Source organism: Mesorhizobium sp. LNHC221B00, assembly GCF_000502935.1.
GTDB classification, from domain to species: domain Bacteria; phylum Pseudomonadota; class Alphaproteobacteria; order Rhizobiales; family Rhizobiaceae; genus Mesorhizobium; species Mesorhizobium opportunistum.
Window position 1 is genome coordinate 224,103 of the sequence record NZ_AYWR01000013.1, and the last position, 57,230, is coordinate 281,332.

The following is a 57,230-nucleotide window of genomic DNA, read 5'->3' on the forward strand; positions in this document are numbered from 1 at the left end:
GCCACCCGCACCGACATGCCGAAGGGACTGAAGACCCGGGCCGCGTTTCTGAAGGATCTGCCGCTGCTGGTGAAATAGATTGGTCAGGTGCTCCGGCGCGCACGGATGATGTGGCCGCCGGAGTTGGCTGTCCTTTCCGTCGGGGTTCTGGAAAGGCGAGCGGCGATATCGCTGCTCTCGAGATCCTCGATCTCGTCGAAGCCGAGGCCATGGAGAGATTGTGCCAGCTCACCGGGAACGAAGAAGCTGATCCATGGCTCCCCGACAGCGGCAACGCGTGCCGCGTGGAAAGCCAAGGCAGCTTGCCCCGCCGCATCGCGGTTCTCAGCCGGTTCGCTGTAGTCGAACACCACCTCCGAGCCGGGAACACCGGCTATCCAGGACAGCGTCTTGAAGATCGCTTCCTTCGTCAGGTAGGGGACGACCCCCAGCCAGATGAAGAAGCTCGGTTCGGTCGACTGCAAACCGGCCGCGGCCAATTCCGCTGACAGGCTCTGCCGCTGGTTCGGCAAGACCAGCATTGGCAATGCATTTGCGTTTCCAGGCCTGCGTCGCCGGGTGGTCGACTTCGAACACGTTGAGATCCGGATACGGATTGCGCAGTGAAAACGTGTCGAGGCCGGCGCCAAGTACGACGAGTTGCCGGATGCCGCGACGAACCGCCGCCGCCAGCCAGTCCTCGGCGAACCGGGCGCGAGCGGTCACGAACAGGCGCATGCGCCGGCTGCGCTCGTCTTCCTGCTCAAGCTCCTGTGCCGTGGGAGCCGCTTCACCCAGTATCGCGATCGCGTAGGGATCGCGAAACAGCCCCGCCTGCGGTGAAAACTGATGCAGGGCCCTCATACGGGCAACGCCAAGGGCGGTTCGGCTGGTTGTAGCGTCTTCCATGCTGATGATCTCAGTTGGTGTCGTGCCTTTTCGCAAGGTTTTGCGACGTCTGTAGCGACATTTCCTGACGGTTGCGCCAACTACCGCTCTTTACCTGACGCAACGCTGCCTCTAAAACCCGGCCGCTGCTGGTTGTCCATGTGATTTGGCGCATCCGGCTTTACCCCACGACCACCCGCGCTCGTTTGCGGGACTGGATAGGAGATACCATGCTGAATTCCGTTTCCCTGACATTTCCCGATGGCTCCGTCCGCGATTACGACGGGGCGATGACCGGTGCGGGTCTTGCTGAATCGATCTCGAAGTCGCTGGCCAAGAAGGCCGTCGCCTACGCCATCGACGGCACCGTGCGCGATCTCTCCGACCCGCTCGGCAAGTCGGGCAAGGTCGAGATCATCACCCGCGACGATGCGCGCGCTCTTGAGCTCATCCGCCATGACACCGCGCATGTGCTGGCGGAAGCGGTGCAGGAATTGTGGCCGGGGACGCAGGTGACGATCGGGCCGGTGATCGAGAACGGTTTCTACTACGACTTCGCCCGCAACGAGCCGTTCACCCCCGACGATTTTCCGGTGATCGAGAAGAAGATGCGCGAGATCATTGCGCGCAACAAGCCGTTCACCAAGGAAGTCTGGTCGCGCGAGCAGGCGAAAAAAGTGTTTGCGGACAAGGGCGAGCGCTACAAGCTCGAGCTGATCGACGCCATTCCCGAGGACCAGGATCTCAAGATCTATGCGCAGGGCGACTGGTTCGATCTCTGCCGCGGTCCGCACATGGCCTCGACCGGCCAGATCGGCAACGCCTTCAAACTGATGAAGGTGGCCGGTGCCTATTGGCGCGGCGACTCGAACAATCCGATGCTGACCCGCATTTACGGCACGGCCTGGGCCGACCAGGCGCAGCTCGATGCCTACCAGACGATGCTGGAGGAAGCCGAGAAGCGCGACCACCGCAAGCTCGGCCGTGAGATGGACCTGTTCCATTTCCAGGAAGAGGGGCCAGGCGTCGTCTTCTGGCACGCCAAGGGCTGGAAGATGTTCCAAAACCTGGTCAACTACATGCGCCGCCGCCTCGACGAGCAGGGCTATCAGGAGGTCAACGCACCGCAAGTGCTCGACAAGAGCCTGTGGGAGACGTCGGGCCACTGGGGCTGGTATCGCGACGCGATGTTCAAGGTGACGGTCGCCGGCGACGACACCGACGACGACCGCGTCTTCGCGCTGAAGCCGATGAACTGTCCGGGCCATGTGCAGATTTTCAAGCATGGGTTGAAGTCATACCGCGATCTGCCCGTAAAACTTGCGGAATTCGGCAATGTGCATCGCTACGAACCGTCGGGTGCGCTGCACGGGCTGATGCGCGTGCGCGGCTTCACGCAAGACGATGCGCACATCTTCTGCACCGAGGAGCAGCTCGCCGCGGAATGCCTGCGCATCAACGACCTGATTCTGTCGACCTACGCCGATTTCGGTTTTGAAGAGGTCAGCGTGAAGCTGTCGACGCGGCCAGACAAGCGCGTCGGAACGGATGAGGCCTGGGATCATGCCGAGGCGATCATGGGCAATGTTCTGGAGACGATCAGGACGCGCTCCGGCAACCGCATCAAGACCTCGATCAATCCGGGCGAGGGCGCCTTCTACGGGCCGAAGTTCGAATATGTGCTCAAGGACGCCATCGGCCGCGAATGGCAGTGCGGCACCACGCAGGTCGACTTCAACCTGCCGGAGCGTTTCGGCGCCTTCTACATCGGCTCGGATTCCGAGAAGAAGCAGCCTGTCATGGTGCACCGCGCCATCTGCGGTTCGATGGAGCGTTTTCTCGGCATCCTGATCGAGAACTACTCCGGCCATTTCCCGCTGTGGTTCGCGCCGCTGCAGGTGGTGGTGGCGACGATCACGTCGGAGGCGGACGGCTATGCGACCGAAGTGGTGGCAAAGCTGAAGGCGGCCGGACTTCTGGCGGAGGCCGACCTGCGCAACGAGAAGATCAACTACAAAGTCCGCGAACATTCGCTGGCCAAGGTTCCGGTCATTCTCGTCTGCGGCAAGCGCGAGGCGGAGGAACAGACGGTCAATATCCGCCGGCTCGGCTCGCGCGACCAGCAATCGCTTGGCCTTGCCGAGGCGATCGCACAGCTGACCGAGGAAGCGATCACGCCCGATCGCCGGCGCAAGCGCGCGGCCTGATCTGAACAGCCCTTCCGGTCATGGCGGTGGAGCGATCCACCGCCATTTTCATATCCCTGTCACGGCGACCCTGTAACGAGCCCCAATGCTCAAGCTGAAATTGCGCGAACGGCCCTTTCCCGAGCTTTCCTACGCCAACCCGCGCCAGCCGGCGCTGGCGCGCTGGTTCATTCATTCGGTCGAGGGCCTGTCGGGCCGCGATCGTTTCGCGGCACTCTATGATTTCTGGCGCCGCCAGGTGGTGCCGGGCGGCGAGCGGGTGTTCAGCCGCATGCTGGAACTGATCGACGTCGGTGTGCGGACCGCTGATCAATGGCCGCCGGCGCAATTGCCCGACACACCACTCGTGATCGTCGCCAACCATCCGTTCGGCATCGGCGACGGCATTGCGGTGCTTTCGCTGGCCGAGCAGTTGGGGCGGCCTTTCCGGGTGATGATCCACAAGGATTTGCTCAAGATCCGCGAGATGGAGCCTTATTCGCTGCCGATCGACTTTTCCGAGACCAAGGACGCGCTGAAGAACAACATGGCCGTGCGCCATGAGGCAGTGCGGCTGCTCAGGGAAGGTGTCACCATCGTGGTGTTTCCAGCCGGCGGCGTCGCCACGGCGCCAAAGGGATTTGGCCGGGCGCGCGACTTGCCGTGGAAGATGTTTCCGGCCCGTCTCGTCCAGGAGGCGAAAGCGTCGGTCATTCCCATGCATTTTTCCGGGCAGAACGGCAGGCTGTTCCATCTGGTCAGCGGGCCGATGAACATGGCCGAGCGCGATGGCCGTGTGGCCAAATTCGTCGGCAAGGCGTCGCTGACCTTGCGCACGTCGCTGCTGATCCGCGAGTTCGCACGGCTGTCGGGCAAGGCGATCGACGTGCGCGTTGGCGATGTGCTGCGCTGGAGCGAGTTGGAGCCTTTGCGCGACCGTAAGCTGCTGCTCGAGCGCCTTTATCGTGGTGTGTTCGATCTGGCGCCGACACAGCCGCGCCGACGGATACCCTTTCTGCCGACGCGAACAAAGCTGGCAGCCTGATGCATGTCGCCCAAAAGTGGACCCCGGTTTTGGGAGTACGACATGCATAAGAACAAGAGCTTAAAGCGCGTCGGATGAATCCGTTCAACGCGATGCGCTTTAAGGTCAGTCCGCGCCTTCTTCAGGATCCATCGCTGCGGCTTCAGTGGCGAGAACCTCGATCTCCTGGTTCTGACCGGCGACGACCGTGAAATCCTTCTGGTAGATGCGGTCGCGGTTCTTGGCGATGATGGTGTAGTCGCCTTCAGCAAGCACCATGGAGGCGAAGGCGCCGACGGTCTCCTTGATCGGATCGCCGGATTCGTTGAGCAGCGACCACGAGGTGTCGGCGATTGCCTCGCCGCCCGATTCGCGCACCAGCTTCATCGTGATCTCGGCGGCATGGTGCTCGACGGTGGCCTCGGTCAGCTTGCCGGCCTCGACGCGGATGTCGGAGCGGATGACCGCGTTGACGGCGCCGTAGGTCGAGACGACATGATAGATGCCGGCGTTGAGCCGCACGACGCTGTTGGGCTCGACGTCGGGGATGATCAGCGCGCGGTCGCCATTGGCCTCCGCCGTGCCCTCGTAGATCGAAAAGCGCAGCTTTTTCGGCGGAATGCGCACGCCGCCTGACAGCACCGCGTCGAGCTTCAAGCCGCCGGCGTCGAGCACGAGGCTTTCGCGCTTGGCTTCCTTGCCGACCGTGATGCGCTTGGTGGCGCCGGCCCGGCCGTAGGACGCATGGACCAGATAGCTGCCCGGTTCGAGCTGGAAGACGGCGTTGCCGCCATGCGCGGAGGCGACCATCGGCAATTTGCCGTTGACGGCCTCAGGCTTGAAGACACGCCAGACCAGGCCGCGGGTGATGTCGGCGCCTTTGTCGGTCAACTGGGCCGACAGAGTGATGGCGCCACCGCCGCCAAGCGCCAGCGGGGTTTCGCTCTTGGGCGTCGCATAGCTCGAAATTCCGGGAAGTTTCAGGTCGCTGACGCCGTCCTTTTCCTGTGCGGCAGCCATGGTGACCGGCAGCAGGAACAGCGCGGCGCAGAGCCGGACCAGGAAAAGACGCAGTCGCCCCTCAAACATGCCTTGCGTTGAAGCCCATGGCGGTGGCAATTTCAAGGCTTAAGAGTCCGATCCACGACTCTTCAGTCCGGCGCTTGCGCGCCTGTGCCCGAGCCGCCCGACTTCCCGATGGTGCGCTTCAGCTCAAAACCGAGTGTCTAGGAGACTTGCGCCCATGGCGTCGCCGATCATCGACTTCCTGCTCACCCGAAATTCAGCGCCGATTCCGGACCTCAAGGAGCCAGCGCCGAGCGACGCCGATATCGCAACGATGATCGCTGCCGCCACGCGCGTGCCCGATCATGGCCGGCTCGAACCCTGGCGCTTCATCCTCTACCGCGGCGATGTCCGCATCGAGATCGGCAAGAAGTTGGCCGACCTTGCCGAGCAGCGGGAAGGGCCGTTGCCCGAAGGCCGCCGCAACCAGGAACTGGCGCGATTCTCGCGGGCGCCGCTGGTGATCGGCGTGGTATCGGCGCCGAAGGAGAATCCGAAAATCCCGCTATGGGAGATGTTCCTGTCGGGCGGCATGGCGGCGATGAACCTGATGATTGCGGCCAATGCGCTGGGCTATGGCACCAACATGATCAGCAACTGGTATTCCGATGTCCCGGAGGGCAGGGCGATCCTCGGACTGGCGCCGCAGGAGCGTGTCGTCGGCTTCGTCCACATCGGCTCTTATGCCGGCCCGGCGCCGGAGCGGCCTCGGCCCGATCCCGCAAAGCTCTATGCCGATTACTCAGGGCCTTGGGCGGGCTGAATGTTCTACGAGCCATCGAAGGGGCACGGACTGCCGCACGATCCCTCCAAGGCGATCGTGGCGCCGCGCCCGATCGGCTGGATATCGACGCTGAACAAAGCGGGCGAGATCAATCTCGCGCCATACTCTTTCTTCAATGCGGTTTCGACGCGGCCGTTCATCGTCTGGTTTTCCTCGGAGGGAGAGAAGGACAGCGCCTCCTTCGCCCAGGAAACCGGCGAGTTCGTCGCCAATCTCGTTGGCCGCGATCTCGCGGAGAAGATGAATTACACCTCGGTCAACGCGCCGCGCGGCGTCAACGAGTTCGTCTATGCCGACCTTGCAATGGCGCCTTGCCGTCTTGTCGCGCCGCCGCGCGTGGCAGCAGCACCCGCCGCGCTGGAATGCCGGGTGACGGAAGTCTTTCGGCCACGGGCGCTGGATGGATCGCCGACGAGCGCTGTCGTCGTCGCCGGCGAAGTGGTCGGCGTGCACATCGACGATGCCTTTTTGAAGGACGGACTGTTTGACATCACCAAGGCCGGGAATGTCGCTCGTCTCGGCTACATGGACTATGCGAGCGTCGACGAAGTCTTTTCGATGCGCCGGCCGCGCTGGGGCCAGGAATAAGAGCCTTCCAACTTCTTCGCTATCGCGCCTTGCCGGCATTCGTTCGCCGCCGGGCCGTCATGACGGCGCGCACATAGCCGGGCTCTGCGATACGAATGCTTCCGTCGGGGAGGCCGAGTATGCGGTCCAGGGCGATCTCGTAGGGCCTGACGCGTTTCTCCAGGGTTTCGATCGCGACATCCATGTCGGCGTCGCTGCCGCCGGCGAATGCCTTGGCGACCACGTCATGCGTGGCCATGCCGAACTGCATGACGATGTCGGCGACCCCCTCCGGATCGAAGGTCCTGAAGGTGCCGTCTTCGACACCTTGCCGGATGATCCTGACCAGCAGGGGCGAAAACGACCCGCTGGCGGCCAGGTTGATGCGGTCGTAGCGTACAGGCGAAAACGCCTACCACTCGCGGTCCGCCATCGCGGCGGCTTTCTTGGTCGCGAGCGCGCGAAAAGCGATTTCCCTTCATTTGAACACAGGCTAAGAGAACGGCTTCGGCGATGCGTTGGGGTTGGCGCATCGACCTTGGGGATAGTGCGGGGCACCGGCAACATGAAGAAGCGAGACACGCTGGGGACCCGGCTGCGCTACGGGTTTGACAAGAGCATGGCCGCAGGACCGATCGCGCTGATCGGTTGGCTCGCCGTCGTTTCCCTGCTGATCATCATCGCCGCCGCGGCTTTGCTTGCGGTGACCCGCATCGCACCGGAGGGCGGCGAGCCGCTGAACTTTTTCGAAGCGTTCTGGGAATCGCTGATGCGCACACTCGATTCCGGCACGATGGGCGGTGATACCGGCTGGGCTTTCCGTCTCGTCATGCTGGTCGTCACGCTAGCTGGCATCTTTGTCGTGTCGGCCCTCATCGGCGTGCTCAGCGCCGGCGTCGACGGCAAGCTCGATGAATTGCGCAAGGGCCGTTCGCGCGTGCTGGAGGCCGATCACACCATTATCCTCAATTGGTCGCCGTCGATCTTCGACGTCATCTCCGAACTGGTCATTGCCAATGCCAGCCGGCGCCGTCCACGCATCGTCGTCATGGCCAATATGGACAAGGTCGCGATGGAGGACGAAATCGCGGCCAAGGTCGGCAAACTGGGCAACACGCGCATCATCTGCCGCAGCGGCGATCCGACGGATCTCTACGACCTGGCCATCGTCAACCCGCAGACCTCGCGGTCGGTCATCGTGCTGTCGCCGGAGGGTGATGATCCGGATTCGCAGGTCATCAAGACGGTGCTGGCGCTGGTCAACGACCCGAACCGCCGCACCGACCCCTACAACATCGCCGCCGAGATCCGCGATGGCAAGAACGCCGAGGTCGCCCGCGTCGTCGGCGGAACCGAGGTGCAACTCGTGCTGGCCGATCAGCTGATCTCGCGAATCGTCGTGCATTCAAGCCGGCAGTCGGGTCTCAGCGGCGTCTATTCGGAGCTGCTCGATTTCGACGGCTGCGAAATCTACACGACCGGGCAGCCGGAACTTACCGGCAAGACCTTCGGCGAAGCGGTGATGGCGTATGAGCACTGTGCGCTGATCGGCCTTTGCGACCCGCAGGGGCGCGTCGATCTCAACCCGTCGTCGGATCTGGTGATCGGCAAGGACATGCGCGCCATCATCATCGCCGAGGACGATGCCGCGATAAAGCAGGGAGGTACCGGGATCAAGATCGACGCGGCGGCGATCCACGGCCCTCGGCCCCTCGAGACGAAGCCGGAGCGCATGCTGATCCTCGGCTGGAACCGGCGCGGTCCGATCATCACCTATGAACTGTCGCGCTACGTCGCGCCTGGTTCGATCCTGACCATCGCCGCCGATACGCCCGGGCTCGAGCAGGAAGTTGCCGGACTGATGGTCGCCAGCGACAATCTGTCGGTCAAGTGCCGCATCACCGACACCTCGAGCAGCGCAGCACTGGCGAGCCTGGACGTGCCTTCCTACGATCACGTGCTCGTCCTCGGCTACAGCGAAACCATGGCGGCGCAGCCGGCCGACACGCGCACGCTGGTGACGCTGCTGCATCTGCGCAAGATCGCCGATGATGCCGGGCTGCACATCTCCATCGTCAGCGAGATGATCGACGTGCGCAACCGGGAGCTCGCTGCGGTGACCAAGGCCGATGACTTCGTCGTCAGCAACCGGCTGGTCAGCCTGATGTTGGCGCAAGCATCCGAAAACCAACACCTCGCCGCGATCTTCGATGATTTGCTCGATGAGAAGGGCTCCGAAATCTACATGCGCCCGGTCGCGGATTATGTCGCAATCGACCAGCCGCTGACCTTCTGGACGATCGCGGAATCGGCGCGGTTACGCGGCGAGATCGCCATAGGGTACCGGCGCATCCGCACTGGAGATGCCGACCAAAGGGCGCTGGGTGGCGTCATCGTCAACCCGCTGAAGTCGGAAGCGCTAGCCTATCAGCCGGAGGACAGGATCATCGTGCTGGCGCGGGACTGAGAGCAATTCCAGGAAGATTGTAAAACGGATTTAAGCGGAAATCCCTGCCGCTCGCGCGCGTGCCAGAAGCCGTTCGGCCAGCCGCAGGTGCGGGCGGTCGAACATCTTGCCGTCGATGCCGACGACGCCGGGATCTCCCGCCGCCGCGAACGCCTCGACGATTGCCCGGGAGTGTTTCACAGCCTCCGTCGACGGCGTGAAGGCAGCGTTGATGACAGGCACCTGGTCGGGGTGGATCGCCATCTTGCCGGTGAAACCGTCGCGCTCGGCTTCGGCGCATTCCTCGGCGAAGGCCGCCATGTCGCGAAAATTCGGGAAAACCGTGTCTATAGCTGCGACTTCCGCCGCACTGGCGGCGAGAATGGTCATGGTGCGGGCAAGGCGGAATAGATCGGTGTACCGGCCGTTCTCGTCGCGTGCAGATCGCGCGCCGATCGCCGCCGACAGGTCTTCCGCGCCCCAGGTGAGGCCGGCCAGCCGCGCGCTTGCGCCGGCATAGGTCACGGCGGCAAGCACACCGGCCGGGGTTTCGGTGATGATCGGCAGGATTTTGATCGCGCCGTCCGCGAGGCCATTTTCGGCCTCGCGAACCCTGAGCTTTGCCGAGAGCTGCTGCACATCCTGGCCGCTGTTCGACTTGGGCAGCATGATGCCATCCGGCTTCGCCGGCACGAGCGCGGCAAGGTCGTCGTCCGTCAGCCCGGTCGACAGGTCGTTGACCCTGACATAGATCGCCGAGCTGGGTTGGCTCCGGCGTCCGGCGATGAAGCGTGCCGCGATCGCGCGCGCCGTTGCCTTGTTCTGCGGCGCCACTGAGTCCTCGAGGTCGACGATGACCACATCGGCGCCGACGCCAAAACCCTTTTCCAGCTTCCGTTCGGAATCGCCGGGAACGAACAGCAGCGAACGCATCAGCCCGCCTTCTTCAGCATCATTGCTTGCCTGATACATTTGGCGACGAGGTCACCATGCTGGTTGTAGGCGCGGTGCTCGAATTCGACGATGCCGCGATCGGGCTTCGATTTCGATTCCCGCACCGAGACGACCGTGGTCTCGACGCGGATGGTGTCGCCATGGAACACCGGATGCGGAAACACGGTCTCCTTCATGCCGAGATTGGCGACCGTCGTGCCGACCGTGATGTCGTTGACCGAGATGCCGATCATCAGGCCGAGCGTGAACAGTGAGTTGACCAGCGGCTTGCCCCATTCGCTCTTGGCGGCGAAATCGAAGTCGATATGCAGCGGCTGCGGGTTCAATGTCATCACCGAAAACAGCATGTTGTCGCTTTCGGTGATGGTCTTGCGCAGCGTGTGCTGGAAGACGTGGCCGACGACGAACTCCTGGAGATAAAGCCCGGCCATTTTCTGTCTCCTTCGCTGCTGACGGTTGATAAGCGCTGCAAATCGGCCCCGCAAGCCAGTTAATGAACATGGTGAACCGTTCGTAAACCATTTGTGCCTACGGTCATGACCGGGGCCAGAAACCTTCTGGCTAGGGGCGTAAGCAGACGGCATGGTTGTTGTTTCGCATTTCCTGAAGTGGATCTACACGGCCAGGGTGTCCGAGCGGGCCGCCGCGGCAAGCGCGCTGGCCCGTGCCTACATCAATTCCGAATTGCCGTTCGAGGACCGCTGCGCCGCCGAGGCCGCGCTGACGCTGCTGCTCGACGATGCCTCATCGAAGGTGCGGCTGGCGATGGCAGAGGCGCTGTCGATGAGCCATCACGCGCCGCTGCAGATCATCAGCGCGCTGGCCTCCGACCAGCCGGAGGTTGCCGGCGTAGTGCTGGCGCGGTCGCCGCTGCTCACCGACGCCGACCTGATCAACCGCGTGGCGGCAAGCCAGAAGGCAACACAGACGCTGATCGCCGATCGGCCGCTGGTCTCGATGGCGCTGTCGGCGGCCATCGCCGAGATCGGCGAGGCGGAAGCCTGCGCGGTGCTGCTGGCCAACAGCGGCGCCGATATAGCGTCGCTCAGTTTCCGCCGCATGGCTGAGCGCCATGGGCATCTGCCCCTGGTGCGCGAGGCGCTGATATCGGATATCCGCTTGCCTGCCGACTGCCGGCACATGTTGCTCATCAAGCTCGGCGAGACATTGAAAACATCACCGCTGGTCATGGCTCTGATGGGCGCCGCGCGTGCCGAACGCGTCATGCGCGACGCTTGCATCAAGGCCTCGGTGACGTTGATAGAAGGCACGCGCCCGGAAGAGCACGCGGCACTGATCGAGCATTTGCGCCTGCGCGGCGATCTCACCGCGAGCTTCCTCATCCGCACCATCGCGCACGGCAAGGTGGATTTCTTCGGCTCCACGCTGGTCGCGCTCAGCCAGCAATCCGAACAAAGGGTGAGGGCGCTGCTCGCCGGCGGGCATGATGTCGCCCTGCAGGCGCTGTTCCGCAGCGCTGGCCTCGCCGCCGCCACGCACGCGATCATCCTGCGGGCGCTGAAAATCTGGCGAGAGGTCGCCAATGGCAAGCGCGTCGCTGGCGTGCAGGAGGTCAGCTGGCTGATGCTCAAGGAATTGGGCGGGCAATCCGCGGACGGCGACCTCGCCACCCTGGTCAAGTCGATCCATCTCAATGCGCTGCGCGAGAACGCGCGCGGCCATGCGCTGGCGATCGCCGCGGCCTAGTCTCGGAACCCTCCGGACGACGGGATGGTCTCGATGCCACTGCGTTGTCGGCGCAAAGAAACGGTATTATGTTTGAAGAATGGGCTATCCATTCGCAACGCCTCTCACCGTGCCGGCCGAGATCAAGCCGCTGATCGATGAAATCAGGGTTCGCCTGAATCCCGATTCTATTTGGCTGTTCGGTAGCCGAGCACGTGGCGACAATCGGCCTGACAGCGATTAGGATATTCTCGTTGCCTTGCCGGATGATGCTAGGCCGGAACTGCTGGATCCACTTATCGGTTGGGCAATTCAGCACGAAATCGGAATTCCCGCGACAATCTTGTCCACCACATCCAGCGCTTTGGCTGCAAGTTGGAATTCACGAAATACGATCGCGTATGACATTGCCAGAGACGGACGTCGATTGGATGTCTGATCAGTGGACCATCGCCAGCGCGCTTCGATTGGCGAACGGGGCATCAGCGATGCGAGTATGCTGGCTGCATCAGGCTCCCGTAACGCCGCCTATCTTAGCCAGCAGGCGATGGAGCAGATCATCCGAGCCTTGGCGACCTCGGAGGCGATTCACATCGATCGTCACGACGCACACCAGCTCGACAAGATTGTAAGGCGCTTTCCGGATGATCACGCCGAGAAGACGGCGTTGAAGTCACTCGTTTGGCTGGAGGCTTATGCAACTACTTTTAGGTATACGTTGCCTTCTGGTCAGATACCTCGCGCGCCCGACAACGCTAAACTCCGGAAAGCCATAGATGACATCGCGAGCCTTATCTTGCGGGTGGCGAGGCATTTCAAAGTCGACCTTGTCGATGAATCAAAGGCAGCCCAGACGGTGATGCCTATGCGCAGACCCGGTCCGCAATGACGTTCGCCTAAGGCCTGTTGTTCGCAAAGAAATCCGGGAAATCCTCCATTGCCGCGGCGATGATGCGCAGTGACGCCGCGATCTGCAGCATGTCGCCGGTGGCGTCTTTCTGGGCGATGGCCGCCGCATATTGGCGGGCGACGGCGATGGTCGCCGTCTGCGGATCGCCTGGGGCGCGGAAGAGCAGTTCGTGTGCCAAGCCTCTCAGGAAGTTGGCGATCGAGAGCGCGGTTTCGGGCGCAATGGCATGGTTTTGGCTCGTAGCGCGCAGCCGAAGGATCTCGAGGCCGACCGTGACGGCGACGACGCCGCCACCCAGAACCGCCTCGCCCTTCCTGCCCGAATTCTGCACCAGCGGCATCAACTGGTTGATGCGGTCATAGGCGAGGCTTTCGAAGGCCGAACGCCTCGGCACACGCTCGTGCAGGCAAAGCCGCGCCAGATCCTCGCGCATGGCGCGCACGATGCGGTTGGCCGCGAGCCACGGATCGGCGGGCAGTACAATGAGGAAGACACCGATCGCCAGCAGGATGCCGACCAGCACCGACGCCGAGCCGGCGGAGAACGGGCCAGGATCGTAGGTCATCGCCTGGTGCGGACTGAGGAAGGCGAGGAAGTTGATGGCGAAGGCGGTGGCTACGCCGACATAGCGTGGATTGGCCATGCCCAGCGCCGTCGGCACCAGGATCGGCACGACAAACAGCACGAACCAGCCGAAGCCGGGCAGGGCGGGCAATGCGATCTGGCCGACGAGAAAGGCAAAAGGCAAAGCCAGCAGCGTTCCCTTGAAGAAACCCCAGGACACCTGCACGGGATCGGGGCGGGCAGCAAACAGGCTCGACACGACGGCAACGAGAATGACGGTGCCGGCCGCTTCCGACCATTTCGTCGTCAGCCAGAAGGCCGCGACCAGCAGTGTCGCAAGGGCCGCGCGCACGGCGTTGCGCGCCGCGCCGGGATAGTCGCGGTGTACCACGAGGGCCGGCTGCTGGCTGGCGGGACCTGGGCGACGCGTGACCGGCGCGCGCAAGGCATCGAGCCCGCGCAGCACCTGCTTCAGCGCCTCGGCGAAATCGGCGGCGATGGTGAGGCGGGTGATGGTGCCTAGCTTGTCGTCCTGGTCGGCCGGGGCATCGGGCATCCGCCGGGCCCTGGCCGAGATCGCGTCGAGCCGGGCCACCCAAGGCGCGGTGTCATCCAGCGCGCCGGGTTTGGTCGCCAGTTCGCCGACAAGCAGCTGCAACTCCGAGCGCACCGGAATGAGCGCTGCGTTCTTCGGCGCGGCGTGCGAATGCAGGGCACGCGCGGCCGAGAGTGCCGACAGCAATTGTCCGATGGTGCGCCGCACGGGGTGGGCGCGCGGCGCGAAGCTCGGCGCCTCGAGCCTGGCATAGGCGCGCATCTCGCCAAGTGTCTGGGTGTCGGCGACCAGCTTCCTGTGCAGGCCGGAAAGCGTTGCCGGATCGCCGCCGGAGAACGCACCGCCGGCATAGGTCGCAAGATCGATGATGCAGCGCTTCAGCCGCGAGATGATGGCGTCACTGGCCAGCTTGGGCAGGATCAGCCGGCTTGTCAGGCCGGCGAAGACAATGCCGAGCACGATTTCGGCACAACGCGCGACCGCGAGGTCCACGACCAGATGCGGCTGCCCGAAGGCGGGCAGGCCGATGATCATCGCGGTATAGCCGGCGAGTGCCGCACCATAAGCTTCGGGATTGCGCAGCAGCGACGAGACGAAGGTGCAGATGCCGATCCAGACCGCGAGCACCGTCACCAGCAACCAGGGGCCGGTGCCGAACGCGGTGGTGATGCCGATCGCCGCGACGCCGCCCACAAGCGTGCCGAGCAGCCGGTAAAAGCCCTTTGCCAGCACCATGCCGGCGACCGGCTGGGCAACGATGAAAACCGTCATCATCGCCCATTGCGGGTGGTCGAGCTTCAGCGCATAGGCGACCAGAAGCGCGATCAGGCCGGCCGAAACGGTGCGCAGGGCGAAAATCCAGTCCGAACGCGTCGGCTGCGTCAGCCCGGCCAGATTGGTGTCGAAATAGTCCTTCAGCCGCACCCAGGTCACATGCTGGTCTCCGTACCCGCACGGACAAGGTAGAGCAGTGGGCGGCTAGATATCCAGCACTTCCGCCTCGGCGAATTCGGCACGTTCCTGGATGAAACGGAAGCGGGCTTCCGGCTTGGTGCCCATCAGCTCATCGACCCTGTCCTTGGTGGCCGAATCGACTTCGTTCACATCGACCCTGAGGAGTGTGCGCTTCCTCGGGTCCATGGTGGTCTCCTTGAGCTGCGCGGCCATCATCTCGCCCAGGCCCTTGAAGCGGCCAAGCTCGACCTTGCCGCGCCCGGTGAATTCGGTGCGCAGCAGTTCGTCCTTGTGCGCGTCGTCGCGGGCGTAGGCGACCTTGCCCCCCTGCCTGATCGAGTACAGCGGCGGCACCGCGAGATAGAGGTGTCCACCACGCACCAGCGCCGGCATCTCCTGGTAGAAGAAGGTGATCAGCAGCGAGGCGATGTGGGCGCCATCGACGTCGGCGTCGGTCATGATGATGACGCGGTCGTAGCGCAAATCCTCATCGCGGTACTTCGATCGCGTGCCGCAGCCGAGCGCCTGGATCAGGTCCGATATCTGCTGATTGGCGGCCAGCTTGTCATTGCCGGCGCTGGCGACGTTGAGGATTTTGCCACGCAGCGGCAGCACCGCCTGGCTGGCGCGGTCGCGTGCCTGCTTGGCCGAGCCGCCGGCCGAGTCACCTTCGACGATGAAGAGTTCGGCACCGGCGGCGGCGTTCTGGGTGCAGTCGGCCAGCTTGCCTGGCAGGCGCAGCTTGCGCACCGCGCTCTTGCGCGACACTTCCTTTTCCTGGCGCCGGCGCACCCGTTCGTCGGCGCGCGCGATCACCCATTCGAGCAGCTTGGAGGCTTCCTGGGGATTGTCGGCCAGCCAATGGTCGAATGGATCGCGGATCGCGGTCTCGACAATACGAATGGCCTCGATTGTCGCCAGCCTGTCCTTGGTCTGGCCGACGAATTCCGGCTCGCGGATGAACACCGACAGCATGCCCGCCGCCGAGATCATGACGTCTTCCGAGGTGACGATCGAGGCGCGCTTGTTACCCACGAGCTCGGCATAGGCGCGCAGGCCCCGCGTCAGCACATTGCGGAAACCGGCCTCGTGCGTGCCGCCTTCACCGGTCGGGATGGTATTGCAGTAGGAATTGACGAAGCCGTCGCCGCCGAACCAGGTCACCGCCCATTCGAGCGAGCCATGGCCGCCTTGCTTGTCGCTCTTACCGGCGAAGATTTCGCGCGTCACCTGGAAATCGTCGCCCAGCGACGCCTTGAGATAGTCCTTCAGTCCGCCTGGAAAATGGAATTCCGCCTTGGCCGGCGTCTGGTCCTTTTCCTTGATCAGCGACGGATCGCAGGTCCAGCGGATCTCGACACCACCGAACAGATAGGCCTTCGAGCGCGTCATGCGGTAAAGCCGCGCCGGCTGGAACGCGGCACCCTTGCCGAATATCTGCTCGTCGGGGTGGAAGCGGATCTTGGTACCGCGCCGGTTGTGGATTTCGCCAAGGTGCTCGAGGCCGCTGACCGGAACGCCGCGCGAGAATCTCTGCCGGTAAAGCTGGCGGCCACGCGCGACTTCGACCTCGAGATGATCCGATAGCGCGTTGACCACGGACACGCCGACGCCGTGCAGGCCGCCTGAAGTCTCGTAGACCTTGGAATCGAACTTGCCGCCCGAATGCAGCGTCGTCATGATCACTTCGAGCGCAGGTTTCTTGAATTTCGGGTGCGGATCGACCGGAATGCCGCGGCCATTGTCGGTGACGGAGAGATAGCCGTCGGCCGAAAGCTCGACATCGATGAAAGTGGCGTGGCCGGCAACCGCCTCGTCCATCGAATTGTCGATCACCTCGGCGAACAGATGGTGCATCGCCTTGTCGTCGGTGCCGCCAATATACATGCCCGGCCGGCGCCGCACCGGCTCCAGGCCTTCCAGCACCTCGATGTCGGCGGCGCTGTAGCCCTCCGAACCGTCGCGGCTTGCCGCCGGCCGCTTGGCTGCCGCCTGCACCAGCGGATCCGCCGGGCGCGCCGGTGCGCGGACCGGCTGCGGTTGCTTGTCCAGGTCGCCGAAAAGGTCGTTGTTGTCGTCCATGCCTGCCATAGGTCCGGTGCTGCGAATCACCCGCCGATACTGCCACGCTTTTCAGCGCCAAGCGACGGAGGTTCCTGTTACGTTCGGGGATCCGGCCCGTCTTATCCTAAAACCATTCGATAACCAAGCGGGCGGAAATAGGTCGAATGCCGTCGTTCTGCGTTCCTGATTCTTTAACAATGCCACGTAGCGTGAGCCCAACATAACAAGAAACTACGGGCATCAGGGGTTTGGGCGTGAGGGGCAAAGCCATAACGATGATCGGTATCGCCGCCGTTTTCGGCGCGATCTCGATCTTTGCCGCGGATTTCTGGGTCAAAAGCCAGGCCGATGCCCAGGAGAAGACGGCCTCGATCGTCGCTCCGGCCCCGCCCAAGATCGAATTCAAGACCATCGTGGTGGCGAACGCTCCGTTGCGCTACGGCATGGAACTCGATCGCACGAAGCTCATCGAAATTCCCTGGCCGCAGGATTCGCTGCCGCAGGGCGCCTTTGCCACGATCGATGGACTGCTCGGCGAAGGCGGCCGCGTCGTGCTGTCGCCGATCGAGGTCAACGAACCGGTGCTGCTCACCAAGCTGTCGGGGCCGAACGGCCGGGCGACGCTTTCCAACATGCTGACGCCCGGAATGCGGGCGGTTACCATCCGCACCGATGAGATCGCCGGTGTCGGCGGCTTCGTCACGCCGGGCGACCGCGTCGATGTCGTGCTGACGCGCGATGCCGGTGAAATCCAGGAGGTCGCCAAGAACGCGCAAGGGGCGGCCGGTTCGACCATCACTTCCGAAATCGTCGTCGCCGACGCCAAGGTGCTGAGCGTCGGCCAGGGCGCCGACGAGCGCCAGACAGCGCCGCAGATCGCCAATTCCGTGACCCTCGAGGTGACGACCGAGGGCGCCCAGAAAGTGGCGCTTGCCCGCACCGTCGGCACGCTGTCGCTGTCGCTTCGCTCGGCCAGCGAAGGCGGCGACGGCAAGAACGGCGTCACCACCATCTCCTCCTTTGGCGGATCGGTGGCGTCCAAGGCGCAGGCCACGGCCGGCTCGTTATTCGATGCCATGACCAAGGAGCCGGAGAAGCCGAAATTCAAGACGGTCATCGTGACGCGTGGCACGAAGGCCGAGGAATATCAGGTTCCGGCGCGGGACCAGAAGTAAAAGGCCGGTGGGGACCGGGTGGGACGGGACAATGCTGATGCGTACCCTATATGGAATGACGGGCCGGTCGTGCTTCGTGCGCGCCCTGGCGATGGCGGTTTCGCTGGCCGCGGGCGCGATGCTCGCCTTCGCCGGCGCGGCCAGGGCGGACAATGACATCGTCTATGTCTCGGCGACCAAGAATGCGTCGATCAAAGTCGCCAAAGGCAAGCCCAAGACGATCATCACGAGCGCGGCTTTCTACCAGATCGTCATCGGCGATCCCGAGATTGCCAACGTCAATCCGCTGACCGATAAATCCTTCTATGTGCTGGGCAACAATCTCGGCACCACCGGCATCGCGCTGTTCGACGACAAAAAGCAGCTTGTCGGGACCGTCGACATCGAGGTGACGCTCGACACCGACGAACTGGCGAACACCATCCGCGCCAGCGTGCCGGACGCCAAGATCAAGGTCGGCTCGGCCAATGGCCGCGTGGTGCTGTCGGGCGAGGCGGACGACGCTGTCGCCGCCGAGAAGGCAAACAAGATCGCCACCCGCTTTTCCGGCAACGAGGAGGTGATCAATTCGGTCAACATCTCGTCGTCGCAGCAAGTCCAGCTCAATGTCCGCTTCGTCGAGATCAACCGCCAGGCGGGTCAGGATCTGGGTGCAAAATACAGCGCCAATTTCGCCTACGGCTTCGGCGGACGCGATGTTTCGCTCGAGCCGGGCACGGTGCCGGCGGCGGGAACCGGTGAAATCATCGGCCGGCTGCTATCCAACGGCGTCTCCATCGATATCGCCATCAAGGCGCTGGAAGAGCGCGGCCTTGCCCGGCGGCTGGCGGAACCGAACCTTATCGCCCGTTCCGGCGAGACGGCGAGCTTCCTGGCCGGCGGCGAATTCCCGATTCCGGTTTCGGAGGACAACGGCAAGATCTCCGTCAGTTACAAGAAATACGGCGTCAGCCTGGACTTCAAGCCGACCGTGCTCAAGGACGGATTGGTCAGCCTGGACATCGCGCCGGAAGTCTCTTCGATCGACGCGTCGGCGTCCTACAACATCGGCAACATTTCGGTGCCGGGTTTCATCGTGCGCCGTGCCAGGACGTCGATCGACCTGAAGAACGGCCAGAGCTTCATGATCGCGGGGCTGCTGCAGTCGCAGAACGACATCACCACCTCGCGTATTCCCGGTCTCGGCAAGATGCCGGTGCTTGGAGCGCTGTTCTCGTCGAAATCCTACCAGCGGCGCGAGACCGATCTGGTCATCATCGTCACGCCCTATCTGGTCAAGCCGGTCGATCCGTCGAAGAAAATGGCCGTGCCGACCGACGGCACGCAACCGGCCAGCAACGCCGACTACTTCCTCAACAACACGGAGGAAGTGAAAGGGTCGGATACCAACCGCGCCCTGGCTATGGCCGGCGGCGGTGCCGCACGGGCCGCTCCCGCCACCACGGTCGGGCATTTCCTCGACCTGCCGAAGGACTGAAGTCATGCGTCTGATCCTGAGATCGAGCGTCGTCTTGCTGCTTGCCGGTTCCGCTGGCGGCTGCACCAGCGACGACTATGTGCGCAGTGAAGGCGTGACGTCAGGCGCCGGTGACGCCCAGGCCGCCAACACCGTCATGCAGATGGTCGACCCGTGGAAGTACGGTGTCCAGAACACCAGGCTTCTAGTGCCTGCCAAGCGCGGCGATGCCGGAGCCGTCACACCCGATCAGGCGGCGGGCGCGAAGGCAGCGCAAACAAGCACAAGCGACTGAATAAAAAAGACAATCGACCAAGGCGATCGACCTACAGGCGGCAAGCATGGCAAACGGCATCAAGACCAAGAAGATCCTGCTCGTATCGACGGACAGGACCTTCGTGCAGGACACGCGGACCGCGTTCGCCGCTTCCGAGATCATCCAGCTCTCGACGGTGGACAAGAGTGTCACCGAACTGCGCGGCGAGGTCCAGGAGACCGACTTCGGCGCCATCATCGTCGATATGGACGCGGCGAGGCTGGAGGAGGTCGAGTCGCTGCAGCGCATCATGCGCCGGCTGGAAGGCAAGGCGCCGGTGGTCGTGGTCACCCAGGAGTTCAACGCCGCCGCCGTGCGCATCCTGGTGCAGCTCAAGGTCGCCGACTTCCTGGTCAAGCCGATCACCACGGCCGACCTGGTGCGCTCGGTCGTGCGGGCCCTGCAAGGGCCGGGGCGCGAGGAAAACACCGAGTCGCAGATTTACACTTTCATGCCGGCCGCCGGCGGCGTCGGCACCACGACGCTGGCGCTGCAGACTGCTTTCCAGCTGCATCACTCGGTGACGCGCGGTGCCTCGACCTGCGTGGTCGACCTCAATTTCCAGCAAGGTGCCTGCGCCGAATATCTCGATCTCGAGCCGCGGTTCGACATCACCGAGATCGAGAACCAGCCCGAACGCCTCGACCGGCAGCTGCTCGACGTGATGCTGTCCAAGCATGCGAGCGGGCTTTGCGTGCTGGCGGCGCCGACGCATCCCTCGGAAATGCGCTCATTCAAGACCGATGTCGTGGTGCGCATGCTCGATCTCGTGTCGGCCTACTTCGACAATGTCGTCATCGACATGCCGCGGACCTGGTTCCCCTGGACGGAAACGGTGCTGCTTGGCTCCAACAAGCTCTACATCGTCGCCGAGATGACGGTGCCGTGCCTGCGCCACACGCAAAGGCTGATCCAGGCAGTCTACGAGACGGTGGGCAAGGAAGTGAAGCCGAACGTCATCGTCAACCGTTTCGAGCAGAAGATGTTCGACAACGGCATCAAGCAGGCGGACGTCCAGGAAATCCTGGGCGAGCATTTCGTCGGCGGCATCGCCAACAACTACCGGCTGGTGCGCGAGGCGGTCGACCGCGGCGTGCCGCTGCACGAGATCGATCCGAACGCCAACGTCGTCAACGACCTGAAGCGGATCATCCTTCCGGAAGAGGCGGTCGCGATCGGAGCCAAGTCGAAATCGCTGTTTGGCCTCGGTAGGGGCCTGTTGAAGAGGAAGGCCGGATGACCAGCCGTTTTTCCACCCTGCAGAACCGCGATGCGCGCCCACAGCGCCCGGCGGAATCAGCCCTGGTCGCGCATCATGCGGTCGTCATCCCGACCAGTCGAAAAGTTTTGCCGGCAAAGCCGGAGACGGCACCTGCAAAGAATGCCAACAAGGTGCTGGATGCCCGCGTGCGCATCCACAGGATGCTGTTGGAGGAGATCAACCTTGTCGCGCTGGAGCGTTTGCCCCGCGACGAGATGCGCCGGCAGGTGCATGATTTCGTTTCGGAAAAAACCAGGCAGGAGCGGATGGCGATCAACACCGCCGAACTCGACGCACTGGTCGACGACATCGTCGACGAGATGGTCGGCCTCGGTCCGCTGGAGCCGCTGCTAAAGGATCCCGACATCAACGATATCCTGATCAACGGCCACCAGAACTGCTTCGTCGAAAAGAAGGGCAAGCTGCAGCAGGTCCACATCCCGTTCAAGGATGAGGCGCATCTCCTGCGCATCATCAACAAGATCGTCGCGGCCGTTGGCCGGCGCGTCGATGAATCGCAGCCGATGGTCGATGCGCGCATGCTGGACGGCTCGCGCTTCAACGCGGCCATCCGCCCGGTTGGTGTCGACGGGCCGCTGGTGTCGATCCGCAAATTCTCCAAGAACAAGCTCGGCCTGCACAAGCTGGTTGAATTCGGCGCCATCACCCAGAACATGGCCGAGGTGCTGGCTGCGGCGGTTCACGCCCGCAAGACGACGATCATTTCGGGCGGCACCGGCACCGGCAAGACGACGATGCTCAATGCGCTGTCGGCCTTCATCCCGGAAGACGAGCGGCTGATCACCATCGAGGACGCGGCCGAACTCCAGCTGCAGCAGCCGCATGTCGCGCGCATGGAGACGCGCCCCGCCAACATCGAGGGCCATGGCGAGCTGAAGCAACGCGATCTCGTCAAGAACGCGCTGCGCATGCGTCCCGATCGCGTCATTCTCGGCGAGTGCCGCGGCGAGGAAGCCTTCGACATGCTGCAGGCGATGAACACCGGCCATGAGGGGTCGATGGCGACCATCCATGCCAACACGCCGCGCGATGCCATTTCGCGTCTCGAACAGATGCTGGGCATGACCGGCATGCCGATGACGGTGCAGTCGATCCGCAGCCAGATCGCCAGCGCCATCGACCTCATCGTCCAGCTGACCCGGCTTTCCGACGGCAAGCGCAAGGTGACGAGCGTCGCCGAGGTGACGGGCATGGAAGGCGACGTCATCCAGATGCAGGAGATATTCCGCTTCGTGCGCACCGGGATGGACGCCGACGGCAGCATTCTCGGCTATTTCGAGGCGACCGGCATTCGGCCGCGCTTCCTCGAGGATCTGCGCGCGATGGGCATCGAGTTTCCCGGACGATATTTCGAACCCGGCCGGCCGCAGGAGTAGACGGGGTGTTCGACGGACTGAGCGCGATCTATGTCGTCTATGCCGGGGCCGCGCTGACTGGCATCATGATCGCCGAGGCCTGTTATCTCCTCTATGCCGGCCGCAGCGACAAGCGCACCGCCATCAACCGGCGCATGAAGCTGCAGGAAAACAAGATCAGCCAGGAACAGGTGCTGATCCAGCTGCGCAAGGAGCGTGGCCTCGATGCGGGCACCTCGCTGTTCTCGCCGGACCGGTTCCGGGCGCTACGCACGCAGTCAGGCATGATCATGCCGCTGTCGAAATTTCTGATGATCACATCCGGTGTGGCCATGGCCATGGCGCTGTTCGCCATCTGGTATGGGTTGCCGCTCTTGATGGGGCTTGTCCTGTTCCTCGTTCTGGTGCCGCTGGTGCCGGTGATGGTGATGCGCTTCATGCGCAAGCGCCGGCTCAAGCGTTTCGGCATGCAACTGCCGGAGGCCCTCGAACTGATCACGCGCGGCCTCAAGGCCGGTCATCCGGTGCCGGTGGCCATTGCCATGGTGTCGCGCGAAATGCCCGACCCGATCGGCACCGAATTCGGCGTCATCGCCGATGAGGTGACCTATGGTTCCGATCTGGTCTCGGCATTGAATTCGCTGTTCGACAGGGTCGGCCACGAAGACCTGCCGCTGTTCATGACCGCGGTCTCGATCCAGTCCAGTTCGGGCGGCAATCTGCGCGAGATTCTCGATGGCCTGGCGTTGACGATCCGCGAGCGGGGCAAGCTGCGCCGCAAGGTGCGAGCCATCTCGACCGAGGGCCGCCTGTCGGCCTACATCCTGACGGCGATACCGGCGCTGCTGTTCGCCGGCATCATGGCCATGATGCCGGGCTTCTACCGCGATGTCTGGGACGAGCCTAAAACCTGGTACTTGATCGGCGGGTCGGTCACCTGGCTGATGCTGGGCAATCTGATGATGTTCAAGATGTCGAATTTCAGGTTCTGACATGCGGGGCTTCATCGAATTCCTCGCCTCGCTTGCACCGACCTCATTGATGCCGGTGGCCATCCTGCTCCTGGCGTTGGGCACCGTGGCGGTCGGCTGGCCGATGGTTGCGGCGAAGGGCGACCGCAACGATGTGAAGCGCCGGCTCAAGGTCGACCATGGTCCCGTGGCCGCAAGACCCGAGCCGGTGCAGAAGAAGAACGCCAACGTCGTGCGCGAGAAGGCGGTGAAGCGGGCGCAGGAATTCTATGCCAAGAGCGATCCGGAAAATGTCGCCCGGCTGCGCATGAAGCTGATTCAGGCGGGCTATATGGAGCCGCGCGCCGTCGGCATGTTCTTCATCATCCGCTTCTCGGCGCTGATCGGCGGCGCGATTGGCGCTTTCGTCCTCAACCATTGGCTGGCCAGTGCCGATGCGACGATGACCAGCCGCTGGGCGTTCATCATCCTGTCGGGTGTGGCCGGCTACTTTCTGCCCGGTCTGGTGCTCTCCCAGAAGACGCGGGAGAAGATGCGCGAATACCGCAATGGTTTTCCCGACTTCATGGACCTGATGATCGTCTGTTCGGATGCCGGCATGAGCATGGAGGCCGGCATCGAGCGCGTCTCGAAGGAACTCGCCAGGACCTATCCGGCGCTCAGCCAGAACCTGCAGCTGGTGTCGCTGGAACTGAGGGCAGGGCGCAGCCTCGACGATGCGCTGAAGGCACTCGCCGACCGCCTCAGCCTAGACGAGGTCCGTTCCTTCGCCACGCTACTGCAGCAGTCGAAGGAACTCGGCACCAGCCTGTCGGGAGCGTTGCGCGTCTTCTCCGACGAGATGCGCCACAAGCGCATGTCGCTGGCCGAGGAAAAGGCGCATGCTCTGCCGGCCAAGATGTCGATCCCGGTGACCGTGTGCATCCTGCCGGTGGTGCTGATGATCGCGATCATCCCGATCATCGTCAAAATGACGGGCACGCATTAGGACCTGTCCTATTCCGAAGGAGCAGGATTTCGAACAGTATTGCATCGGGATCTGCAAAGTCAGCAAATGAGAGTCGACAAATGCAGAGTCGGGGCTGACAACCCATCATCCTGTCCGAACGCGGCCCTGCGATGCGAGGACTCATGCGAATTCTTCTGTGTACTCTCTCTGTCTCTCTCGCTCTCGCCGTCGCCAGCTTTTCGACCGCCCAGGCCGCGGCCGACGATTGCGGCGATGCCGCCGCCCTGGTGCAGCAGGCCTATCCCAAGGCTCGAAAGAGCGCCGACGGCGCCTCGTTCACGCTCGACCCCCATACCAGCATTGTCCTGCTCCCGCAGGATGATACACCGGGCGTGGTCTGCAAGGTCTGGCCCGCTCATGACGATCTGCTGCTGGTCTCCGTGCCGCTGATCGACAGCGCCAAATCCAGCGACGACGAGCATTATGGCGATATCGAGCTTCTGGTCGTCGACAGGAAGACCCTGCAGGTGCGCCAGCGCCTGCTTCAGCCCAGGCTGATGAACGATGATGCTATTGCGATCCGCAAGATCGAATTCGATACTGGCCGCTATGTCCTGGCGCCCGGTGTCACCGCCTTTGGGCTGCGTATCGACATGGCAAATCACTCGCAGCCCAATCCGTTCAGCGAGACCGATCTGCGGCTCTACGCCATTGCCGGTGGCGCCCTTCATGCGGTGCTCGACGGCCTTGTGGTGGCCAACTATGGCGGTGAAGGCGACACCAATTGCGCTGGATCCTTTCATTCGAGCCAGGTCAGCCTGACGATGAGCCCGGCGAGCCACCATGGCTATCACGACATTGTCGTGGTCGAGCGGTCGGATACGGACGACCCATCTGTCGACAAGAATGGCGAGTGCCAGTCCCATCCCGGCAAGCCTGTGAACCGCACCTACCGGCTGCGCTATGACGGCGGCCGCTATCCGGTTCCGGACGAGCTCAAGGCCCTGGCGCCGTGAGAATGCACTTGCGTCTGCCGGATGGAGGTGTTGCCGCGCGCTGGTTAACGGCTGGTATTCCCGAAACCAAATCTTGTATGTATTTCGGCACCGAAGCTTAACCGCCGTGCTGTAGTGTCCTTGCTGAAGAACGACCCGGCAAATCGGGCGACGGGGCAGGGCATGCGTCAGACAAAATTTGCGGCGGTCGCCACGATGGCGGCCGTCCTGATGATCACCGGGTGCACGACGAACAACAACGTCGATACGACCAAGACCACGGCTATCCAGCCGGCGGCAAAGGCCGTCGACACCTCCGACCTGGCGGAAGGCAAGGCGCAGTTTCGCGACGCCAATTATGGTCTCGCCGAACAGCATTTCCGCAAGGCCGTCGAGCTGAAGGCCGACAATGCCGAGGCCTGGATGGGGCTCGCCGCTTCCTATGACGAGCTCGGCCGCTTCGATTTCGCCGACCGCGCCTATGGCCAGTTGCTGAAGGTCGCCGGCCGCAAGCCGCAGATCGTCAACAATATGGGCTATTCGCAACTGTTGCGCGGCAACAAGAGGAAGGCCAGGGCGTTGCTGCTCGAAGCCAAGGCCGGCATGGCCGACCCCACGGTCGTCGACGCCAATCTCGCTTTGCTGAACAAGGGGTGATGTTTCCTGCTCCGCGCCCGGCGTGGTGCGGTTTCGGGACAGATCACATCGACGGTTTGTAAACCCTATCCGCAGGTTGGATCGAGAGATCGGCTGAAAACCATGTCCGAGGGCTGCCGCTGACCTAGAATGCGACACAACCGCCGACGCTCGAGAGGCCTCCACCCGATATGCTGGACTTCAGTTCGCTCCTGCTCGCAGCCGCGCTGTCGGGCACTTGCCTCAGCGTCACCATGTTCGCGATCTGGTTCACCGCGCCGCGGGCCAGCTTCGTCCTGACGGTGGCGTGCGGCATTCTCGTGCTCGTCGCGCATGTGATCCTGTTCTGGCAGTACACCAGGGATCCCGATCCGGTGCTCTGCCAGACCGCGCTGGCGCTGCTCAGCCTGGGATTCCTGATCATCTGCCTGTCGGCCATGCAATATCTCGGCGTGTCAGACTACGGACGTGCCGTCGTGCCGACGCTCTGCGCCATGGCCGTCTGTGCGGCGGTGACCTTCCTCGGTCTTGACGGCATCGGCTTCGTCATCACCTACGCGACGGTAACGGTGCTGCTCTCGGCGATCGGGGCCATGTTCTGGATCAACGGCAGCCACGACCGGCGGATCCTGCTGGTGGTCTCGTTCCTGAGCGGCACCTGTGCGGTGTCGTTTGCCCTTTGCGGCATGGTCCTGTTGGGCAAGGGGCAGTGGACGCTGGGGGCGGCGCCCGACAACTGGGCCGAACGTCTCAATTCCGTCGTCGCGGTGGCCTGCATGACCGGCCTCGGCGCCCTAACGCTTTCCCTTCACCATCTGCAGGCGCAGATCGAGCTGAAGGCCGAGACGATGACCGATCCGCTGACCCGGCTGATGAACCGCCGCGGGTTGACGTCACTCTATGGCGAGCGGGCTTTCGGTCCGTTCATGGCGATCGTCATGTTCGACCTCGATCACTTCAAGAGGACGAACGATGTCTATGGGCACCCGGTCGGCGACCAGGTGCTGTGCCGGTTCGCCGCCGTCATAAACAAGTATGCCAGGACTGGCGTCGATGCCTTTCGCCTGGGTGGCGAGGAGTTCGTAATCGTCATGTCGCGGATGACGGAAGAGCGGGCCTATGACCTCGCCAGCAGGATCGGCGTCGCCTTCGGCACCGAGGTCGTTCCCACTCCGCTCGGTCCGTTGCGCAGCACGGTCAGCGGGGGCATCGGCTTTGGCCGGGCTGACGGCAGGTCGCTCGATGACGTGCTGGCCGAGGCGGACGCCGCGCTTTACGCCGCCAAGCGCGCCGGGCGCAATTGTGTCGTCAGCCGCAAAGGGATGGGCAAGGCCGAGCCGGTCGAGCCAGCCTTGCGCTCCGCGTAGAGCCTGATCCATCCCGGATGGAATCGGGATGGGGCTCTACTTGTTTGTCCGAGCATAATCTCTGGACGAACGGTTTTCGTTTGTCCGGGCAAACCGGTGCCCACTTTTCGGGATCATGCTTTGGCTATTCGGCCGCCCCCAGGTAGCCCGACAGCGGCGGGCAGGAGCAGACCAGGTTGCGATCGCCGGCGACATTGTCGATGCGCGACACCGGTGGCCAGTACTTTGCGGCGGTGTCGGCGTCGCCCGCGGGATAGGCCGCTTCCAGCCGCGAATAGGGATGGGTCCACTGACCGGCCAGCGCCTCGGCGGCGGTGTGCGGTGCGTTGACCAGCGGATTGTCGGTCAGCGGCCATTCGCCCTTCGCCACTTTCGCTGCCTCGCCGGCGATGGCGATCATCGCCTCGCAGAAGCGGTCGAGTTCCCGCTTGGGCTCGGACTCCGTCGGCTCGACCATCAGCGTGCCGGCGACCGGGAACGACATGGTCGGCGCATGGAAACCATAGTCGATCAGCCGCTTGGCGATATCGTCGACGCTGATGCCGGCGCTGTCCTTGAGCACGCGCGTGTCGAGGATGCATTCATGCGCGATGCGATCGTGCCGGCCCTTGTAGAGCAGCGGGTAATATGGCGCGAGCCGTGTCGCCACATAGTTGGCCGAGATGATAGCGGTCTCCGTCGCCTGCTTGAGGCCGGCGGCGCCCATCATGCGGATATACATCCAGGTGATCGGCAGGATGGAAGCGCTGCCGAACGGCGCGGCCGACACGGCATGCGCCGAACCCTCGGTGACGTGGCCCGGCAGATAGGGCTGCAAATGCGCCTTGACGCCGATCGGGCCGATGCCCGGGCCGCCGCCGCCATGCGGGATGCAGAAGGTCTTGTGCAGGTTCATGTGGCAGACGTCGGCGCCGATGTCGGCCGGGCGGGCCAGCGCGACCAGCGCGTTGAGGTTGGCGCCGTCGAAATAGACCTGGCCGCCATGTTCGTGGATGAGGGCGCAGAGATGGCGCGCGCCTTCTTCATAGACGCCATGCGTCGAGGGATAGGTGAACATCAGCGCGGCGAGATTTTTGGAATGCTCGTTGGCCTTGGCCCGCATATCGTCCATGTCGATGTTGCCGTCCTCCAGGCAGCGCACGACGACAACGCTCATGCCGGCCATCGCCGCGCTGGCAGGATTGGTGCCATGCGCGGAGGAAGGGATCAGGCAGACGGTGCGATGGCCTTCGCCGCGCGAGCGGTGATAGGCGCGGATGGCGAGCAGGCCGGCATATTCGCCCTGGCTGCCGGCGTTGGGCTGCAGGCTGACGGCGTCGAAGCCGGTGATCTCGGAGAGCCACCCCTCCAGCTCGCCGATCATGGCGCGATAGCCGACCGAATGGCTGGCCGGCGCGAAGGGATGCAGATTGGCGATTTCAGGCCAGCTCACCGGCATCATTTCGGCCGCCGCGTTGAGCTTCATGGTGCAGGAACCGAGCGGGATCATGCTGCGGTCGAGCGCCAGGTCCTTGTCGGCGAGCCGGCGCAGCAAGCGCATCATGTCGGTCTCGGAGCGGTTCTCCTGGAAAACCGGCTGGGTGAGGAACTCCTTGCCGCGCGGCTTGCCGGGCATCGAGCCGGCTTGGGCAGCGCCTGGCTTGGCTCCGAACAGGGCGGCGATCGCCACGAGATCCGCCTCGGTCGAGGTTTCGTCGAAGGCGATACCGATGTGGTCGGCATCGATGACGCGCAGCAACCGGCCACCCTTTTCAGCGGCAGCCGCAATCGAGCCTGCCTTGCCGTTCACCTCCGCCGTCACCGTGTCGAAGCGGCTCGAGCCGAGCACGGAGATATTCACCGCCTTGAGACCCGCGGCGAGACGGTTGGCGAGCCCATGGATGCTTTCCGCGATCGCACGCAGCCCGGCGGGGCCATGCCAGATCGCATAGGCGGTCGCCATGTTGGCGAGCAACGCCTGCGCGGTGCAGATGTTGGAGGTCGCCTTGTCGCGGCGGATATGCTGTTCGCGCGTTTGCAGGGCAAGGCGGTAGCCGGGCCGCCCCTTGCTGTCGGTCGATTGGCCAACCAGGCGGCCGGGCATCAAGCGGGTCAGCTTGTCGGAGACGGCGCAATAGGCGGCGTGCGGCCCGCCAAAGCCCATCGGCACGCCAAAGCGCTGCATCGGACCAACGGCAATGTCGGCGCCAAGCTTGGCTGGCGCGTCCGTCAGCGTCAGGCCGAGCGGGTCGGCGATGAAGACGACGATGGTGCCCATGGCGCGGGCCTTTTCGATCGCAGCCTTGTGGTTGCCATAGACGCCAAACGTGTCCGGCCAGGAGACGAGCAAGGCGGCTGTGTTGTCGTCGATCGTCTCGCCGTCGATCTCGATGCCGAGCGGCTCGGCGCGGGTGCGCACGACATCCAGCGTCTGCGGGTGCGGGGTGCCGGCAAGCGCCACCTTGGTGCGCTTGTCGCGGTGGTGGCGCAATGCGATGCCGACCGCTTCGGCCACCGCCGTCGCCTCGTCGAGCAGCGAGGCCGACGCCACCGGCAGGCCGGTCAATTCGGTGACCAGGGTCTGGAAATTGAACAGCATTTCCAGCCGGCCCTGGCTGATCTCGGCCTGGTAGGGCGTATACGCGGTGTACCAGGCCGGATTCTCGAACAAATTGCGCTGGATGACCGGCGGCACGTGCACGCCATGATAACCGGCGCCGATGAAGCTTTTCAGCACCGTGTTCCTGGCCATCGTCGCCGACAATTCGGCCAGCGCTTCGGCCTCGCTGGCCGGTGCGGGCAGGGTCAGCGGCAGGTCGAGGCGGATCGACTGCGGCACGGCCTGGCTGATCAGCGTCTCGACGGAGGGAACGCCGATCACGGCAAGCATGGCTCTGACATCGTTGACATCAGGACCGATATGGCGGGCCGAGAAGGGGGTGAGTGCTGTGGTCATGGCAATACGTCCTGATATCAACCGATATGAGCTTTGTAGGCGGCCTCATCCATGAGGCTCGCGAGTTGGCCTTCGTCGGCGAGCTTCATCTTCCACAGCCAGCCCGCGCCAGTCGCCGCCGAATTGACCAGCGACGGATCGGACGACAGCGTGCCGTTGGCCTCGGTGATCTCGCCATCGACCGGCGCGTAGACGTCGGAGGCCGCCTTGACGGATTCGACCACCACGGCGGTGTCGCCCTTGGCGAGCTTGCGGCCGGCCTCGGGCAGTTCGACGAAAACGAGATCGCCGAGTTGCTCCTGCGCATAGTCGGTGATGCCGACGGTGGCGACGCCGCCTTCGACGCGGAGCCATTCGTGATCGGTGGTGAAATAGGTCGTTGCCATCGGGGTCATCCTTTGCGGTAGCGATGAGGGGTGAAGGGCAGGGGACTGATATCGACAGGGATTTTCGTGCCGCGCACGTCGGCGAAAACCCGTGTCCCGGGCTTTGCCAGCGGTGTCGAGACATAGCCCATGGCGACGGGATGGCCGGCCGAGGGGCCGAAGCCACCTGACGTGACATGCCCGGCCGGATTGCCGTCGGCGTCGAAGAGTGCGGCGCCGGCGCGCACCGGCTGGCGGCCTTCCGGCTTCAGGCCGACGCGCTTTTGCGCGGGGCCTCGCTCCACCGCGGCGCGCAAGGCGTCGGCGCCGATGAAAGCGCCGGTCGCGCGGATCTCCTTGGGGATTGCCCACATCAGCGCGGCGGCGGCCGGGTCGGTTTCCGGCGTGATATCCTGGCCATGCAGGCACAGTCCCGCTTCCAGCCGCAGGCTGTCGCGGGCGGCAAGACCTATCCACAGCACACGCTCGTCCTCCAGCAGCTTCGCGACAAGGTCGCGCGCATCGGCCGCCGGCAGGCCGATCTCGAAACCGTCCTCGCCGGTATAGCCCGACCGGCTCATAAACCAGTTCTTGCGCGGTTCGACGCCGTGCATGAACAGCAGTGAGCCGGTCTCGATGCCGGCCCGGGACAGCACGGCCCAGGCCTCGGGCCCCTGGATAGCCAGGAAGACACGGTCGAGCGGCTCGACCGTTGCATCGAAATCCCTGGCAAGGTCACGCAGGTGCTTTTCGTCGGCAACGGCATTGCCGGCATTGGCGACCACCATGAACCTGGCATCGCCGAGCCTGGTGACGATCAGATCGTCCAGAATGCCGCCGGCCTCGTTGAGGAAAAAGGACAATTTGGACTGCGAGATCTCGAGCGCGCCGGCATCCAGCGGACAGGCGCGGTCGAGCAGCGCCACCGCTTGCGGCCCGCCGACCTCGAACAGCTTCATGTGCGAGATGTCGAAGAGGCCGGCATGCTCGCGGGTGTGAAGATGCTCCTTCATGACGCCGGCCGGATAGGTCAGCGGCATCGACCAGCCGGCAAAGGCGCCAAAGCGCGCACCGGCCGCTGCATGGATGTCCTCGAGGGGAAGGTGTCTGCTGTCGTCGCCCGTCATATCATCTCCAGAGTCGCACGCAATCGGCCGCGAATGGCGACCACTCCGTGCCCCTCTGTCTGAAGCCTGAGAGACTCGCGCAGCCGGAACTCTGTCAGCGGCGCTTACACCTTCGGCGCGGGGGCAAGCCCCGACTTTCCAGAGTGTCTTTCCCGTCTACGGTTCTTTTGCCTGAGAGATTTCGGGCGATTTCCCCTTCGGCGGCAGCTCTCGCTGCTCTCTCCCGCAAACAGGTAGGACTCAAACCTTGAGCCCTCGACGCGCCATCCATAGCCCGTCGGCGACACCTTGTCACCTCCCAGCGACATCAAAGGTGCGTCGATATTCAGGTGATGCCGGCCTGACCTGAAACTCAACACACCTAAAGTGCGCCGCGCTGACAAATCTTCGCTAACCACGCCGTTTGCCGGTTTTTCAAGACACTCCTGATATACGGACGGAATGGGCCGGCTTCTTCTGCCGATGGACGGGGACGACAGATGGGCGAATTGATCATGAGCGCGCCGGTGGCGGGGCTGACTTCGAAAAGTCGCATCACCGCGGAGGATGTAGCCATGCTGCGCCACGAAGTGTTCGGCGATGGTGTGGTGACGCGGGGCGAGGCCGAGGCACTCTTCGCGCTCGACGCGACGGCGAAGGACAAATGCCGGGAATGGCCCGAATTCTTCGTCGAGGCGGTCACCGATTACATCGTTCACCAGGAAAAGCCTGCTGGTTACATCTCGCAGGAGAATGCCGACTGGCTGGTCCGCACGATCTCGCGTGACGGCATGGTCGACAGCCGGACGGAACTCGAATTGCTGGTCCATGTGCTGGAAGCGGCGAAATCGTCGCCTAGCCGGCTTTGCGTCTATGCGCTGGAACAGGTCGCGCATGCCGTGATCGACGGCAAGGGGCCGCTGATGCTGGGCGGCGCGCTGGTTCCCGGATTGATCGCCAAGGCGGAAGTCGAGCTGTTGCGCCGTATCCTCCATGCCCATGGCGGCGACGGCAACATCGCCATCACCCGCGCCGAGGCCGAGGTGCTGTTGCGGATCAATGAGCGGACTGCCCAGGCCAACAACGATCCCTCCTGGAACGATTTGTTCGTCAAGGCGATCGCCAATTTCGTCATGTGCTCGGCCGGCTACGAGGCCCCGACCCGTGACGTGGCGCTTCGCCAGGAAAATTTCCTCGACCACGCCGATCCACAGATCGGCGGTTTCTTCAGCCGCATGGTCTCCGGCGGCCTTGCCGGCATCATCGAGGCCTATCGCTCGCCGGATGACGTCGAGACCGAGTGGGAAGCCAGGAACAGGGCAGCCGAAGCACTCGCCCGCCGGGCCGAGACGATCGATGCCGGCGAAGCCAAATGGCTTGTCGAGCATATCGGCACCAACAGGCCTCTGTACGAGAATGAACGCGCGCTTCTAACGCTGATCAAGCACGCCTCGCCAGAGATCCATCCGGCGTTGAAGCCGCTGCTCGACAAGGTGGCTTAGGCTGGGCCGTTCGCTGCGATCGTTTTGCAGAGGATGATGTTGGAATGGCCTTCAGGCCATCCTGCAAACTCAGCCATGCGCTCGAAGCCGGCCTTTTCGTATAGGCCCGGCGCCTGGAAGTCGTGGCTCGATACCCATATCCGTCGGGCGCCGCGACTGGCAGCTTCCGCGACAAAAGCATTGATCAACTGCGTGGCGTAGCCGCGGCCTCGATGGGCCTCATCGATCCACATCAACTCGAGTTCCGACGTGCCTGCCCAGGAATAGCCGGCCGCGACACCTATTGTTCGTCCGGCATCCTCGCGAATGACAAAGGCCAGTCCGCGGTCATCGTCACGGCCTGTGAGGCGCCGGTTCTCGTTGTGCAGATGGTGTTCCAGTGCCCTCCATTCGGCGGACGACAGGTCGTGCTCCGCCTCCATCCGAATGGCCATCAAATCCCGCCATACCAGTCATAGCCATTGTCTTCCCAATAACCGCCGCGCCCGCCGAAGACATTGGCGAAGCCGTCAACCAGTTCGATCTTGTAGAGATATTTCGGCATTTTGTAGCCGAGCTGGCGCTCGACGCGGACGCGCAGCGGTGCGCCGTTCTCGACCGGCAGCGGCTTGCCGTTGAGGCCATAGGCGAGGATCGTCTGCGGGTGGCGGGCATCAATGAGATCGATCGTGCCATAATATTTGATGTCGCCGGAGAGGCTGCGGTCGATCGTGTCGAGGCAATGGAACATGACGTAGCGCGCCTGCGGCTTGACCACGGCCTGGTCCAGCACCAGCGAAAGCGGCGTGCCGGTCCATTTGGCGATGCAGCTCCAGCCCTCGACGCAGTCATGGCGGGTGATCTGGGTGCGGCTCGGCATGCTTTGAAGTTGCTCGCGAGTGAGCGACAGCGGCTTTTCGACGAGGCCTGTCACTTCCAAACGCCAGTCGGCGAAATTGTTGGCGAGCAGGCCCTTGTAGGTGTCGTCGTCCGGCGCCGTGACACCGTTCGGCCGTTGCGGCTGGCGGATGTCGGCCTCGGTGAATTCCGGCGCCAGCGCGTCGCGGCCGGCGAGCAGGCGCTGTGCGCGGTATGTCAGGCCATTGGCATTTTCGAGGAAGCTGCGCAGGCCGCCGCCGATGCTCAGCTGGCTATCGAAGGCATCGCAACCCGACAGCATGATACCGGAGGCGCCGAGGCCGGCGGCGGTGAGTAATTTGCGGCGGCTGATCTGGAAATTCGCCATGTCAGGCACTCCTCTCGGTGGGCTTGTCGTCATGCGCGGGGGCGTCGGTGCGGTACCAGCCGGTGATGATGGAGCGCAGTTCGTTGATCGGACCGGCAGCCAGGATCATCAGGATATGGATGACGAAGAAGGCGACCAGCAGAACCATGACTGTGAAATGGATGGTGCGCGCCGTCTGCCGGCCGCCGAGCAGGTCGTTGAGGAACGGCAGCACCGAATTCATACTGGGCGACATCGCCAGGCCGGTGATGATCATCAGCGGCAACAGCACGAACAGCACGCCACCATAGGCCATCTTCTGCAAGGTGTTGTATTCGCGGGTGTGATGGAATTTGAGCTTCGCGTGGTCGATGATGTCCTGCGGCAAGCGTTTCAAATCATCGAGGCGCGGCGCGAGATCGCGGCGGATGTGGCCGTTGACGATGCTGGCGACCAGCCAGACGATCAAGGTCGTGGTCAGTATCCAGGCAAAGAAGAAATGGATGACGCGGGCGGTGCCGAGATCATAGTAGGACGGAATGGTCGCCCAGGATGGAAAGCCGCGTGCCGTCTCGTTGCCTGCCGGACCCGACCAGCCGAGCACGCCGGTCGTGTCGAAGCGATGCCCGAAGATTTCGGTGTAGCCGCGCGGGCCGGCGTTCGTGTTCTCTGCGCCGATTTCAAAGATGGTGTTGTCGTAGCCAAAGCCCGACTGCTTGCCGATATAGAGCTGCGGGCGGGCATTGAAGATCTGCAGGCCGGAAAGCAGCATAAAAAACAGGGAGATGGCCCACAGCCAGTGCGTCAGCCGCGTCCAGCGCGACTGACGATAGATCAGTGTCTTTTCGCTGGACACGGGGGCGTCCGGCCCGGTGGCGGATTGGCTTCTGGCAACCGATTCCATCTTCGTCTCGTCTCCCGGCCTCGCGGCTTGGCGCGCGTGTCATTGTCCTCCTGATACGTCGCGATCCAAACCAATGTTTCATCCGATCACGGATTTATTACGGGCCGCCCAGGCTGACGGCGAGGTTGACGGCGGCTGCGACGATAACGGTGTTGAAGAAGAACGACAGGATCGAATGGACAAGCACGACACGGCGCATATGCGTCGTCGAGATGTTGGTGTCGGCGGTCTGTGCCGTCATGCCGATAACCGTTGAGAAGTAGAGGAAGTCCCAGCCTTCGGGTCGCTTGTCGCCTGGAAACAGCAGACCGCCGACCGGAATCTTCTTCTTGGTGCCGGCATCGACCTCGTCGCCGTCCATCCAGTAGACATGGGCATAGTGGAGCGCTGCCATGGCGTGGATGGTGAACCAGCCCAATGGGATCGACAGCAGCGCGAAAGCGAGCTCGATCGAGTGGCCTCTGTCCTTCTGATTGATCAACAGGAACAATGAGATAATGGCTACAATGACGACGACGAGCGTTACAGCGAAGATGACCAGTACAGGCTGGTCGGTGTCGCGCGCATTCTTGCTCAGATACCTGCCGGTGAACTTTGGCATCTGGGAAACGACGAGAATGACGTAAGCGGCAAAGAATGCGTTGGCGCCGATCGAATAGGCTAGCTGGGCATGGAGCAGCAACGCCACGAGTAGCGCGAAGACACCGAAACACGCCGACGCCGCGAACAGCATGTGACGGTGGATGGGTTTCTCGACCGGGGTTTCGGCGGCCATGGCGGTCTCCACCTGGATGGCGCTTTGTTGCTAGCCCGGTGTGGCGGATTTCAGCGCACGCCGCAAGATACGGTCGAGTTCGCCGAGGAAACGCGAACGGTCCTGCGGCGCGAAACTGGCATTGTAGCCCTTGCTTTCACCGGTCTCGCGCAAATGCTGCTTGAGGTCGCGCATCGCCACCGCCATGCCGATGGTTTCGGGCGTGAACGGGCGGCCGGTGGGCCCCAGCACATGCGCGCCGAGCGCTACGGCGCGGGCGGCGAGCGGAATGTCGGCCGTCACCACGATGTCGTTGGTGCGCGCATTTTCGACGATCCAGTCGTCGGCGGCATCCGCCCCCTTGGAGACCACGACGTTGCGGATCATCGGATCCCGAGAGGGCCGCAAACCGCCATTGGAGACGTAGGTGACCACGACCCCAAGGCGTTCGGCGACCTTCTCCACCTCGGCCTTGACCGGGCAGGCGTCTGCGTCGACGTAGATAGCGGGCGCTGGCATTGTCTCTCCGAAATGAACAGGGGCCGGAAGCGTGTCCGGCCCCTGCCTGAAATCTTATAGCGTTCAGGCCGGCAGAGCGCCGGACTTCTTGGCCGTCCAGGTTGCCATATAGTCCATCAGTCCGGGATTGAGGCAGTCATAGGGTTCGAGCCCGATCGACTTCAACTGGCCGCGAATGCCGTCCATGCGGCTCGGGTCGACGCCGGATTCGATTATCGAAGACACAAACGCGGTGAAGCCCGGCGGCGACCAGCCATCCTCCTGGAAACGCTCGGGATGGATGAAGGACAGGCCCTTGAACGGATGGTCGCGCTCGACCGGTCCATGCATGTGGACACCGCAGCCGGTGCAGGCATGGCGCTGGATGAGCGCCGAGGGATCGATCACTTTCAGCTTGTCGCCGTTCTCGGTGACGGTGACATCGCCGGTGCCGGCAACGGCAACCACCGAGAACACCGCGCCCTCCGGCTTCCAGCATTTGGTGCAGCCGCAGGCATGGTTGTGGGCGATCTGGCCCTTGACCTTCACCTTGACCGGATTGCTGGTGCAGGCGCAGACCAGCGTGCCGCCGGCAAAGGCAGCGCTTTCCTTGGGCAAGCCATTGTCGATCTTCGGATGCAGTTTTTCAGGCATTTTATTCCTCCCTTGTTGAACCCGTGCAACTTCAGTCGCTGGCCCTTCGGTCGGCGGCTTTCTTCTCCTCAGTAAACGACGACGCTGCGGATCGACTTGCCCTCATGCATGAGGTCAAAACCCTTGTTGATGTCTTCCAGCTTCAGCGTGTGGGTGATCATCGGGTCGATCTGGATCTTGCCGTCCATGTACCAGTCGACGATTTTTGGCACGTCGGTGCGGCCGCGCGCGCCGCCGAAGGCGGTGCCCATCCAGGTGCGGCCGGTGACCAGTTGGAACGGCCGGGTCGAGATCTCCTGGCCGGCGCCGGCGACGCCGATGACCACCGACTTGCCCCAGCCGCGGTGCGAGGCTTCCAGTGCCTGACGCATCACCTTGGTGTTGCCGGTGCAGTCGAATGTGTAGTCGGCGCCACCGATCTGGTCGGCGCCGCGCTTGGTCATGTTGACGAGGTGAGGGACGATGTCGCCGTCGATCTCCTTCGGATTGACGAAATGCGTCATGCCGAAGCGCTCGCCCCACTCCTTCTTGTCGTTGTTCAGGTCGACGCCGATGATCATGTCGGCGCCGGCCAGTTTCAGGCCCTGGATGACATTCAAACCGATGCCGCCGAGGCCGAAGACTATCGCGGTGGCGCCTTGCTCGACCTTGGCGGTGTTGATCACAGCACCGATGCCTGTCGTCACCCCGCAGCCGATGTAGCAGATCTTGTCGAAGGGAGCGTCCGGATTGACTTTTGCCACCGCGATCTCGGGCAAGACCGTGAAATTGGAGAAAGTCGAGCAGCCCATATAGTGAAAGATCTTGTCCTTGCCGATCGAGAAGCGCGATGAGCCGTCCGGCATCAATCCTTGCCCCTGCGTGGCGCGGATGGCCGTGCACAGGTTCGTCTTCCTCGACAGGCAGGACGGGCACTGGCGGCATTCGGGCGTATAGAGCGGGATGACGTGGTCACCCTTCTTGACCGAGGTGACGCCTTTGCCGACATCGACGACGACGCCGGCGCCTTCATGGCCGAGGATGGCCGGAAACAGGCCTTCGGGATCGGCGCCCGACAGGGTGAACTCGTCGGTGTGGCAAATGCCGGTCGCCTTGATCTCGACCAGCACCTCGCCCTCGCGCGGACCGTCGAGGTCGACCTCCATGATCTCCAGCGGCTTTCCGGCGGCGACAGCGACTGCGGCGCGCGTTTTCATCAGGCATTTCCTCCAAAGGCGATTTTTGCACCCAAGCTTTCAGGTTTTGGCCTGCTCATCAACCGTCAGATGAGACGAAATGTCGGCTTTCATGACGCAGACAGCACATCTCTGAGCGCGCCCGACGCAACGCTGGAGGGCTTCGAGAGCGCGACCTGCGTGTCGCCCACCCCGGCACTTGAGAGATGGCCACATAATCCATAGAACTGAACCTTCGTCCGGAGGGGAATGTCGCGCGCATGTTCACGAAGATCCTGATCGCCAACCGTGGCGAGATTGCCTGCCGCGTCATCAAGACGGCGCGCAAGATGGGCATTGCCACGGTCGCCGTCTATTCCGATGCCGATCGCGACGCCGTGCATGTCGAGATGGCAGACGAGGCGGTGCATATCGGGCCGCCACCCGCCGCGCAAAGCTATCTCGTGCCTGAAAAGATCATCGCCGCCTGCAAGGAAACGGGCGCTCAAGCCGTGCATCCCGGCTACGGCTTCCTCTCGGAACGGGCTGCCTTCTGCGAAGCGTTGGAAGCGGAAGGCATCGTCTTCATCGGCCCGAAACCCAAAGCCATCAAGGCGATGGGCGACAAGATCGAATCGAAGAAGTTCGCCAACGCCGCCAAGGTTTCAACGGTCCCCGGCTGGCTCGGCGTCATCGAAAATGCCGACCATGCCGAAAAGATCGCCGGCGAGATCGGCTATCCCGTGATGATCAAGGCCTCGGCCGGCGGCGGCGGCAAGGGCATGCGCATCGCCTGGGATCAGTCGGAAGTGCGCGATGGTTTCGACCGGGCACGTTCGGAGGCCAAGAGTTCATTCGGCGACGACCGCGTGTTCATCGAAAAATTCGTCGTCGATCCGCGCCACATCGAGATCCAGGTACTGGCGGACGCGCATGGCAACGCGCTCTATCTCGGCGAGCGCGAATGTTCGATCCAGCGCCGCAACCAGAAGGTCGCCGAGGAAGCGCCGTCGCCGTTTCTCGACGCCAAAACCAGGAAGGCGATGGGCGAGCAGTCGGTGGCATTGGCCAAGGCGGTCGATTATCAGAGCGCCGGCACCGTCGAGTTCATCGTCGACAAGGATAAGAACTTCTATTTCCTTGAAATGAATACTCGATTGCAGGTCGAGCATCCGGTGACGGAACTGGTCACCGGCATCGACCTGGTCGAGCAGATGATCCGCGTCGCCGCTGGCGAGAAGCTCGCCTTGAGGCAAGGCGACATCAAGCTGAATGGCTGGGCGATCGAAAGCCGGCTCTACGCCGAGGATCCTTACCGCAACTTTCTGCCCTCGATCGGCCGACTGACACGCTATCGGCCGCCGGAGGAGGGGCAGTTCGGCGACATCGTCATCCGCAACGACACCGGCGTCACCGAAGGCTCCGAGATTTCGATGTTCTACGATCCGATGCTCGCCAAGCTGTGCACCTGGGCGCCGACGCGGCTCGCGGCGATCGACGCCATGTCGGAAGCGCTCGACAGCTTCGTGGTCGACGGCATCGAGCACAACATTCCGTTCCTGGCCGCCCTGATGCAGCATCCGCGCTGGCGGGAAGGGGCGATATCGACTGGTTTCATCGCCGAGGAATATCCCGACGGGTTTGCACCCGTGGTGCCGAACAGCGAAGAAAAGGCGGTGCTGGCCTCGATCGTCACCGCGGTGGAGTTGTTGCGCCGCGACCGGCTCGACCGGCTGGGCGGGCGGCTGGCACCGCATTCGGGGGCGCTCAAACGCGACTGGGTGGTGAAGATCGGCGAGGAGTATCTCCAAGCATCCATCCTCGAAGGCATGATTTCGATCCCGATGGAAATCGACCTGTCGATCGACGGCGGCAAGGCGCTGACCGTTTCATCCGATTGGCGGCCGGGCGACCTGATCTGGCGCGGCACGGTTGGCAAACAGAAAGTCGCAGCCCAGATCCGAGCCGTCGCCAACGGCCATCGCGTCGCCTGGAAGGGCATGTCGGTGACGGCGCGCGCCATGCTGCCACGCACGGCCGAACTCGAAAGACTGATGCCGGAGAAAGTGGCGCCGGACACTTCGAAACTGCTGCTCTGCCCGATGCCCGGCCTTGTCGTGTCGATCGCAGTTGCCGAAGGCCAGGAGGTCAAGACCGGCGAGACTTTGGCGGTGGTCGAGGCGATGAAGATGGAAAACGTGCTGCGCGCCGAGCGCGATCTCGTCGTGTCGAAACTCAACGCCAAGCCGGGCGACAGCCTGGCGGTGGATGCGGTGATCATGGAATTCGCCTGAGAGATTGTTTGGAAATTCTACTCTCGCGGTCATCTGAAGGCGTTTTCTGCGCTTTCGGTGCTCATAGACCCAAATGTCCATTCCGCTCCGGTTCTCGAAACCACCATCATATGACTCGCCAGAGCGAAATTCGAAACAATCTCTGCGTGGGTCGGGCAGGGTAAAGGAAGCCTGTGGCCGGTGGTCGTTTGTGCTGGACTGGTATCGCGCTGTCCCGGACAATACATCTCCATCGACTCAAAACCTTAGGCAGCGCGAGAAACCATGGCGGATGAGAGACTTCCACGCGACCCCCTGAAGCGCGAAGCCGCGATTGCGGCCGCGCGGCCGGAGGTGCCGGCGCGGCCGTTCGTCCATCTGCGCGTGCATTCGGCCTATTCCCTGCTGGAAGGCGCGCTTCAGATCGGCAAGATCGTCGCTCACGCCGTGACGGACGAAGCGCCGGCTATCGCCGTCACCGATACCAACAATCTGTTCGGCGCGCTCGAATTTGCGCAGAAGGCGGTGAAGGACGGCATCCAGCCGATCATCGGCTGCCAGATAGCGCTCGCTTTCTCCGGCGAGAACAGCGACGGCCAGCGCGACCGCCGGCGGCAGGGTCCGGAGATGCGGCCGGTTGTCCTGCTCGCCGCGACCGAAGCCGGCTATTCCAATCTGGTCCGGCTTGTCAGCGGCGTCTACCTGGAAACACCGCCCGGTGAGGCTGTGCACCTGACCACCGAGACCCTGGCCGGGCAGACCGACGGGCTTATCTGCCTCAGCGGCGGACCGCGCGGCCCGATCGGCAATGCCTTGAAAGAGGATCGCCGCGACCTGGCCGAGACGCGGCTATTGACCTTGAAAACACTCTTCGGCGACCGTCTTTATGTCGAGCTGGACCGGGTTGCCGGCTATGACCGGGTCATCGAGCACTCGACGATCGAGCTCGCCTACGCGCACGAACTTCCGCTTGTCGCCACCAACGAGGCCTTTTTCTCCTCGCGCGACGATTATGAGGCGCACGATGCGCTCATTGCGATCGCCGAGGGCTCGGTGGTCGCCGTCGACACCCGCCGCCGGCTGTCGCCGGACAATTTCCTGCGCAGCCAGGCCGACATGGCAAAGCTGTTCGCCGACCTTCCGGAAGCGATAGACAATACGGTCGAGATCGCGCTGCGCTGCTCCTATTATCCAAAAACCCGCAGCCCGATCCTGCCGCGCTTCACCGGCGGCGATACCACCGACAAGGACGCCGCCGAAAAGGCCGAGGCCGAGGAATTGGCCCGCCAGGCGCGCGAGGGGCTGGACGCCCGGCTTGCCCTGCACGGACCGACGCCTGGCTACACGGTCGAGCAATATCGCGAGCGGCTCGAATTCGAGCTCGGCATCATCGAGAAGATGAAATTCCCGGGCTATTTCCTGATCGTGGCCGACTTCATCAAATGGGCGAAGGCGCAAGGCATTCCGGTCGGGCCGGGCCGTGGGTCGGGCGCCGGCTCGCTTGTCGCCTATTCGACGACCATCACCGACATCGACCCGTTGCGCTTCTCGCTGCTGTTCGAACGCTTCCTCAATCCGGATCGCGTGTCGATGCCCGACTTCGACATCGACTTCTGCCAGGATCGCCGCGAGGAGGTGATCCGCTACGTCCAGCAGAAATACGGCCGCGACCAGGTCGGCCAGATCATCACCTTCGGTACGCTGCAGGCCCGCGCGGTGCTGCGCGACGTCGGCCGTGTGCTGCAGATGCCTTATGGCCAGGTCGACAAGCTGTCCAAGATGGTGCCGCAGAACCCGGCCAATCCGGTGAAACTCGCCGATGCCATAGCCAACGAACCCCGCTTCGCCGAAGAGGCCGAGAAGGAGCCGATCGTCCAGACGCTGCTCGACATGGCGCAGAAACTCGAGGGTCTCTATCGCCACGCCTCGACGCACGCCGCCGGCATCGTCATCGGCGACAGGCCGTTGTCGGAGCTGGTGCCGATGTACCGCGATCCGCGCTCGGACATGCCGGTCACCCAGTTCAACATGAAATATGTCGAGCAGGCCGGGCTGGTGAAGTTCGACTTCCTCGGACTGAAAACGCTGACGGTGCTGGAGACGGCGGTGAAACTGATCCGCCGCCGCGGCATCGACATCGACCTGGCGACAATCCCGCTCGACGATCCCGACACCTACTCCATGCTGTCGCGCGGCGAGGTGGTCGGCGTGTTCCAGGTGGAAAGCGCGGGCATGCGCAAGGCGCTAATCGGCATGCGGCCCGACTGCATCGAGGACATCATCGCGCTGGTCGCGCTCTACCGCCCAGGCCCGATGGAGAACATCCCGACCTACAACGCCAGAAAGCATGGCGAGGAGGAGATGGCGTCGATCCACCCCAAGATCGATCATCTGGTGAAGGAGACGCAAGGCGTCATCGTCTACCAGGAACAGGTCATGCAGATCGCGCAGGAGCTGTCGGGCTATTCGCTCGGCGAAGCCGATCTTCTGCGCCGCGCCATGGGCAAGAAGATCCGCGCCGAGATGGACAAGCAGCGCGAGCGCTTCGTCACCGGCGCGGTCGAGCGCGGCGTGGCAAAACCGCAAGCCGACTTCATTTTCGACCTGCTGGCCAAGTTCGCCGACTATGGTTTCAACAAGTCGCACGCCGCCGCCTACGCCGTCGTGTCGTACCAGACCGCCTATCTCAAGGCGCATTATCCGGTCGAGTTCCTGGCGGCGTCGATGACGCTCGACATGGGCAACACCGACAAGCTCGCCGACTTCCGCCAGGATGCACTGCGCCTGGGCATCGAGGTTCTGGCGCCGTCGGTGATGACCAGCTTCCGTGCTTTCGAGGTCGGCGAGAACCGCATCTATTATTCGATGGCCGCGCTCAAGGGCGTCGGCGACGCGGCGGTCGAACACATCGTTGCCGTGCGCGGCGAAAAGCCGTTCAAGAACCTTGCCGACTTCTGCGAGCGGGTCGATCCCAAGATCGTCGGCAAGCGGGTCTTCGAAAGCCTGATCATGGCCGGCGCGCTCGATTGTTTCGGCCACGACCGTGCAGCGATGCTGGCCGGCGTCGAACGGATGATGGGGCTGGCCTCGCTTGCCCAGCAGAACGCCGTTTCAGGCCAAGCCGATATTTTCGGCGCCTCGCTCGGCGCGCAGTCGCAGGCGCTCAACCTGCCGGCGACGGACCCTTGGCTCGCCGCCGACCGCCTGCACCGCGAATTCCAGGTAGTCGGCTTCTATCTTTCGGCCCATCCGCTCGACGAATACAAGGCTGCCTTGCAGAAGATGCGGGTGCAGAACTGGGCCGAGTTTTCGGCCGCCGTCAAGCGTGGCGCCACCGCCGGCCGGCTTGCCGGCACGGTGACCAGCAAGCAGGAGCGCAAGACCCGCACCGGCAACAAGATGGGCGTGGTGGCCTTTTCCGACACTTCCGGCCAGTACGAGGCCGTGCTGTTTTCGGAAGGGCTCGCGCAATATCGCGACCTCCTGGAAGCCGGCCGCTCGGTCGTCATCACCGTCGCGGCGGAGGACAGGCCCGAGGGTGTCAATTTGCGCATCAATTCCGTGCAATCCCTGGAGGACGAGGCTAGCCGTATCCAAAAGGCACTGCGCATTTTCGTCAGGAACGATGGGCCGGCCTCGATGATCCAGTCCCAACTCACCCAGCGCGGCGAAAGCCAGGTGAGCATCATCGTCATCAAGGACGAGGCGCAGGGCGAGGTCGAGATTGCCTTGCAGGGCGGCTACCGCGTCTCGCCGCAGATCGCCTCGGCGATGCGCGCCGTGCCCGGCGTGGTCGAAGTGGAGCTGGTGTGATCGCCGCCTTTGCAAGGCGGCCGCGCGCCAGGCAGCATTGGCTGGCCACATCACCACGATCGGCATGAAGATCGCGGACAAGGGCGCATCGCGAGACCTTTCCGGGCTGGCGCGGCTGCGCAACACGCTGCGCAAGCTCTATCATGGGCGCACGCCGGCCGCTTTCCGGTTCCAGCTGGCGGCTGTCATCATTGATCTCGCCATCATCGCCTTCTTCATCGCCACGCCGGTCATCCAGCAAACGGCCTCGTTTCTGTGGCTGGACTATGCCGTGGCGGCCCTCGTTGCCGCCGATTTGATCGCCAGGCTGCTGGCTTCCAACGACATGCTGCGCCTGATGAAGCAGCCGACCTTCTGGGTGGATGTCTTCATCCTTCTGACGCTGCTGATGCCGACGGCGCTCGCCAGTCTCGGCTTTCTGCGCATCCTGCGGCTGTGGTCACTGTCGCGCAGCGGTTCGATCTGGCGGCATTTCGAGATGCGTGGTTTGCGCCCGTGGCGCGAGGCGAGCCACGCGGTCATCAACCTCTTGACGTTTCTTTTCGTCATCACCGGCTTCGTCTACACGTTCTTTTTCCGCAACGGAGCCGGGCTGGAGAACTACATCGACGCGCTTTATTTCACCGTCGCGACGGTGACGACGACCGGTTTCGGCGACATCGTGCTGCCTGGCATAGCCGGCAAGCTGACGGCGATCGTCACCATGATCATCGGCATATCGCTGTTCGTCAGACTGGCGCAGGCGATTTTTCGACCCGCGAAAGTGTTCTTTCCCTACCCGCAATGCGGATTGCAGCGGCATGAACCGGATGCGGTGCACTGCAAGGCCTGCGGTCATGTCCTCAACATCCCGAACGAAGGCGACTAGGTGTATTGGCAGGCGTTACGATGCCGCCACTTCAGCCGGCTTTACCGGCTTGCGCTGCAGGTTGAGCAGGTTGCCCATCAGGATCAGTAGCGCGCCGCCTGCGGTGAAGGCGTCGATCTGCTCCTGGTAAAGCAGCCAGCCGACGAGCGCCGACAACGGCACGCGCAGAAAATCCATCGGCGAAATGACGGTCGCGTCGGCATAGGTGAGCGCGCGCGCCATGCAGAAATGCGACGACATGCCGGTGAAGGCGATCAGCACGATCCATGGCCAAAGCTCCAGCGGTGGGTTGCGCCATTCATAAAGGGCTGGAACGAGGCCAACCACCGATTGGATGATCAGCATCCAGAAGATGATACGCACGACGCTGTCCGTGCGCGTCAGCGATTTGACCAGGACCACCGAAATGCCGAAGCAGACCGCGGCGCCCAGCACGACCAGATGTCCCGGATCGACGGAGCCTACCCCCGGACGCACGATGACCACCACGCCGATCAGCCCGAGAACGACAGCCGCGAGTTTCGGACGGCTCAGCCTTTCGCCGAGAAATGTCACCGCCAGAATCGCCGTCCAGATCGGTGTCGTGAATTCGATCGAAATCAGCACCGCCAGCGGAATCAAGGTCAAGGCGTAGAGCCATGCAGCCTGCCCGGTATAGTGGATGACGTTGCGCGCGACATGGGCGAGGGGGCGCTGCGTGCGCATCGCCGCAAAGCCGCCGCTGGTCAGCACCAGCGGCAGGAGGATGAAGAAGCCGATCACCGAGCGCAGTTCCAGCACCTGGAAGACATTGAGTTCGGCCGTCGTGGCGCGGCCGGCCACCGACATCGCCAGGAACGAGGCGATCGACAGGGCCATCCAGAAAGCGGCCTTGGAAATTGAGGGGGCAGGTGACATGCCCGCTATGTCGCAGGACGTGGCTTTTGGAGCAATCGCTAGTTGCTCCATTCTTCTGGGCCAGTTGCAATGGGCAGCATTGCAAAACGGTCATGCTGCGGGCGGAACCCGATACGGCAAGGGGCGTTGAGTCCCCGATATCCAGCCGTGCTTCGCAAGACGTTTTGCCCTCCAGAGACAAGGAGAGTTTCAATGAGAACATTCACACAATTCGCGCTTGCCGGCTGTCTTCTGGCGGCGACCGGTACGGCACATGCCGACGAGGCCAAGTTCCTGCAGTCATTCAAGGGCAATTTCGCCGGCAAAGGTATCGTCAAGGTCACCGCCGACGCGCCGACGGTGAACGTGTCCTGCACATTCAAATCGAACGCGACATCGACGTCACTGGCGCTCGACGGCAATTGCCGCGGGCTCATTGTGGTGACGCGTGCCATCAGCGCGGACCTGAAGGCCGCCGGCGCGAAATACAGCGGGACCTATGTCGGGTCCCGGACCGGGCCAGCACAGCTCAACGGCAGCCGCTCGGGCAATGCGATCAATCTCGGCATCCGCTGGGCAAAGGAAGTCAACGGTGATCGAAAGGCGCAGATGAAGGTCGAGAAGACGGGCGAGAACGGCATTCGGCTGACGGTTGTCGACACCGACCCAAAGACCGGCAAGAGCATCGTGACGAGCCGGATCGATCTGAGGCGTACCTGATTCTCGACGCACGAGGGGTAGCGTCATTCCTCGAGCGGCTCCGGTGGATGGGCGTCTCGCCCTTTGCCGAATGTATAACCGGTTTCCACCGCCTTGCGGCCGAACTTGTCGCGCAAGGCATCGATGGCGCCCTCGGCCATGGCGCGTTTGCGCGACTGGAGGTCGACCAGATCCGGCGGGTCGGCCTTGTCGTCGTCGGAGAGGTCGCTGACGCCGATGCCGAGCAATCGGAATTTCGTTCCGTCGGTTTCCTTGCGCAGAAGCTCTACGCCGGTCGAAAAGATGCGATCCGCCAGCCTGGTCGGATCGCCGAGCTGGCGGTTGCGCGTGCGCAGCTTGAAATCCTGGGTCTTCAGCTTCAGCACCACGGTGCGTCCGGCGATGCCTGATTTTTTCAGCCGCGCCGAGACCTTCTCCGAAAGGCCTCTCAGCACGGAGACGAGCTCCTCCAGCGACGCGATGTCGGTGTCGAAGGTGGTTTCGGCCGAGACGCTCTTGGCGTCCTGGTCGGGCTCGACGCGGCGCACGTCCTCGCCTCGTGAAAGCCGGTAGAGCCGGTCACCCATCGTACCGTAGCGGCGCATCAGGTCGGCGCGTTCCATCTTCTGAAGCTGGCCAATGGTGCGGATGCCGTCGCGCTCCAAGGTGGCGTTGAACGCCTTGCCGACGCCCCAGATCATGGTCACCGGCTGCACGGCCAGGAAGCCGACCGCCTCGGCCTCGCCGATGATCGAAAAGCCGCGCGGCTTGCGGAAGTCCGACGCGATCTTGGCGAGGAACTTGCAGTAGGAGAGGCCGGCCGAGACGGTGATGCCGATCTCCTTCTCGACGGCCAGCGCAAAGCGCGCCAGCACCACCGCCGGCGGCAGGCCGTGCAGCCGTTCGGTGCCGGCGAGATCGATGAATGCCTCGTCGATCGACAATGGCTCGACCAGCGGCGTCAGCGCCTGCATCATGGCGCGCACCTCTCGGCCGACACGAACGTATTTCTCCATGTTGGGCGGGATCACGACAGCTTCGGGGCAGGCCTCGAGCGCCTTGAACATCGGCATTGCCGAGCGCACGCCCCGGATGCGGGCGATGTAGCATGCGGTGGAGACCACCCCGCGCTTGCCGCCGCCGATGATCAGCGGTTTGTCCTTGAGCGTCGGGTTGTCGCGCTTCTCGATCGCCGCATAGAAGGCATCGCAATCGACATGGGCGAGATGCAGCCGGTAAAGTTCTGGATGGCGGGCAAGGCGAGGGCTGCCGCAGCGTTCGCAGCGGCGCGTTTCACTGCGCTGAAACGTCAGGCAGTCACGACAAAAACCGTGATCGGGATTGTTGACAGAAGCCGCCATCGCTGCGAACATAAAGAGAACAGAAGCAATGGTACGACAGTGCAAGGCCAGCGACAAGCTTGGCTTGGGGAGAACCGTATGAGCACGACCATAGTGCCGCTGGCGCCTGAGCTCTGGCCTGATTTCGAGGACCTTTTCGGCAAGCAAGGCGCCTGCTATGGCTGCTGGTGCACGCATTTCCGGCTGGCGCCGGCAGCGCGGCGCGAGAGCAGCCGTGAACGCAACAAGGACCACATCAAGGCACGCATCGAAGCCGGTCCGCCGCCGGGCCTGCTGGCCTTCGAGGACGGCAAGGCGGTTGGTTGGATGCAGATCGGGCCGCGCGCCGACGTGCCCGAATGGAACAACAAGGGCAGGGGCTCGGCGCCGATCGATCCCGCCGACGCTTCAGATCCAGCCGTCTGGGCGATCTCGTGCTTTTTCATCCGCTCCAAGGTGCGCGGCAGGGGCATCACGCACCGCCTCGTCGAAGGCGGCGTCGAGTTTGCCCGCGGGAATGGCGCACGCCTTGTCGAGGCGTGTCCAATAGACCTGTCCCGCGATTCGCGTTCGCTCGGGCTGTTCGTCGGCTCGTCGCGGGTCTTCGAGAAGGCTGGCTTCGAGAGGCTCGTCGAGCGCAAGGCCGGCCGGCCATTGATGCGGCTGGTGCTGGAGCCTCGCGCCTGACCATCGTCGTCTTGCAGTTGCGATGGTATTTCCCTACCAGAAGGACGAAGCGATTTTGCCTTTTGACCAGAGGGGAATTCCCGTGAACCGTATGTTGCCAGTTGCCTTTACCGCGCTCCTGCTCAGCGCGCCCGCTTTCGGCCAGACCGTCGACAGCCAGGGCGCGAAGCAATTGTCCGATGACCTGTCCCGCTATGTTGGCAAGCAGGCACTCGACAAGGGAATCCTGAAGGTTTCGGCCGAAGGCGACGCCTACAAGATCGTGTTCGATTTCAAGGCGCTTGCCGGGAGTTTTCCTGACCAGAAGCTGGTGAAGTTCGACTTCGCGCCCTACGCGCTGCTGGTCAAGCCGCGCAGCGACGGGACCTGGGATGTTTCGATGGATTTTTCGCAAAGCGCGTCCTTCGAGTTCAAGGGGCCCGAGGGGCTGCAAAGCACGCAGTTGTCGATCAAGGACGGCAAGGGCTCCGGCGTCTATGACCCCGGCCTGGCGGCCTTCATCAGCGGCGTCAGTTCGATAGCAGGCATCACGATGACATCGAAGGATGCCAAGCAGCAGATGGACGTCAGCACCGGTGCCGGCACCGCGACCCTGGCGGCCACCAAGGCTGCCAATGGCGGCGTCGATTTCACGACCTCACAGAAGATGTCGAACTTCGTCGAGGCGATAAAATTCAATGATCCCGACAGTGGGCTGAATTTTCCGGTCACCGTGAAATCGCCGGAATTGTCCGTGGAGGCCAGCGGCAAGGGCGTGCAGACCAAGCCGTTGCTCGACCTCCTGGCGTTTGCCGTGGCCAATGAGGACGAGAAGTCGCTGAAGGCAAACCAGGCGCAACTCAAGTCGCTTCTGCTCGCCGCGCTTCCGGTGTGGGAGCGCATCGACGGCACCTATGGCTTCAAGGATTTCGCGGTCGACAGCCCGATCGGCACGTTCGGGGCGACCCAGTTCAGCACCGCGTTCGGCAGTGACGGCGTTTCGCAAAACGGCACGGTCAGCTACGGCATCAAGGCGTCGGGGCTGACGGTGCCTCAGCAGCTTTTGCCGAGTTGGAGCGTGGCACTGTTGCCCACCGATATCGACCTGAATTTCGGCGGCGCCAATATCGACCTCGACAGCATGGCGAAGAAGGCGATCGAAACCTTTGATCTCAATCAGGATCCGCCGCTGCCGGCCGAGTTCGGCGACCAGCTCAAAGCCGACTTCCTGGCCAAGACGCCGAAGGTGGTCATTGGCCACAGCGTCGTGAAGAACAAGGACATGGAGATCGCGCTCGAAGGCGAGATGACGAGCTTCGGCCAGAAACCCGACGCAAATCTCACGGTCGATGTCGCCGGCTTCGACAAGATCGTGGCCGGCCTGCAGGAGGCGGCAAAGTCCGAACCCGAAGTGGCGCAGTACGTGCCTATGGCTCTCGTCGTGAAGGGGTTTGCCAAGACGCTGCCGGACGGCAAGTTGGAATGGGTTGTCAGCACCAAGGCCGACGGCTCGGTCACCGTCAATGGTGTGATGTTGAAGCCCGCCGATCCGGCGGTGGACGACAGCGTCGACGATGGTGATGGTGAGGACGACGACAGCGGCGGCGACAATGGCGGATCGGGGGCGAAGCTGAATCCTTGAAGGTTCGGCCCTCGAGTAATTCCGGGAAAAGTTTTTCCGTCTGGAATTGCCTCAGAGCCCCAGCGCGCCCGCGATCTTAGGCGCGGCTTCGCGCCAGTCCTGCACGACGATGACGTCGTTCGCGACCGGCGGCAGGAACGCGCGCAGCGAATTGTCGGCCATCAAGTGGAAAAGATCCGCGTCGGCCACCGCTTCCCGCACCGACGCCAGATTGTGCGGCTGATCGTCGACGAAGACCACCGGCCGGCCGCTCTTGCCGCGCAGCCTGGCCACTGCCGGCCCTTTGGCCATCTCGGTGGTCAACAGCGGATAGCCTAGCCCCAGGGCATCGAGATGGGCACGGCGCACGGCGCGATGCCTGTGCGGCATGGCGGTCAAGAGGATGATTTCCGCGCGGCCGCCAAGCCCCGCCAGCGCTTCCGTGGCACCATCGGTGATGCTCTGCCAATCGGCCTGCGCGTCGAAGAAATCGCCCAGGAGCGCCGTGACCTCGGGCTGTTCGATCAGCCGGCCGCTGGCCGTTTCGGCAATGTTGCCGGTCAGGCGGAAGGAGGCCAGCGTCAGGCCGTAACCGCGCGACTTGAGGAAGTCCGGGAAGGGCCGGATGAATTCGAGCACCACATCGTCGACATCGAGCACCAGCAATGGCCTGTCGTCGGCCGCCAGCTCCTCGATCTGGCGCGCAGTCTCCGGATCGTCGCTCATATGGAATGCTCGTGGTTGTCGTCGCCGAGCGGCAGCGCCCGCAATGCCTTGCCGACGGCTGCCGGCGGCGTGCCGGTTTCCTCGGCAAAGCGCATCAGGGTCGGCTCGTGGGCGAGAATGAACTGCAGGACACCGGCCAGGAAACCCGGCTCGCCGGCGGCCCGGCGGATCGAATGCGCCTCTATCCCGGTGATGGCCAGGAAACGCGGCAACAGCTCCGGATCGGAGGCGACGAAGCCCAGTGCCTTGACGGCAATGGTTTCAGCCTCTTCGCGCATTGACGCCGCGTTTGCCATCACTACCTTCGGTGTGTGGAATGAGTCTCTCCCGCAGTAATGGCAAGATCTGCTTGCGGCAAGCCTTTACAGCGCGGCGCGCCTTTTGGACGCGCGGGAGGCGAGGTGGAATTCGCGACGCTTTGCAGCCCGAGGGTTTCCGTTTCGTCAATCATATTGCCGTATAGTGAAGCAGGGTTTGGTGCGTTCAAGGGAAGTTCGCATGACGGCCGCCTTCGAGCGGAGGGACGGCCGAGACGGGATGTCGATGCCTAAGAAGGTCATGATCGTCGAGGACAATGAGCTCAACATGAAGCTCTTTCGGGACCTCATAGAAGCAAGCGGCTACGAGACAGTGCGCACCCGCAACGGTCTGGAGGCCCTCGACCTGGCGCGCCAGCATCGGCCGGATCTCATCCTGATGGACATCCAATTGCCCGAAGTGTCGGGACTGGAAGTGACCAAATGGCTGAAGGAAGACGACGATTTGCATGTCATCCCGGTCATCGCCGTGACCGCCTTCGCCATGAAGGGCGACGAAGAGCGCATCCGCCAGGGCGGCTGCGAGGCTTATATTTCGAAGCCGATCTCGGTGCCGCGTTTCATCGAAACCATCAAATCCTACCTGGGCGATGCCTGATGCGCCCTACCAGCCGAGCCGGAGCCTTATGAAATGACCGCGCGGATCCTCGTCGTCGACGACATCCCTGCCAATGTGAGGTTGCTGGAGGTCCGGCTGCTGGCCGAATATTTCGAGGTGCTGACCGCCACCAACGGACCCGATGCGATCGAGACCTGCGAGAATGGCAAGGTCGACGTCGTGCTGCTCGACGTGATGATGCCCGACATGGACGGGTTCGAGGTCTGCCGCCGGTTGAAGAGCGATCCGGCGACGTCGCACATCCCGGTGGTGATGATCACCGCGCTCGACCAGGTTTCCGACCGCGTGCGCGGGCTCGAGGCCGGCGCCGACGACTTCCTGACCAAGCCGGTCAACGACCTGCAACTGATGACGCGCGTCAAAAGCCTGGTCCGGCTGAAATCGCTGACCGACGAACTCAGGCTGCGCGCCTCGACGACGCGCAACATCGGCATCGAGGAACTGCTCAGCCGCAATTTCGCCTCCGAGGACACGGTGCCGAAAGTGCTTTTGATCGATGAGCGCAAATCATCCGTCGAGCGTATTCAGAAGATGCTGCGCGACCGCGCCGACCTCGACGTCACCAGCGATCCGCATGCCGGTTTCTTCCAGGCTGCCGAGACACCCTATGAATGCGTGATGATCTCGACGGCGTTCGCCGATTTCGACCCGCTCAGGCTCTGCTCGCAGCTGCGTTCGCTCGACCGCACCCGTTTCGTGCCGATCATCCTTTTGGCGGAGGAGGGCGAGGAGGAGCGCATCATCCGTGGCCTCGAGCTCGGCATCAACGACTACCTGATGCGCCCGATCGACCAGCAGGAGCTGACGGCGCGGCTGCGCACCCAGGTGCGCCGCAAGCGCTACAACGACCAATTGCGCGCCAGTGTCACCCAGACCATCGAAATGGCGGTGACCGACGGCCTGACCGGGCTGCACAACCGCCGCTATCTCGACAGCCATCTGCAGACGCTGTTCGACCGCGCCGTGGCGCGACGCAGGCCGCTTTCGGTGATGATCACCGATCTCGACCGCTTCAAGGCGATCAACGACACGCATGGCCATGACGGCGGCGACGAGGTGCTGCGGGAGTTCGCGCGGCGGCTGCGCAAGAACGTTCGCGGCATCGACCTTGCCTGCCGGTTCGGCGGCGAGGAGTTCGTGGTGGTGATGCCGGATACCGAAGGCGCCGTGGCCGAGAAGGTGGCCGAACGCATCCGCGCTGAAATCGCCCAACAGCCGTTTTCCATCAACGCCGACGGCAAGACGATCGAGGTCACGGTCAGCGTTGGCGTGTCGTCGGTTCTAAAGGGAGTGGATACGGTGGCGGCGCTGATGAAGCGCGCCGATCTCGCGCTCTATGAAGCCAAGAGCGGCGGCCGCAACCGTGTCGTCGCCAAGGCGGCGTAGCGCCAAGGCCGATTATCCAGTCAACCCGACAGGGTTACCCGTTTACCTTAATCCAAGCGATTTCCGAGCGTTGGTTAAGAAAGTGTTGATTTTCATAAGCTCTTGCGCAAGTGTGCTGGTCAAGACGAAGCCGGCACGAGGATAGATAGCCGGCTCGATCCCCAGAATACCCCATGATGCTCAGGTCCGCCGCATCTCCTGGGTCCGTGGGGTCGGCCGGCCGGCGCTGGCAAATAGTGGCCTCCTCGTACCGCTGCCAAACGCCGACCGGCCCCCTTTCCTGAAAATGACATCAGGACTCTGCGCCAAGCCTCGGAAGTTCCGGGGCTTTTTGCGACGAAAAATCTCGACGCTTTCTGGACCGTGAGGGCTTAATCGCTTGGGGCGCACTGCCACGCGGCAATGCGAGGATCTTACGCCGTTCACGAAGGGGAGGGAGAGTCCTTGCCTCTCCATTTCATACATATGGCGCACAAGGGGCTTGCTTCAAGGCCCCGTTCCTCCCGTAAAACCCGGCCCAAGCCAATGGAAACGGGAGTGACGAGAATGCTTGTATCGAGAGACGGATCGCTTCGCGATCATGCGGTGATGGTTGCCGGAGGCGGCCCGACCGGGCTGATGCTGGCGGGCGAATTGGCGCTAGCGGGCATCGACGTCGCCATTGTCGAACGGCGCCCGACCCAGCAGCTGATCGGTTTGCGCGCGGGTGGTCTGCACGCACGCACAATCGAGGTTCTCGATCAGCGCGGAATTGCCGATCGGTTCCTCTCACAGGGGCAGTGCTTCCCGACCGTCGGCTTCCACATGATCCGCTTGGACATCAGCGACTTTCCCAGCCGGCACAACCATCTGCTGGCGCTGCGGCAAAACCATATCGAGCGGCTATTGGCCGACTGGGTCGCAGAGTTAGAGGTGCCGATCTATCGCGGACAGGAAGTCACCGGTTTTGCGCAGGACGATGACGGTGTCGGCCTGGAGTTGTCCGGTGGCCGACGGATAAGAGCGCAGTACCTCGTCGGATGCGACGGAGGACGCAGCACGATCCGCAAGGCGGCGGGTATCGAGTTCGCCGGATGGGATCCGACGATGAGCTGGATGATCGCCGAGGTCGAGATGTCCAGGGAACCGCCATTGGGCTTTCGCAGCGACGCCTGCGGAATTCATGCGATAGGCAAGATCGAGGAAGGCGGTCGGGTAGGTGTCGTTCTGACCGAGCGGCAACTGACTGCCGGCGGCGAGCCGACGCTGCGCGAATTCCGTGAGGCACTCACAGCCATCTACGGCACCGATTACGGCGCCCACAGTCCGACCTGGATATCCAGGTTCACCGACATGGCACGTCAGGCCGCGGCTTACCGCGACAGGCGCGTGCTGCTGGCCGGTGATGCCGCGCATATCCATCCCCCGATGGGCGGGCAGGGGCTCAATATCGGCGTGCAGGACGCGGTCAATCTGGGGTGGAAGCTGGCCCAGGTGGTCAAGGGAACCTCACCGGAAAGCCTGCTCGACAGCTACCACGCCGAGCGCCACCCGATTGCCGCCCGCGTCCTGCGCAACACAATGGCGCAGGTCGCGCTTCGTCGCACGGATGACCGCACCAAGGCCTTGGGCGACACAGTCACCGAGCTTCTCGCCATGGACGAGCCCCGCAAACGGATCGTCGCGGAAATGTCGGGCCTGGGCGTTCATTACGATCTCGGCGAGGGGCATTCCTTGCTTGGGCGGCGCATGCCCGACCTCGATCTGGCGACCGCCGGCGGCCCGTTGCGGGTATTCTCCTTGCTGCACGATGCGCGACCGGTGCTGATCAATTTTGGCGGTTCGGGCAGGCTGGACATTGCGCCCTGGGCGGATCGGGTCCGGCAGGTCGAGGCAGCCTATGACGGCGACTGGGAACTCCCAGCGCTTGAGATGGTCGCCGTGCCCGATGCCGTGTTGATCCGGCCCGATGGATATGTGGCCTGGGTTGGGGTTGGAACCCAGCAGGGATTGGCTGATGCGCTAACCACTTGGTTCGGGCCGCCGGCCAATTAGCACGTACGATCGAAGCGCGTTGGCGCGACCTCGTGAAACGCACCTGCTTCGCGACCTTCAACGCGATGAGGCGAGCACCTCCTGACAACCGATTGACAGGAGTTGCCGTCTGTGCAGAATTGGTTGGACCATTGGACCACTTGGAGTAGTCGTGGACCAGAACAGCCTGCCACCCATTCAGACGACGGCGCGCGATGACGCCGTGCTGAAGGCGTTGGTGGGCTTTGTTCGTGCCGAGGCCCTGCAGCCGGGCGAGCGGCTTCCGACCGAACGTATCCTGGCCGAACGGCTCAAGGTCAGCCGCAACACGGTGCGCGAGGCGCTGACGCGGTGGGAGGGGCTCGGCCTCGTCGAACGCCGGCAAGGCAGCGGCACCTATCTCAAGGCGGCCGTGTCACCCGACATGCTGCACATGCCGCTGACGTTTGCCGGCGGCAACGACTTCACCAGCCTGATGCAGACACTGGAGATCCGTCGCGCGCTGGAGGCCGAGGCTGCCGCATTGTGCGCCGAGCGCGCAAGTCCGGCCGACATCGCCGAGATCGAGCGCAAGCTCGACATTATGGAGCAGGCGTTTCGCACCCGCGACGGCATGTCCTCGGAAGAAGACTGGGAATTCCACCAGGCGATCTACCGCGTCTCAGGTAATCCGCTGTTCGAACAGATCATCGCCGCCATGCACGAGCTGTTCCATCGCTTCTGGGAGCATCCGCTCGGCGTGCGCGACTTCGGCCACGCCAGCTTTCCCTATCATCGCACCATCTACGAATGCATTGCCGCGGGCGATCCCCAGGGCGCCCGCGCCGAGGCGCTCAAGCTGATCGCCACTGTCGAGGACGATCTCAAGCGCGGTGCCGCCAAACTCAAACTTTCGAGCCAGACATGAACGAGCATCCGACCGGTTTCGATCACGACTATCTCGCCGAGGCCGCGACGCTGCTGGCGCATGACGAGCCGTTTCCGGGCGGCGCGGTGGTGCCGCCGATCTACCAAACTTCGCTGTTCACCTTCGCCAACTATGCCGAGATGGCCGATACCTTTGCCGGCAAACGAAAGCAGCCGATCTATTCGCGCGGCGACAATCCGACCGTGATGGAGTTCGAGGCACGCGTCGCCGCACTCGAGGGCGCCGAGGCCGCGCGCGGCTTTTCCAGCGGCATGGCGGCGATCAGCGCGACGGTGCTTGCCTTCGTTGGCGCGGGCGAGCGCATCGTAGCAGTGCGCAACTGCTACGGCGATGCCTACCGGCTGTTCGAGCGGCTGTTGCCGCGGCTCAACATCAAGGTCGACTACGTCGACGGATCCGATCCGGATGCCGTTGCGGCGGCGCTGCCCGGCGCCAAACTGCTTTATCTGGAAAGTCCGACCTCGATGCTGTTCGAGCTGCAGGACCTACCGCACCTGACCCGGCTGGCCAGGGAGCAGGGCATCGTCACCACCATCGACAATTCCTGGGCGACGCCGGTGTTCCAGAAGCCGATCTCGCACGGCGTCGACCTCGTCCTGCATTCGGCCTCGAAATATCTGGGCGGTCACAGCGACACCGTCGCCGGCGTGGTGGCGGGTTCGGCCGCGCACATCAAGCATATCAACGAGCAGACCTATTCCTATCTCGGCGGCAAGCTGTCGCCGTTCGAGGCCTGGCTTTTGCTGCGCGGCCTGCGCACGCTGCCGCTGCGCCTGCCGCACCACATGAAGAGCGGCCTGACCATCGCCGACCGGCTGAAGGCGCATGGAAATGTCGAACGCGTCAACCATCCGGCCTATTCCAACCATCCGGGCAAGGC

General features: G+C 63.3%; 51 protein-coding genes, 1 pseudogene and 1 riboswitch (2 of these 53 cut by a window edge). Of the genes and pseudogenes, 30 read left to right on the top strand and 22 right to left on the bottom strand.

The annotated features are described in order from the left end of the window. Positions 1-78: the 3' portion of a class D beta-lactamase gene (blaOXA, locus tag X741_RS148385; protein WP_023778774.1), read on the top strand. Its footprint begins 744 nt before the window's first position; 78 of the gene's 822 nt are visible here — the last part of the coding sequence; its start codon lies off the left edge, out of view; its stop codon occupies positions 76-78. A gap of 5 nt (positions 79-83) precedes the next feature. On the opposite strand, the gene X741_RS1000000171505 is transcribed toward blaOXA, so the two are convergent. Then, positions 84-527, bottom strand: coding sequence for a class I SAM-dependent methyltransferase (locus tag X741_RS1000000171505; RefSeq protein WP_348625689.1), 444 nt, complete (start codon positions 525-527; stop codon positions 84-86). 31 nt (positions 528-558) lie between these two features. After that, a pseudogene (locus tag X741_RS1000000171510) lies at positions 559-888 on the bottom strand (SAM-dependent methyltransferase); the annotation flags it as partial. A gap of 209 nt (positions 889-1,097) precedes the next feature. Here X741_RS1000000171510 and thrS point away from each other — a divergent pair. Further along, positions 1,098-3,074 carry a threonine--tRNA ligase gene (gene thrS, locus X741_RS148380; RefSeq protein WP_023778775.1) on the top strand — a complete coding sequence of 659 codons (1,977 nt, stop codon included), beginning with the start codon at positions 1,098-1,100 and terminating at the stop codon, positions 3,072-3,074. 85 nt (positions 3,075-3,159) lie between these two features. Beyond that, positions 3,160-4,098 carry a GNAT family N-acetyltransferase gene (locus tag X741_RS148375; RefSeq protein WP_023778776.1) on the top strand — a complete coding sequence of 313 codons (939 nt, stop codon included), beginning with the start codon at positions 3,160-3,162 and terminating at the stop codon, positions 4,096-4,098. A 105-nt stretch (positions 4,099-4,203) separates the two neighbouring features. Here the strand turns inward: X741_RS148375 and X741_RS148370 are convergent, their stop codons facing one another. Next, a complete protein-coding gene (locus X741_RS148370) occupies positions 4,204-5,166 on the bottom strand; it encodes a hypothetical protein (protein WP_023763588.1) in 963 nt (320 codons plus the stop codon). 154 nt (positions 5,167-5,320) lie between these two features. Here X741_RS148370 and X741_RS148365 point away from each other — a divergent pair, with 154 nt between their 5' ends. Next, the gene (locus X741_RS148365; RefSeq protein ID WP_023778777.1) at positions 5,321-5,905 is read left to right on the top strand and encodes a nitroreductase; all 585 of its coding nucleotides are present in this window, start codon (positions 5,321-5,323) and stop codon (positions 5,903-5,905) included. Continuing rightward, complete coding sequence (locus X741_RS148360) at positions 5,906-6,514, top strand: flavin reductase family protein (protein ID WP_023778778.1); 609 nt, start codon at positions 5,906-5,908, stop codon at positions 6,512-6,514. 19 nt (positions 6,515-6,533) lie between these two features. Here X741_RS148360 and X741_RS1000000171095 read toward each other — a convergent pair whose 3' ends face one another. Next, entirely contained in the window at positions 6,534-6,752 is a 219-nt protein-coding gene (locus tag X741_RS1000000171095) for a hypothetical protein (RefSeq protein WP_245272742.1), read from the bottom strand. A 306-nt stretch (positions 6,753-7,058) separates the two neighbouring features. On the opposite strand from X741_RS1000000171095, the gene X741_RS148355 reads away from it, so the two are divergent. Beyond that, a complete protein-coding gene (locus tag X741_RS148355; protein WP_023778780.1) occupies positions 7,059-8,960 on the top strand; it encodes a hypothetical protein in 1,902 nt (633 codons plus the stop codon). 30 nt (positions 8,961-8,990) lie between these two features. Here X741_RS148355 and X741_RS148350 read toward each other — a convergent pair whose 3' ends face one another. Together X741_RS148350 and X741_RS148345 are read right to left on the bottom strand one after the other, a co-directional pair. Further along, complete coding sequence (locus tag X741_RS148350; protein ID WP_023778781.1) at positions 8,991-9,872, bottom strand: CoA ester lyase; 882 nt, start codon at positions 9,870-9,872, stop codon at positions 8,991-8,993. Beyond that, complete coding sequence (locus X741_RS148345; protein WP_023778782.1) at positions 9,872-10,324, bottom strand: MaoC family dehydratase; 453 nt, start codon at positions 10,322-10,324, stop codon at positions 9,872-9,874. Before X741_RS148345 ends, X741_RS148350 begins: the two co-directional genes overlap by 1 nt. 151 nt (positions 10,325-10,475) lie before the next feature. Between X741_RS148345 and X741_RS148340 the strand changes: the two genes are divergently transcribed. Beyond that, complete coding sequence (locus X741_RS148340; protein ID WP_023778783.1) at positions 10,476-11,600, top strand: DUF2336 domain-containing protein; 1,125 nt, start codon at positions 10,476-10,478, stop codon at positions 11,598-11,600. Positions 11,601-12,021: 421 nt separating this feature from the next. Further along, positions 12,022-12,468, top strand: a complete 447-nt coding sequence (locus X741_RS148335) for a HEPN domain-containing protein (protein WP_156937916.1) — start codon at positions 12,022-12,024, stop codon at positions 12,466-12,468. 7 nt (positions 12,469-12,475) lie between these two features. Here the strand turns inward: X741_RS148335 and X741_RS148330 are convergent, their stop codons facing one another. Both X741_RS148330 and parE read right to left on the bottom strand, forming a co-directional pair. Further along, positions 12,476-14,542, bottom strand: coding sequence for an FUSC family protein (locus X741_RS148330; protein WP_023778786.1), 2,067 nt, complete (start codon positions 14,540-14,542; stop codon positions 12,476-12,478). Between the two features lie 45 nt (positions 14,543-14,587). Continuing rightward, complete coding sequence (gene parE / locus X741_RS148325) at positions 14,588-16,645, bottom strand: DNA topoisomerase IV subunit B (RefSeq protein ID WP_023778787.1); 2,058 nt, start codon at positions 16,643-16,645, stop codon at positions 14,588-14,590. A 236-nt stretch (positions 16,646-16,881) separates the two neighbouring features. Between parE and cpaB the strand changes: the two genes are divergently transcribed. The 10 genes from cpaB to X741_RS148275 all read left to right on the top strand — a co-directional run bounded on the left by cpaB (position 16,882) and on the right by X741_RS148275 (position 27,129). After that, complete coding sequence (gene cpaB, locus X741_RS148320; protein ID WP_245272743.1) at positions 16,882-17,802, top strand: Flp pilus assembly protein CpaB; 921 nt, start codon at positions 16,882-16,884, stop codon at positions 17,800-17,802. A gap of 31 nt (positions 17,803-17,833) precedes the next feature. Further along, positions 17,834-19,279, top strand: a complete 1,446-nt coding sequence (locus tag X741_RS148315) for a type II and III secretion system protein family protein (RefSeq protein ID WP_023778789.1) — start codon at positions 17,834-17,836, stop codon at positions 19,277-19,279. Between the two features lie 4 nt (positions 19,280-19,283). Further along, positions 19,284-19,553 (top strand): hypothetical protein, encoded by a 270-nt coding sequence (locus X741_RS148310; RefSeq protein WP_023778790.1) that lies wholly within the window; start codon positions 19,284-19,286, stop codon positions 19,551-19,553. Positions 19,554-19,599: 46 nt separating this feature from the next. After that, positions 19,600-20,814 carry a response regulator/pilus assembly protein gene (locus X741_RS148305; protein ID WP_023778791.1) on the top strand — a complete coding sequence of 405 codons (1,215 nt, stop codon included), beginning with the start codon at positions 19,600-19,602 and terminating at the stop codon, positions 20,812-20,814. After that, complete coding sequence (locus X741_RS148300) at positions 20,811-22,232, top strand: CpaF family protein (protein WP_023778792.1); 1,422 nt, start codon at positions 20,811-20,813, stop codon at positions 22,230-22,232. Before X741_RS148305 ends, X741_RS148300 begins: the two co-directional genes overlap by 4 nt. A 5-nt stretch (positions 22,233-22,237) precedes the next feature. Then, positions 22,238-23,203: a type II secretion system F family protein gene (locus X741_RS148295; RefSeq protein WP_023778793.1), complete on the top strand. Its 966-nt coding sequence runs from the start codon at positions 22,238-22,240 to the stop codon at positions 23,201-23,203. Position 23,204: 1 nt separating this feature from the next. After that, a complete protein-coding gene (locus X741_RS148290; protein ID WP_023778794.1) occupies positions 23,205-24,170 on the top strand; it encodes a type II secretion system F family protein in 966 nt (321 codons plus the stop codon). A 143-nt stretch (positions 24,171-24,313) separates the two neighbouring features. After that, complete coding sequence (locus X741_RS148285) at positions 24,314-25,147, top strand: hypothetical protein (protein ID WP_023778795.1); 834 nt, start codon at positions 24,314-24,316, stop codon at positions 25,145-25,147. Between the two features lie 162 nt (positions 25,148-25,309). Beyond that, positions 25,310-25,783, top strand: a complete 474-nt coding sequence (locus X741_RS148280; protein ID WP_023778796.1) for a hypothetical protein — start codon at positions 25,310-25,312, stop codon at positions 25,781-25,783. A 170-nt stretch (positions 25,784-25,953) separates the two neighbouring features. Then, on the top strand, positions 25,954-27,129 hold the full coding sequence (locus X741_RS148275; protein WP_023778797.1) for a GGDEF domain-containing protein: 1,176 nt from the start codon (positions 25,954-25,956) through the stop codon (positions 27,127-27,129). A gap of 124 nt (positions 27,130-27,253) precedes the next feature. On the opposite strand, the gene gcvP is transcribed toward X741_RS148275, so the two are convergent. Genes gcvP through gcvT form a run of 3 tightly spaced genes read right to left on the bottom strand, consistent with a single transcriptional unit; the run spans position 27,254 to position 31,556 of the window. Further along, a complete protein-coding gene (gene gcvP / locus X741_RS148270) occupies positions 27,254-30,064 on the bottom strand; it encodes an aminomethyl-transferring glycine dehydrogenase (protein ID WP_023778798.1) in 2,811 nt (936 codons plus the stop codon). Positions 30,065-30,081: 17 nt separating this feature from the next. After that, positions 30,082-30,450: a glycine cleavage system protein GcvH gene (gene gcvH, locus X741_RS148265; protein WP_023763607.1), complete on the bottom strand. Its 369-nt coding sequence runs from the start codon at positions 30,448-30,450 to the stop codon at positions 30,082-30,084. A 5-nt stretch (positions 30,451-30,455) separates the two neighbouring features. Further along, positions 30,456-31,556: a glycine cleavage system aminomethyltransferase GcvT gene (gene gcvT, locus X741_RS148260; RefSeq protein WP_023778799.1), complete on the bottom strand. Its 1,101-nt coding sequence runs from the start codon at positions 31,554-31,556 to the stop codon at positions 30,456-30,458. Positions 31,557-31,705: 149 nt separating this feature from the next. Further along, a riboswitch (glycine riboswitch) is annotated at positions 31,706-31,792 on the bottom strand. A gap of 243 nt (positions 31,793-32,035) precedes the next feature. Here gcvT and X741_RS148255 point away from each other — a divergent pair. Further along, the gene (locus tag X741_RS148255; protein ID WP_023778800.1) at positions 32,036-33,037 is read left to right on the top strand and encodes a hypothetical protein; all 1,002 of its coding nucleotides are present in this window, start codon (positions 32,036-32,038) and stop codon (positions 33,035-33,037) included. Here the strand turns inward: X741_RS148255 and X741_RS148250 are convergent. From X741_RS148250 to X741_RS148220, 7 genes are all read right to left on the bottom strand, one after another. Next, complete coding sequence (locus tag X741_RS148250; protein WP_023778801.1) at positions 33,034-33,471, bottom strand: GNAT family N-acetyltransferase; 438 nt, start codon at positions 33,469-33,471, stop codon at positions 33,034-33,036. The genes X741_RS148255 and X741_RS148250 overlap by 4 nt on opposite strands. Then, on the bottom strand, positions 33,471-34,262 hold the full coding sequence (locus X741_RS148245; protein ID WP_023778802.1) for a molybdopterin-binding protein: 792 nt from the start codon (positions 34,260-34,262) through the stop codon (positions 33,471-33,473). Before X741_RS148245 ends, X741_RS148250 begins: the two co-directional genes overlap by 1 nt. 1 nt (position 34,263) lies before the next feature. Next, a complete protein-coding gene (locus X741_RS148240; RefSeq protein WP_023778803.1) occupies positions 34,264-35,145 on the bottom strand; it encodes a cytochrome b/b6 domain-containing protein in 882 nt (293 codons plus the stop codon). Between the two features lie 97 nt (positions 35,146-35,242). Then, complete coding sequence (locus X741_RS148235) at positions 35,243-35,920, bottom strand: DUF1345 domain-containing protein (protein ID WP_013895194.1); 678 nt, start codon at positions 35,918-35,920, stop codon at positions 35,243-35,245. A 30-nt stretch (positions 35,921-35,950) separates the two neighbouring features. Further along, positions 35,951-36,418 carry a YaiI/YqxD family protein gene (locus tag X741_RS148230; RefSeq protein ID WP_023763614.1) on the bottom strand — a complete coding sequence of 156 codons (468 nt, stop codon included), beginning with the start codon at positions 36,416-36,418 and terminating at the stop codon, positions 35,951-35,953. Positions 36,419-36,481: 63 nt separating this feature from the next. Beyond that, on the bottom strand, positions 36,482-37,051 hold the full coding sequence (gfa, locus tag X741_RS148225) for an S-(hydroxymethyl)glutathione synthase (RefSeq protein WP_023763615.1): 570 nt from the start codon (positions 37,049-37,051) through the stop codon (positions 36,482-36,484). A gap of 68 nt (positions 37,052-37,119) precedes the next feature. Further along, complete coding sequence (locus X741_RS148220; protein WP_023778804.1) at positions 37,120-38,247, bottom strand: S-(hydroxymethyl)glutathione dehydrogenase/class III alcohol dehydrogenase; 1,128 nt, start codon at positions 38,245-38,247, stop codon at positions 37,120-37,122. 239 nt (positions 38,248-38,486) lie between these two features. Here X741_RS148220 and X741_RS148215 point away from each other — a divergent pair, with 239 nt between their 5' ends. The 3 genes from X741_RS148215 to X741_RS148205 all read left to right on the top strand — a co-directional run bounded on the left by X741_RS148215 (position 38,487) and on the right by X741_RS148205 (position 45,159). Next, entirely contained in the window at positions 38,487-40,499 is a 2,013-nt protein-coding gene (locus X741_RS148215; RefSeq protein ID WP_023778805.1) for an acetyl/propionyl/methylcrotonyl-CoA carboxylase subunit alpha, read from the top strand. Between the two features lie 264 nt (positions 40,500-40,763). Continuing rightward, positions 40,764-44,291, top strand: coding sequence for a DNA polymerase III subunit alpha (gene dnaE / locus X741_RS148210; protein WP_023778806.1), 3,528 nt, complete (start codon positions 40,764-40,766; stop codon positions 44,289-44,291). A gap of 64 nt (positions 44,292-44,355) precedes the next feature. Next, positions 44,356-45,159, top strand: coding sequence for a potassium channel family protein (locus X741_RS148205; RefSeq protein ID WP_023778807.1), 804 nt, complete (start codon positions 44,356-44,358; stop codon positions 45,157-45,159). A 15-nt stretch (positions 45,160-45,174) separates the two neighbouring features. Here X741_RS148205 and X741_RS148200 read toward each other — a convergent pair whose 3' ends face one another. Beyond that, positions 45,175-46,056 (bottom strand): DMT family transporter, encoded by an 882-nt coding sequence (locus X741_RS148200; RefSeq protein WP_023778808.1) that lies wholly within the window; start codon positions 46,054-46,056, stop codon positions 45,175-45,177. A 192-nt stretch (positions 46,057-46,248) separates the two neighbouring features. Here X741_RS148200 and X741_RS148195 point away from each other — a divergent pair, with 192 nt between their 5' ends. Further along, positions 46,249-46,755, top strand: coding sequence for a hypothetical protein (locus X741_RS148195; RefSeq protein ID WP_023778809.1), 507 nt, complete (start codon positions 46,249-46,251; stop codon positions 46,753-46,755). Positions 46,756-46,778: 23 nt separating this feature from the next. On the opposite strand, the gene X741_RS148190 is transcribed toward X741_RS148195, so the two are convergent. Continuing rightward, a complete protein-coding gene (locus X741_RS148190; RefSeq protein WP_031250215.1) occupies positions 46,779-48,107 on the bottom strand; it encodes a DNA polymerase IV in 1,329 nt (442 codons plus the stop codon). Between the two features lie 66 nt (positions 48,108-48,173). Here X741_RS148190 and X741_RS148185 point away from each other — a divergent pair, with 66 nt between their 5' ends. Further along, positions 48,174-48,761, top strand: a complete 588-nt coding sequence (locus tag X741_RS148185) for a GNAT family N-acetyltransferase (protein ID WP_023778811.1) — start codon at positions 48,174-48,176, stop codon at positions 48,759-48,761. 22 nt (positions 48,762-48,783) lie between these two features. After that, the gene (locus tag X741_RS148180) at positions 48,784-50,382 is read left to right on the top strand and encodes a hypothetical protein (protein WP_031250216.1); all 1,599 of its coding nucleotides are present in this window, start codon (positions 48,784-48,786) and stop codon (positions 50,380-50,382) included. 51 nt (positions 50,383-50,433) lie between these two features. On the opposite strand, the gene X741_RS148175 is transcribed toward X741_RS148180, so the two are convergent. Then, complete coding sequence (locus X741_RS148175; protein WP_023763624.1) at positions 50,434-51,087, bottom strand: hypothetical protein; 654 nt, start codon at positions 51,085-51,087, stop codon at positions 50,434-50,436. Further along, positions 51,084-51,383 (bottom strand): DUF3572 domain-containing protein, encoded by a 300-nt coding sequence (locus tag X741_RS148170; protein ID WP_013895207.1) that lies wholly within the window; start codon positions 51,381-51,383, stop codon positions 51,084-51,086. The genes X741_RS148175 and X741_RS148170 overlap by 4 nt, the downstream gene beginning before the upstream one ends. A 247-nt stretch (positions 51,384-51,630) precedes the next feature. Here X741_RS148170 and X741_RS148165 point away from each other — a divergent pair, with 247 nt between their 5' ends. The 5 genes from X741_RS148165 to X741_RS148145 all read left to right on the top strand — a co-directional run. After that, the gene (locus X741_RS148165; RefSeq protein ID WP_006334976.1) at positions 51,631-52,002 is read left to right on the top strand and encodes a response regulator; all 372 of its coding nucleotides are present in this window, start codon (positions 51,631-51,633) and stop codon (positions 52,000-52,002) included. A gap of 33 nt (positions 52,003-52,035) precedes the next feature. Beyond that, positions 52,036-53,409 carry a PleD family two-component system response regulator gene (locus X741_RS148160; protein WP_023778813.1) on the top strand — a complete coding sequence of 458 codons (1,374 nt, stop codon included), beginning with the start codon at positions 52,036-52,038 and terminating at the stop codon, positions 53,407-53,409. A 525-nt stretch (positions 53,410-53,934) separates the two neighbouring features. Next, on the top strand, positions 53,935-55,443 hold the full coding sequence (locus X741_RS148155) for an FAD-dependent monooxygenase (RefSeq protein ID WP_051410478.1): 1,509 nt from the start codon (positions 53,935-53,937) through the stop codon (positions 55,441-55,443). A 151-nt stretch (positions 55,444-55,594) separates the two neighbouring features. Further along, positions 55,595-56,329: a FadR/GntR family transcriptional regulator gene (locus X741_RS148150; protein WP_023763628.1), complete on the top strand. Its 735-nt coding sequence runs from the start codon at positions 55,595-55,597 to the stop codon at positions 56,327-56,329. Continuing rightward, positions 56,326-57,230: the 5' portion of a PLP-dependent transferase gene (locus X741_RS148145; protein WP_023778815.1), read on the top strand. The gene runs 283 nt beyond the window's last position; 905 of the gene's 1,188 nt are visible here — the first part of the coding sequence; it begins with the start codon at positions 56,326-56,328; its stop codon lies off the right edge, out of view. Before X741_RS148150 ends, X741_RS148145 begins: the two co-directional genes overlap by 4 nt.

What these genes read in the sequence shown, in the direction of transcription:
- X741_RS148290 (WP_023778794.1), top strand. Translation starts at nt 23,205, where the DNA reads ATGCGGGGCTTCATCGAATTCCTCGCCTCGCTTGCACCGACCTCATTG.
- X741_RS148205 (WP_023778807.1), top strand. Translation starts at nt 44,356, where the DNA reads ATGAAGATCGCGGACAAGGGCGCATCGCGAGACCTTTCCGGGCTGGCG.
- X741_RS148175 (WP_023763624.1), bottom strand. Translation starts at nt 51,087, where the DNA reads ATGAGCGACGATCCGGAGACTGCGCGCCAGATCGAGGAGCTGGCGGCC.
- X741_RS148190 (WP_031250215.1), bottom strand. Translation starts at nt 48,107, where the DNA reads ATGTTCGCAGCGATGGCGGCTTCTGTCAACAATCCCGATCACGGTTTT.
- X741_RS148300 (WP_023778792.1), top strand. Translation starts at nt 20,811, where the DNA reads ATGACCAGCCGTTTTTCCACCCTGCAGAACCGCGATGCGCGCCCACAG.
- X741_RS148235 (WP_013895194.1), bottom strand. Translation starts at nt 35,920, where the DNA reads ATGGCCGCCGAAACCCCGGTCGAGAAACCCATCCACCGTCACATGCTG.
- X741_RS148155 (WP_051410478.1), top strand. Translation starts at nt 53,935, where the DNA reads ATGGAAACGGGAGTGACGAGAATGCTTGTATCGAGAGACGGATCGCTT.
- X741_RS148245 (WP_023778802.1), bottom strand. Translation starts at nt 34,262, where the DNA reads ATGGCGAATTTCCAGATCAGCCGCCGCAAATTACTCACCGCCGCCGGC.
- X741_RS148185 (WP_023778811.1), top strand. Translation starts at nt 48,174, where the DNA reads ATGAGCACGACCATAGTGCCGCTGGCGCCTGAGCTCTGGCCTGATTTC.
- X741_RS148195 (WP_023778809.1), top strand. Translation starts at nt 46,249, where the DNA reads ATGAGAACATTCACACAATTCGCGCTTGCCGGCTGTCTTCTGGCGGCG.
- X741_RS148240 (WP_023778803.1), bottom strand. Translation starts at nt 35,145, where the DNA reads ATGGAATCGGTTGCCAGAAGCCAATCCGCCACCGGGCCGGACGCCCCC.
- X741_RS148280 (WP_023778796.1), top strand. Translation starts at nt 25,310, where the DNA reads ATGCGTCAGACAAAATTTGCGGCGGTCGCCACGATGGCGGCCGTCCTG.
- X741_RS148340 (WP_023778783.1), top strand. Translation starts at nt 10,476, where the DNA reads ATGGTTGTTGTTTCGCATTTCCTGAAGTGGATCTACACGGCCAGGGTG.
- X741_RS148200 (WP_023778808.1), bottom strand. Translation starts at nt 46,056, where the DNA reads ATGTCACCTGCCCCCTCAATTTCCAAGGCCGCTTTCTGGATGGCCCTG.
- thrS (WP_023778775.1), top strand. Translation starts at nt 1,098, where the DNA reads ATGCTGAATTCCGTTTCCCTGACATTTCCCGATGGCTCCGTCCGCGAT.
- X741_RS148180 (WP_031250216.1), top strand. Translation starts at nt 48,784, where the DNA reads ATGGTATTTCCCTACCAGAAGGACGAAGCGATTTTGCCTTTTGACCAG.
- parE (WP_023778787.1), bottom strand. Translation starts at nt 16,645, where the DNA reads ATGGACGACAACAACGACCTTTTCGGCGACCTGGACAAGCAACCGCAG.
- gcvH (WP_023763607.1), bottom strand. Translation starts at nt 30,450, where the DNA reads ATGGCAACGACCTATTTCACCACCGATCACGAATGGCTCCGCGTCGAA.
- X741_RS148170 (WP_013895207.1), bottom strand. Translation starts at nt 51,383, where the DNA reads ATGGCAAACGCGGCGTCAATGCGCGAAGAGGCTGAAACCATTGCCGTC.
- X741_RS148310 (WP_023778790.1), top strand. Translation starts at nt 19,284, where the DNA reads ATGCGTCTGATCCTGAGATCGAGCGTCGTCTTGCTGCTTGCCGGTTCC.
- dnaE (WP_023778806.1), top strand. Translation starts at nt 40,764, where the DNA reads ATGGCGGATGAGAGACTTCCACGCGACCCCCTGAAGCGCGAAGCCGCG.
- gcvP (WP_023778798.1), bottom strand. Translation starts at nt 30,064, where the DNA reads ATGACCACAGCACTCACCCCCTTCTCGGCCCGCCATATCGGTCCTGAT.
- X741_RS148285 (WP_023778795.1), top strand. Translation starts at nt 24,314, where the DNA reads ATGCGAATTCTTCTGTGTACTCTCTCTGTCTCTCTCGCTCTCGCCGTC.
- X741_RS148315 (WP_023778789.1), top strand. Translation starts at nt 17,834, where the DNA reads ATGCTGATGCGTACCCTATATGGAATGACGGGCCGGTCGTGCTTCGTG.
- X741_RS148230 (WP_023763614.1), bottom strand. Translation starts at nt 36,418, where the DNA reads ATGCCAGCGCCCGCTATCTACGTCGACGCAGACGCCTGCCCGGTCAAG.
- X741_RS148345 (WP_023778782.1), bottom strand. Translation starts at nt 10,324, where the DNA reads ATGGCCGGGCTTTATCTCCAGGAGTTCGTCGTCGGCCACGTCTTCCAG.
- X741_RS148255 (WP_023778800.1), top strand. Translation starts at nt 32,036, where the DNA reads ATGGGCGAATTGATCATGAGCGCGCCGGTGGCGGGGCTGACTTCGAAA.
- gfa (WP_023763615.1), bottom strand. Translation starts at nt 37,051, where the DNA reads ATGCCTGAAAAACTGCATCCGAAGATCGACAATGGCTTGCCCAAGGAA.
- X741_RS148350 (WP_023778781.1), bottom strand. Translation starts at nt 9,872, where the DNA reads ATGCGTTCGCTGCTGTTCGTTCCCGGCGATTCCGAACGGAAGCTGGAA.
- X741_RS148355 (WP_023778780.1), top strand. Translation starts at nt 7,059, where the DNA reads ATGAAGAAGCGAGACACGCTGGGGACCCGGCTGCGCTACGGGTTTGAC.
- X741_RS148160 (WP_023778813.1), top strand. Translation starts at nt 52,036, where the DNA reads ATGACCGCGCGGATCCTCGTCGTCGACGACATCCCTGCCAATGTGAGG.
- X741_RS1000000171095 (WP_245272742.1), bottom strand. Translation starts at nt 6,752, where the DNA reads ATGGCCACGCATGACGTGGTCGCCAAGGCATTCGCCGGCGGCAGCGAC.
- X741_RS148165 (WP_006334976.1), top strand. Translation starts at nt 51,631, where the DNA reads ATGCCTAAGAAGGTCATGATCGTCGAGGACAATGAGCTCAACATGAAG.
- X741_RS148365 (WP_023778777.1), top strand. Translation starts at nt 5,321, where the DNA reads ATGGCGTCGCCGATCATCGACTTCCTGCTCACCCGAAATTCAGCGCCG.
- X741_RS148250 (WP_023778801.1), bottom strand. Translation starts at nt 33,471, where the DNA reads ATGGCCATTCGGATGGAGGCGGAGCACGACCTGTCGTCCGCCGAATGG.
- gcvT (WP_023778799.1), bottom strand. Translation starts at nt 31,556, where the DNA reads ATGACGGGCGACGACAGCAGACACCTTCCCCTCGAGGACATCCATGCA.
- X741_RS148370 (WP_023763588.1), bottom strand. Translation starts at nt 5,166, where the DNA reads ATGTTTGAGGGGCGACTGCGTCTTTTCCTGGTCCGGCTCTGCGCCGCG.
- X741_RS148220 (WP_023778804.1), bottom strand. Translation starts at nt 38,247, where the DNA reads ATGAAAACGCGCGCCGCAGTCGCTGTCGCCGCCGGAAAGCCGCTGGAG.
- X741_RS148305 (WP_023778791.1), top strand. Translation starts at nt 19,600, where the DNA reads ATGGCAAACGGCATCAAGACCAAGAAGATCCTGCTCGTATCGACGGAC.
- X741_RS148360 (WP_023778778.1), top strand. Translation starts at nt 5,906, where the DNA reads ATGTTCTACGAGCCATCGAAGGGGCACGGACTGCCGCACGATCCCTCC.
- X741_RS148275 (WP_023778797.1), top strand. Translation starts at nt 25,954, where the DNA reads ATGCTGGACTTCAGTTCGCTCCTGCTCGCAGCCGCGCTGTCGGGCACT.
- X741_RS148375 (WP_023778776.1), top strand. Translation starts at nt 3,160, where the DNA reads ATGCTCAAGCTGAAATTGCGCGAACGGCCCTTTCCCGAGCTTTCCTAC.
- X741_RS148215 (WP_023778805.1), top strand. Translation starts at nt 38,487, where the DNA reads ATGTTCACGAAGATCCTGATCGCCAACCGTGGCGAGATTGCCTGCCGC.